Genomic DNA, 57,671 nt, shown 5'->3' with positions numbered 1-57,671 from the left:
AGGACCGGCTGTACCGGATGGTCAGGGACTACGGCCTGCCCGACCCGGTGTGGAACGTGGACCTGCGGCTGCCGGGCGGCCCGCACCTGGGCGGCCTGGACGCCTACTGGCCGGACCAGGCGGTCGCCCTGGAGCTGGACACCCGCGCGCCCCGGGCGAACGACGACGCCGAGTGGTCGGAGTACGCCCGCAAGCGCGAGCACCTGGAACGCCTGGGCATCACGGTCGTCCACATCACCCCCAGGAAGCTGCGGGACACACCGGACCAGCAGGCCACGGTGGTCCGCACCGCCCTGATGGCGGCGGCCGACCGCGACCCGGCGGCGTATGTCGTGGTGCTGCCGCGCTAGTGCGGCTGCCGTGGTGCCGCCGCCACCCGGCCCGCGGCGGGTCGCTCGCGCCACAGGCGCAGTCCGACGTCGACCAGCCCGACCCGCTCGAGGCCGGGCACCGCCTCCAGCGGGTGCCAGGCCGCCATGTCGGTCGAGCCGCCCGTCTCGTGGCGCAGCTCGCCGCCGGTGACCCGGCCCTCGTAGACGATGCGCAGGCCGTGGAAGTCGGCCTGGGCGCCGAGGGGGCGCGGGTAGGTGCGGCGGATGGAGTCGAGGCCGAGGAGGAAGACCGGTTCGACGGTGTAGCCGGTCTCCTCCTCGGCCTCGCGCACCACGGTGTCGTAGGGGTCCTCGCCGTGCTCCATGCCGCCGCCCGGCAGGGTCCACCGGCGGGCGCCGTCGCGCGCGACCCAGCGGGCCAGCAGCATCCGTCCGTCCCGTACACACACGGCGTAGGCCGCCACCCGCAACTCCTCACGCATGTGGAGACGTTACGGCACCCTCGGGTTGGCCGGTGAGTATTCCGGCGGAGCCCAGCGCAGCGGCACCGCCCCGTCGGTCGCCGCCACCCGGGTCACGGTGAAGCGGACCCGGCGTTCCCCGTCCGCCCCGAACTCCGTGCGCGCGTCGCCCGTCAGCTGCAGCGCCGCCCCGCTCGTCCAGTCCAGGAACAGCAGGCCCGCCCGGGGGTCGGCGGCGAGGTTGCCCAGAGTGAGGAACATGGAGTTGCCCGGGTAGTCGCGCCAGAGCAGTTCGCGCGGCGAGAGCACCCGGACGAAGCCGGGGTTGCCGCCGCGGTGACTGGCGTCGGCGCCGTGCGCGTGCACGGTGGCCAGGAAGAAGGTGTCGGCGGCGGCCACGAAGTCCTGCTGCCGTGCCGTCAGTTCGGTACCTCGGAGCACCTCTCCCGGGGTGCGGTCGACCGTCTCGTAGGACTCCCTGCGCTGCAGGTACTTCGGGCAGTTGGAGAAGACCTGGTCCGCCTCGACCACGAAGCCTCGCGGGGTGGGGTGCAGGCGGCCGTTCACGCGCATGCGGCGGCGGGTGCGCGGGTCGAGGGCGATGGTGCCGACGTGGGTGCCGTCCGTCGCGAGTGCCCCCGCCAGCGGGTCGCCGGGGCGCACCCCGCCGACGACCGACATCCGGTGCGGGCCCGTGGCCCGGACGAAGCCGGGGGCGCCGGTGAGCGGCGAGGCCCACACCCTGCCGGTCTCGGGGTCGGCCGCGCCGAGGACGAGCAGCGGCTGGAGTTCGAGGAAGGCGGCGGCGACCGGTTTGATGCCCCGGCCGACGGACCGGCCCACATGGTCGGCCGCCTCGCGCGCCCCGACCCGGTCCTGAACGGTGCGCGAACCGGCGTGATAGATCCCCATGGCGACCGCCATGTCTAGAAGAACCCGCAGGTCGGGGCCGACTCGTGCGGGGCCGGCGCGCCCTCGGCGCCCTCCGCCACGGAGATCTCCAGGCGGGTGCCGTCGGGGTCGTGGAAGAAGATCCCTCCCGAGGCCGCGCCCTCCCGGTGGGCCACCACTCCCTCGTGCTGGAAGTCCACGCCGTAGGCGCGCAGGGCCGCCTCGTACTCCCCGACCCGCTCGATCGACTCGGCCGCGAAGGCGAGGTGGTGCAGTCCGGGGCGGCCGCCGTCGTAGCCCCCCTCCGCCTGCTGCCAGAGGGTGAGCACCGGCTGGTCGCCGCCGTCGCCGAGGAACGCGAACCGCCTGCCCTCCTCCTTGCCCTCCGCGAGCAGTGCGAAGCCGAGCACGTCCCGGTAGAAGGCGAGCGAGCGGTCGAGGTCGGTGACGTTCAGGCCGATGTGGCCGGTGCGCAGGGACATGGGGTGCCTCCTTCGGGCAGCGGCTGCGGCGGTCGGCCGACAGCCACACGGCTAACCTTTCATGAGCTATTTAAGGGTTAGTATCGGAGCGTGTCAACCGGTCACATACACTTGAGCGGTTAGCACGGAAGGAGCCCCGGATGCCCACCGCCCCCGACCCCCGACCGCTCACCGGCGAGCCGCTCGCGCTCGACCTGCTCAACACGCGCTGGAACCGGGAAGGGGCCACCCAGGATCTGCTCGCCGACACCGACGGGCTGGCGGTGTGGCTGGCCGCCAACGGGCTGGACGACCGGTACGCGCCCGAGGAGGCCGTGCTGCGGCATCTGCTCCAGGCCCGGGACGCCCTCAAGGCGGTCGTGGACGGGCCGGCCGAGGAGGGCGCGCCGCTCGTGGACGCCGTGCTCGCGCACGGGCGGATCCGGGCCGGGCTCACCGCCCAGGGCCCTGTCGAGCGGCCGGAGTTCGGCGATCCGTCGTGGGGGCCGGCCTGGCTCGCCGCCCGGAACTACCTCGAACTGCTCGCCACCGCGCCGGACCGGATCCGGATGTGCGCCCACGAGGCGTGCGTCCTGCACTTCTTCGACACGTCAAGAAACGGAACGCGCCGCTGGTGCTCCATGGCCGCCTGCGGCAACCGTGCGAAGGCGTCCCGCCACTATGCGCGGTCGCGCTCCTGAAACACCGCACGGTATAGGGGAGTTCGCACAGGTGTGTCCCTGCTGACGCATGGCGGAAGTACGCCATGCGTCCATCCCGCCACGGTCAACTCTCCCCAAACATCTTTCCCTTGGGTAAAGCTGAGCGATCGTCCGGCTCCGAAATCCGGACGACCGCGATCGAACCCGATCGCATCTCGCTAATTCCTTTACCAACAAGGGATGCCGATGACCTCCGATCCCCAGCGCGCCCCGCTCCCGGGCACGAGACGCCTTGCCCGCACGGCCGTGGCCGCCGGCGTGGTGGCCGCGCTCTGCGCGGCCGGGCCGATACCCCTGGCCGCCGCCGCCCAGGGCGGTCCCGCCCCGTCCGACCCGGCCGTCAAGTCGGCGAGCGCCAAGCTCGGTTCGGACGACGCCGACCTGCTCGCCGCCGCCAAGGCCGACGGCACCAAGAACGTCACAATGATGATCGCGACCGCGCCGGGACAGACCGAGCAGGTCGCCGAGCAGCTCGACGCGGTCAAGGGCGGCTCCGTGGGCCGCACCTACGACAAGCTCGGCTACGTCCGCGCCACCGTGCCCACCGGACAGGCGGACGCGGCGATCACCGCCGCCGAGAAGCTGTCCTCGGTGCACGCCATCGACCTGCGCCAGGAGATCCCGCTCGACGACCCGACACCGGCCGCGGACACCGCGAAGGGCGCCACGACCGCCCGCGGCACGAGCGGGACCACCTACTCCGGGCCCGACCGGAACACCCCCGCCGAGAACCCGTACAACCCGTCCTTCGAGACGGGCGCCGTCGACTTCGTGAAGCAGAACCCGAAGGCGGACGGCCGCGGCGTCACCATCGGCATCCTCGACTCGGGTGTGGACCTCGGCCACCCGGCGCTGCAGAAGACCACCACCGGCGAGCGCAAGATCGTCGACTGGGTGACCGCGACCGACCCGATCATCGACGGCGACGCCACCTGGCGTCCGATGGTCAGCGCGGTCTCCGGCCCCGAGTTCACCTACGGCGGCCAGTCCTGGAAGGCCCCGGCGGGCTCGTACCAGATCAGCACCTTCAAGGAGTCCTCGACCGCGGGCGGCGACGCGAAGGGCGACGCCAACCGCGACGGCGACACCACCGACTCCTGGGGCATCCTCTACGACGCGGCGGCCGGCACGGTCCGCGTCGACCTGGACAACGACAACGACTTCACCGACGACGAGCCGATGAAGCCGTACAAGGACGGCTTCCAGATCGGGTGGTTCGGCACCGACGACCCGAAGACCGACGTGGCCGAGCGGCAGCCGTTCGTCGTGCAGATCCGCAAGGACGTGCCGATGGACCCCTACGGCGGGTCCTGGGTCGGCAAGAAGGCCGACTTCGTCAACATCGGCGTGATCGAGTCCGAGCACGGCACCCACGTCGCCGGCATCACCGCCGCCAACGGCCTGTTCGGCGGGAAGATGAGCGGCGCGGCCCCCGGCGCGAAGATCGTCTCCTCCCGTGCCTGCACCTGGACCGGCGGCTGCACCAACGTCGCCCTCACCGAGGGCATGATCGACCTGGTCGCCAACCGCGGGGTCGACATCGTCAACATGTCCATCGGCGGCCTGCCCGCGCTCAACGACGGCAACAACGCGCGCGCCGAGCTCTACACGCGTCTCATCGACACCTACGGCGTCCAGCTGGTGATCTCCGCGGGCAACTCCGGCCCCGGCGCCAACACCATCGGCGACCCGGGCCTGGCCGACAAGGTGATCTCCGTCGGCGCGTCGGTCTCCAAGGAGACCTGGGCGGCCAACTACGGCTCGGTCGTGAAGACGCCCTACGCGATGATGCCGTTCTCCTCGCGCGGCCCGCGCGAGGACGGCGGCTTCACGCCGACGCTGACCGCGCCGGGCGCCGCGATCAACAGCACCCAGACCTGGCTGCCCGGCTCCCCGGTCGCCGAGGCGGGCTACTCGCTGCCGGCCGGCTACTCCATGCTCCAGGGCACCTCGATGGCCTCCCCGCAGGCCACGGGCGCCTCGGCGCTGCTGCTGAGCGCCGCGAAGCAGCGGCATCTGGACCTCACCCCGGCGGACCTGCGCACCGCGCTGACCTCGACCGCCCACCACATTCCGGGTGTCCAGGCCTACGAGGAGGGCGCCGGCCTCATCGACGTCGTGGACGCCTGGACGGCGATCCGCCTCGGCGCCACCGCCCACGACTACACGGTCAAGGCCCCCGTCGACACCGCGATCGACTACGCGCTCAAGACCCCCGGCTTCGGCACCGGCCTGTACGACCGCGAGGGCGGCCTGAAGGCGGGCCAGAAGAAGACCTACGACGTCACGGTCACCCGCACCTCGGGTCCGGACAGCCCGGTCTGGCACACGCTGCGCCTGGTGAACAACGCGGGCGACACCTTCCGCGTCGTCGGCTCGCCGCTGGTGCGGCTCCCGCTGAACCAGCCGGTCACCGTCAAGGTGCAGGCCGCGCCGCGCTCCGCCGGTCTCAAGAGCGCGATCCTCCAGGTCGACGACCCGTTCACGGCCGGGATCGACAAGCAGATCCTCGCCACGGTCGTGGTGGCCGACCCGGTCGCCTACGCCTACTCGGACTCCGGTTCGGTGCAGCGCAACAGCACCCGCTCCTACTTCCTGACCGTGCCCGAGGGCGCGAAGTCGCTGGAGGTGGCGATCGGCGGGCTGAAGGACAAGAGCCAGACGCGGTTCATCGCCGTCCACCCCTACGGCGTCCCGGTCGACAACACCTCGACCCCGTACTGCTACAACAACTACCTCGACGGCAACGGCTGCAAGCCCGACGTGCGGTCCTACGCCGACCCGCAGCCGGGTGTGTGGGAGGTCGAGGTCGAGGCGCGCCGCACCTCGCCGCTGCTCGACAACCCCTACACGCTGGACGTCACCGTCCTCGGCGCCTCCTTCGACCCCGAGACGGTGACCGTCCCCGAGGCGAAGGCCGGCACGCCGGCCACCGCCTCCTGGAAGGTGACGAACAACTACGCGGCCCTGGACGGCAAGCTGGTCGGCGGCCCGCTCGGCTCCGCCGAGTCCGCCCGGCCCACCATCGCCGGCGGTGAGAAGCGGACCACGACGGTGACCGTCCCCGAGGGCGCCAAGTCCCTCGACGTGGCCATCGGCAACGTCTCCGACAAGTCGGCCGACCTGGACCTGACGGTGTACGACGCGAGCGGCAAGCAGGTCGCCCAGTCCGCGGACGGCGACTCCGAGGAAGCGGTCTCCCTCGCCCGGCCCGCCGCCGGGACGTACACGATCGAGGTGGCCGGTTACTCGGTGCCGTCCGGTTCCACCGCGTACGACTACCGGGACGTGTTCTTCTCCGCCGCGCTCGGCACCGTGACGGTCGACGACTCGGCCGCGGTGAAGCTGGGCACCGGCGACTCCGCGACGGTCACCGGGAAGGTCACGGCCGCCGCCGAGGCGCCCGAGGGCCGTGAGTTCTTCGGCCAGGTGCAGCTGGTGAACGCGCGCGGCACGGTCGCGGGTCTCGGCAGCGTGCAGATCGAGAAGGTCGTGCCGTAGGCGGCGGCGCACACGGCCCGGGCGGGCGCTCGCCGATGCCGGCGGGCGCCCGCCCTTCGTCAGTCGGACGACCCGTCACCCTGGTCGCACGTGAGCGTGCGGGACTCCTTGAGCCCTTCCAGGATCCAGGCGCGGTCCCGGGCGATCCCCTGCTCGCCCGTGCTCCAGATGTCCGGGCTGCTCGCATGCCGCGGGATGGCCACGAGGACCCGGTCACCGGTCCGCAGGCGCGGCGAGACGTCGCGGTCCATCAGAAAGGTGACCTGGTCGGGTCCCGTCCGCGGCTTGTAGCGGCGCTCCACGGCGAGCCCGATCCGATCCTGCCCGGTGCCGGGCTCGGGGTCGACCCGGGTGACCGTGCCCTCGACGATCAACCGCGCGCACGCCACGTATCCCCCGGCGGTGACCTTCGCGTCACCGCTCGCGGAATCGGCGGCCCCGCCGGCCGACTCGGCCCCGGTCCCGCTCACGGCCAGAAGCCGCCCCAGCCCGAACACCCCGCAGACGACGAGGGCCGCCAGCAGGGAGCCCACCACGGCCCTCCGCCCCCGCCGCGCCCGAAGGGGCGCCCCCGGCCGACCCGGAGGGCCGCCCGCCGGGCGGCGGCCGGCGGGCGCGCCGCTGCCGGGACGCGGCACCGGTTCCGCACCGATGTCCTCACCGATGTCCTCACTGATGTCCGCGCCGACGAGCGTGTCCGCGATGGACGCGAGCCGGCGGCGGAGTTCGGTGAGGTCGGTGCGGGCCGCGTGGTAGTCGGTCAGGTAGTCGGCGTCCGAGGAGGCCGGTGGTTCGTCCAGGATCGCGGCCAGCAGGGGGTCCGGCTCGCACGGGTCGTCGGCCCGCGTGCGTTCGGCGGTCATGTCACACCACCTCGTCCTCGTGCAGCCGTTCGCGCAGGGCGCGGACGGCGGTGTGCAGCCGGCTCTTGACCGTGCCCTCGGGGACGCCCAGCTGTTCGGCGATCATCCGTACGGGCAGGTCGGCGTAGAAGCGCAGGACCAGCACCTGGCGCTGGGCCTCGGGCAGCTCGTCCAGGCCCCGGGCGACGGCGAGGGACAGCAGCCTGGTGTCCTCGCCCGAGGGGTGTTCCCCCTGCCGCAGCGAGGCCAGCCGCTCGCCCAGGCGCTCCTGGCGGCGCTTGGCGCGGTGCCAGTCCATGGCGAGGTTGGAGGCGACGACCGCCGCCCACGCCGACACGTCCCGCGGCGGCTCCTGGCCGCTCGCGGTGCGCTCCAGCAGCCGCAGGCGGACCTGCTGCACCCCGTCCGGCAGGTCCGCCTGCGGCACCCCGCCGAGCGCGAGCACCGCCCGCACCCGGCGTTCCTGGGCCGCGTCCAACGGATCGTCGGCGCCGTGGCCCGTCTCCCGGCCGCGGCGCGCCCTTCTGCGCAGCACACGCCCCTCCCCTCCCGCCCTTGCGTCCATGCGTCTCCCCTACGACGCCGCAGCCGCCCGGAACGTTCGGCGCCGGCGCCACGAGGCGTACATCACATCGCCGTATGCGCCAGGGACGGCCGGGCAGACACGGGGCAGCACAGCTTGCGGCGCGGGGGCCTCGCCGGGTGAATTTCTGCAGTTCGGACGGGGTGGACGCCGCAGGACCGCGACCGAGGGACGGACGGGCTCGTCCCATTCCTCGGGCGCGGCACGCAAAGAATTGGACACGTGGACCGGGGTCGGCCGCATCATGGAAAGGCCTCGGCCGAGCGCATACGCACGCACAGCACACCAGAGGGAGTCACCGTGAGGGTCGGAATCGTCGGAGCCACCGGTCAGGTCGGCACGGTCATGCGCAGGATCCTCACGGAACGCGACTTCCCGGTCACCGAGCTGCGCCTGTTCGCCTCGGCCCGCTCGGCGGGGACGATCCTCGACGGCGTGACCGTGGAGGACGCCTCGCAGGCCGACTACACCGGCCTGGACATCGTGCTGTTCTCGGCGGGCGGCGCGACCTCGAAGGCGCTGGCCGAGAAGGTCGCCTCCCAGGGCGCCGTGGTGATCGACAACTCCTCGGCCTGGCGCCGGGACCCGGACGTGCCGCTGGTGGTGGCCGAGGTCAACCCGCACGCGATCGCGAACCGCCCCAAGGGCATCATCGCCAACCCGAACTGCACCACGATGGCCGCGATGCCCGTGCTGAAGCCGCTGCACGAGGAGGCGGGGCTCCAGGCGCTGGTCGTCGCCACCTACCAGGCGGTGTCCGGCTCGGGTCTGGCGGGCGTGGCCGAGCTGCACGGGCAGACGCAGAAGGTCGTCGCGGACGCCGACAAGCTGACCCACGACGGCGCGGCGGTGGACTTCCCCGAGCCGTCCGTCTACAAGCGCCCGATCGCCTTCAACGTGCTGCCCTACGCGGGCAACCTCGTCGACGACGGTCTGAACGAGACCGACGAGGAGCAGAAGCTCCGCAACGAGTCCCGCAAGATCCTGGAGATCCCGGAGCTGAAGGTCTCCGGCACCTGCGTGCGCGTGCCGGTCTTCTCGGGTCACTCCCTCCAGGTCAACGCCCGCTTCGCCCGCCCGATCAGCCCGGAGCGCGCGACCGAGCTGCTGGGCGGCGCCCCGGGTGTCGCCCTCTCCGACATCCCGACCCCGCTCCAGGCGGCCGGCCAGGACCCGTCCTACGTCGGCCGTGTCCGCCGCGACGAGACGGTGGACAACGGCCTGGCCCTGTTCATCTCCAACGACAACCTCCGCAAGGGCGCGGCCCTGAACGCGGTACAGCTCGCGGAGCTGGTGGCGGCGGAACTCAAGGGCTAGTCCCTGCCTCAGGGGGTAGTCCCTGCCCTCAGGGCTGGTCCCTGCGCACCTCGTAGAGGAAGCAGCCGTACTCGACGGCCCGGACGTGGACCAGTGCCACGGCCGGGTCGTCGAACGCTTCCGTGATGGCCGCCTCGAACGCGGCGGGGTCCCCCTCGTCCCCCGCGCCCCCTTCGTTCCCCTCGACCAGCCGTCCGCCGAGGATGCGGCCGTCGGCCGAGTAGCGGCGGACGGTGCGGTGGGCGTTGGTGAAGGGGAGTCCGCCGCCGTCCGGCCCCGGGCAGTCCTCCGCGTGGATGAACACCGGGCCCTGTTCGTCGTACGCCCCCGGCGTGGCCCCGGTCCGGCTCGCCCAGCGGCGCAGGGGCGCGTACGAGACGAGCGCGATCCGCTCCCCCGGCTCGCTCCTGCGCAGGCAGCAGCGCAGGGGCGCGCCGCCCTCGGTGTCGGTGAACGGGGCCGCCGGACGCCCGGCGTCGTCGCGTTCCCGCAGCTCCTTCAGCGCGGCGGGGGTGATGGGCCGCGCCGGGTACGCGGTCGTGGCGGTCTGCACTGTCTTCGCTGTCTTCGCTGTCGTCGTGGTCGTCATGCCTCCAGGCTCACGCCCGAACGGCGTTTTCACCGGCGGTATCCGGACATCGCCTTCCGCGCGACTCCCGTGGAAGGATGACCGCACCCACACACCACGAGGGAGATGACCGCGTGCCTGGCACAAACCTGACTCGCGAAGAGGCGCAGCAGCGGGCGAAGCTGCTCACCGTTGACTCGTACGAGGTCGATCTCGACCTCTCCGGCGCGCAGGAGGGCGGCACCTACCGGTCCGTGACCACGGTGCGCTTCGACGTCGCCGAGAACGGCGGCGCCTCCTTCATCGACCTGGTCGCGCCGACCGTCCACGAGGTGACCCTCAACGGCGACACGCTCGACCCGGACGAGGTCTTCAAGGACTCCCGGATCGCGCTGCCGGGTCTGCTCCAGGGCCGCAACATCCTGCGGGTCGTCGCCGACTGCGCGTACACCAACACCGGTGAGGGCCTGCACCGCTTCGTCGACCCCGTGGACGACCAGGCGTACCTGTACACGCAGTTCGAGGTGCCCGACGCCCGCCGCGTCTTCGCCTCCTTCGAGCAGCCGGACCTGAAGGCCACCTTCCAGTTCACCGTGCGGGCCCCCGAGGGCTGGACGGTCGTGTCGAACTCGCCGACCCCCGAGCCCCGGGACAACGTCTGGGTGTTCGAGCCGACGCCGCGCATCTCGACGTACATCACGGCGCTGATCGTCGGCCCGTACCACTCGGTGCACAGCGTGTACGAGAAGGACGGGCAGTCGGTGCGGCTCGGTATCTACTGCCGGCCCTCGCTCGCCGAGTTCCTCGACGCGGACGCGATCTTCGAGGTCACCCGGCAGGGCTTCGACTGGTTCCAGGAGAAGTTCGACTTCGCCTACCCGTTCGAGAAGTACGACCAGCTGTTCGTGCCGGAGTTCAACGCGGGCGCGATGGAGAACGCGGGCGCGGTCACCATCCGCGACCAGTACGTCTTCCGGTCCAAGGTGACCGACGCGGCGTACGAGATGCGCGCGGAGACGATCCTGCACGAGCTGGCCCACATGTGGTTCGGCGACCTGGTCACCATGGAGTGGTGGAACGACCTGTGGCTGAACGAGTCGTTCGCCACCTACACCTCCATCGCCTGCCAGGCGCATGCGCCGGGCTCGCGCTGGCCGCACTCGTGGACGACGTTCGCCAACTCCATGAAGACCTGGGCGTACCGGCAGGACCAACTGCCGTCCACGCACCCGATCATGGCGGAGATCCGCGACCTGGACGACGTCCTCGTCAACTTCGACGGCATCACCTACGCCAAGGGCGCCAGCGTGCTCAAGCAGCTGGTGGCGTATGTCGGGATGGACGAGTTCTTCCGGGGCGTGCAGGCGTACTTCAAGCGGCACGCCTACGGCAACACGCGCCTGAGCGACCTGCTGGGCGCCCTGGAGGAGACCTCCGGCCGCGACCTGAAGACCTGGTCGAAGAAGTGGCTGGAGACGGCCGGGATCAATGTGCTGCGGCCGGAGATCGAGACCGACGCCGACGGCGTCATCACCTCCTTCGCCATCCGCCAGGAGGCCCCCGCCCTGCCCGCCGGCGCCAAGGGCGAGCCCGTGCTGCGTCCGCACCGCATCGCGGTCGGCCTGTACGACCTCGACGAGGCGAGCGGCAAGCTGGTGCGCGCCGCCGACGGCCGGATCGAGCTGGACGTGGACGGCGAGCTCACCGCCGTGCCGCAGCTGGCCGGCCGGCGCCGCCCGGCGGTGGTCCTGCTCAACGACGACGACCTGTCGTACGCCAAGGTCCGCCTGGACGAGCAGTCGCTGGCCTTCGTCACCGAGCACCTGGGCGACTTCGCGTCGTCGTTGCCGCGCGCGCTGTGCTGGGCGTCGGCCTGGGACATGACCCGGGACGCGGAGCTGGCCACCCGCGACTACCTGTCGCTGGTGCTGTCCGGGATCGGCAAGGAGTCGGACATCGGCGTGGTGCAGTCGCTGCACCGCCAGGTGAAGCTGGCGATCGAGCTGTACGCCGACCCGGCCGCCCGCGACGCCCTGCTCGCCCGCTGGACGGAGGCCACGCTGGCCCATCTGCGTGCGGCCGAGGGCGGCGGCGACCACCAGCTGGCGTGGGCGCGCGCCTTCGCGGCGACGGCCCGCACGCCGGAGCAGCTGGACCTGCTGGAGGGCCTGCTGGACGGCTCGCAGTCGATCGAGGGCCTGGCGGTGGACACCGAGCTGCGCTGGGCGTTCGTGGAGCGGCTGGCGGCGGTCGGCCGGTTCGACGAGCCGGAGATCGCGGGCGAGTACGCCCGGGACAAGACCGCGGCCGGCGAGCGGCACGCGGCCACCGCGCGGGCGGCCCGCCCGACGCCGGAGGCCAAGGCGGACGCCTGGGCGTCGGTCATCGACTCCGACAAGCTGCCGAACGCCGTCCAGGAAGCGGTCATCGCGGGCTTCGTCCAGACCGACCAGCGCGAGCTGCTGGCGTCGTACACCGAGCGGTACTTCGAGGTGGTCAAGGACATCTGGGACGCCCGCTCGCACGAGATCGCCCAGCAGATCGCGGTCGGCTTCTACCCGGCGATCCAGGTGTCCGAGGACACTCTGCGCAGGACCGACGAGTGGCTGGCCTCCGCCGAGCCGAACGCGGCCCTGCGCCGGCTGGTGTCGGAGTCGCGGGCGGGCGTCGAGCGGGCGCTGAAGGCCCAGGCGGCGGACGCCGCGGCCGGCTGACGCCCGGCGCTGCGGGTATCTGTACGTACGGCGCCGAGGGGCGCCCGGTCGAGCACCGGGCGCCCCTCGGCGTACCGCCCCTCGCCGTACGGCACTTCAGCCCACGTGGGTGGCGAGCGCGGCCTCGATCGCGTCGTCGTCGGCCGAGTCCGCGGCCCAGGCCACGTAGCCGTCGGGGCGGACCAGCAGGGTGGTGCGGCGGTCGCTCGCCCAGCGCGCCGCGGTCAGCCGGGCGGCGCGCTCCGGCCCGACCTCGTGGGCCCGCGGCCCCACCAGCACGAACCGGCCGCCGCGCAGGGCCTCGTAGAGCCGGCCGCCGTCGGCGAGGGCGAGGTCCGGGACGCGGGCGCCGACGAGGCGGTGGGAGCCGCGCGGGGCCGCGTAGTGGAACCCGACGCCGGTGATCTGGCCGGCCGCCTTGCGACGAGCCGGGCCGCAGATGCCGAGGAAGGTGACCAGGGCGGCCCGCAGGGCCAGGGTCCAGGGGCGCTTGGCCATGGCGAGGCGGACGATGCCGCCGCTGCTGCGCAGGACGGCCCTGCCGACCGGGTGGCGTTCGGCCTGGTAGGTGTCGAGGAGCGCCTCGGAGGCGTGGCCGGTGACGACCTGGACCAGCTTCCAGCCGAGGTTGGCCGCGTCCTGGAGGCCGGTGTTCATGCCCTGGCCGCCGGCCGGGCTGTGGACGTGGGCGGCGTCGCCGGCGAGGAAGACCCGGCCGACCCGGTAGGCGGGGGCCTGGCGCTCGTCGCTGTGGAAGCGGGAGATCCAGCGGGCGTCGTGCATGCCGAAGTCGCGGCCGAGGGCGAGCCGGGTGATCTCCCTGACCTCGTCGAGGTCGACGGGCGCGTGGTCGGGGACGTTCCGGCCGCGGTGCCAGCAGATCACGCGGTGGTAGCCGTCGCCGAAGGGCGCGAGGAACGCGAAGGCGTCCCCGGCGGCGTTCACGGTCAGCAGGGTCTCGGGCGGCTCGGCGAGCCGCACGTCCGCGAGCACCACGGAACGGATCACCGAGTGCCCCGGGAACGGCAGTCCGATCGCCTCGCGCACCCGGCTGCGCATCCCGTCCGCGCCGACGACGTACGCCGCCCGCAGCGGCTCGGTGCGTCCGTCGGGCCCCTGGACCTCGACCGTGACGCCGTCCGCGTCCTGGGTCAGCCCGGTCACCTCGGTCTCGTGGCGGAAGTCCACGCCGGCCTTGACCGCGCGCCGCTCCAGGACCTCCTCCACCTCGTACTGCGGGAGGACGAGCACATGGTTGAACCGGGAGGGCAGGGCGGTGAGGTCGATGGAGAGCCGGCCGAAGAGCCGCAGCCGGCCGAGGGGACGGCCGACGGCCTCCAGGTCGTCGGCCAGGCTCCGCGAAAGAGGTGCGCGCGAAGCGCGTCCGTTGAGGGTGGTGGTGGGCGACGGGCGGGCGTCCAGTTGCTCGAGGCTGCGGGCGTGCAGGACGAAGGCGCGGGAGAGGTTGCTGATCCGGTGCGGGCGCTTCTCGACGAGGGTGACGCGGACACCGGCGGTGGCGAGGTCGCCCGCCAGGAGGAGCCCGGTGGGGCCGGCGCCGACGACGATGACGGTGGGGGCGGTGTTTCCCTTGGTGCCGGTCATGGTGGCCTCCTGCATGTCAACGCTCGTTGGCCAACGCTTGTAGGTCAACGCTTGTAGGCAACAGTAGGCCCGGCACCCCGCGACGGTCAACACTTGTTGGCCCACGAATGTTGGCCTACGCTCGTTGGCATGCCTGTGAACCCGTCGCGCCGCTCCGACGCCACCCGTACCGCCATCCTCGAAGCCGCCCGCGCACGGTTCGCCGCCGACGGGTACGAACGGGCCACCATCCGGGCGATCGCCAGGGACGCGAAGATCGACCCGTCGATGGTCATGCGGTACTACGGCAACAAGGAGGGCCTGTTCGCGGCGGTCGTCTCCCCCGACCTGCGCCTGCCGGACGTCGCCTCGCTGCCCCGCGAGGAGGTCGGCCGGGCGCTGGTCTCGCACTTCCTGCGGATGTGGGAGGAGAACGGGGAACTCACGGCGATCCTGCGCGTCGGCGTCACCAATCCGGCCGGCGCCGAGCGGTTGCAGAAGGTGTTCAAGGACCAGCTGCTGCCGGTCGCGGAAGCGGTGTGCCCGGATCCCGGGCAGGTGCCCGAGCGGGCCGCGCTGGTCGTCTCGCAACTGCTGGGGCTCGCCCTCACCCGCTACGTGCTGCGGCTTCCGGCCGTCACCGCCCTGGCACGCGAGGACATCGTCGCCTGGCTGGCGCCCACGGTGCAGCGGTACCTGACCGCGGCGCGCCCCTGAGGGGCGCACGCTCCCGGAAACGCGCCGAGGGCGCCCTCCTCGCCGACGTACGGCGATGCGTACGTACGGCGGGGCGGGCGCCCTCGGCGAAGAAGCGGAGAAGCGTAAGAGGCGCGGAACCCGGTGGGTCCTCGGTCAGGCCTTGGCCCGGACGTTCACGTCGTGGCCGGTCTCCGGCTTGCGGGACTTGTCCAGGGCCATGACCAGGCCGGCGATGACCAGGAACAGCACGAGCGGGATACCGACGAAGATGCCCAGCGTCTCGGCGACGCTCAGCCCCGGGCCGGGGTCGTCACCGTCGTCGCGGGCCACCGCGAGCGCGGGGGACGACATGAGCAGCATCATCAGCGTCGTACCGGCCGCCAGGGTGCCGGCGCGCAGGGCGTTCTTCTTGTCCACGGTGCCAACGTAGCGAACGCCGGAACGCGGCGCGCGTCCGGGGTGCCCTATGCGCCGCTCCGTGAGTCCCCGCCGCCCGCCCGCGCACGGTCTTCTTCCCCTGCTCCTCCCGCTCCTCCCGTCTCCTCTCCCCGCACCCCCGCGCGCAGCACGTCCGTCAGCGCGTGCAGGCGGGGGGAGGCGGCCAGGTCCTCCAGGGTCAGCGGGCGGCCCTCGGCGTCGGCGACGGGCAGACGCCAGTTCGGGTACTGGTCCCAGGTGCCGGGGAGGTTCTGCGGGCGGCGGTCGCCGACGGTGTCCGGCAGCCAGAGGCCGATCATGCGCGCGGGGGTGCGCAGCAGGAACCGGTGGACGGCCTGGATCTCCGCCTCCTCGTCGGCCGCGCAGTGGCCGCCGCCCGTGCCCCGCAGCAGCCCCAGTGCGGCCAGCAGCGCCAGCCACTCGCCGGTGTCCGCGGCGGCCTCCGCGCGCTCCTGCTCCAGCGGGCGGGTGAGCAGGCCGAGGCGGTGGCGCAGCTCGACGTGCTCGCCGGTGAGGCGGGCGGCGGTGGACGGCAGGTCGTGGGTGGTGGCGGTGGCCAGGCAGTCGGCCCGCCAGCGTTCGGGCGGCAGCGGGCGGCCGTCGCCCTCCCAGTCCCGTTCGAACCACAGCACGGACGTGCCGAGCACTCCGCGCCGGTCCAGGGCTTCGCGCACGCCGGGCTCGACGGTGCCCAGGTCCTCGCCGATCACCACGGAGCCCGCCCGCGCGGCCTCCAGCACCAGGATCGCGAGCATGGCCTCGGCGTCGTAGCGGACGTACGTGCCCTCCGTGGGCGGGCGGCCCTGCGGCACCCACCACAGCCGGAACAGGCCCATCACATGGTCGATGCGCAGGGCGCCCGCGTAGTGGAAGAGGGCGCGCAGCAGACGGCGGAAGGGCGCGTAGCCGGATCCGGCGAGGCGGTCGGGGCGCCAGGGGGGCAGGCCCCAGTCCTGGCCGCGCGCGTTGAAGGCGTCCGGTGGGGCGCCGACCGACATGCCGGCCGCGAAGTGGTCCTGCTGCGCCCAGGCGTCGGCGCCGCCGGGGTGCACGCCGACGGCGAGGTCGTGCACGATCCCGATCGGCATGCCGGACTCGCGGGCGGTGCGCTGGGCGGCGGCGAGCTGTGCGTCGGTGAGCCAGGCGAGGCGCGAATGGAAGTCGACGCGGTCCATGAGTGCGGCGCGGGCGCGCGCGGTCTCGGCGGAGCGCGGATCCCTCAGGCCCTCGGGCCACCGGCTCCAGTCCGAGCCGTGCACCTCCGCCAGGGCGCACCAGGTGGCGTGGTCCTCCAGGGCCTGGCCCTCCCGGGCGAGGAAGTCGGCGTAGGCGGCACGGCGGCCGGGGCCGAGCGGCACCCGGAGCACCGGTTCCAGTGCCTCGCGCTTCAGTTCCCACACCGCGTCCCGGTCGATCAGGGCTCCCTTGCCGAGGACGGCGGCGCGCAGCCGCTCGGCCCGCTCCAGCAGGGCGCGCAGGCGCTCGCGGTCGGCGTCGTCCGTGACGTAGGCGAACTCGGGGACGTCCTCGACGCGCAGGTGCACGGGGTCCGGGAAGCGGCGCGAGGAGGGCCGGTAGGGGGAGGGGTCGGTGGGCGCGCCGGGCACGCCCGCGTGCAGCGGGTTGACCTGGACGAACCCGGCGCCCAGCGAACGTCCCGCCCAGGCGCTCAGCTCGGCCAGGTCGCCGAGGTCGCCCATGCCCCAGGAGCGGTGGGAGAGGAGGGAGTACAGCTGGACGAGCAGCCCGTAGGTGCGTCCGGAGGGGGTGGGCAGCCGGGGCGGGGCGACGATCAGATGGGCCTCGCCGGTACGGCCGTCGGGGGCGGTGGCGGTCAGCCGGTGGACGCCCGGTGGCAGGTCGCGGTCCACCGTGGAGCGGGTCTCGCCCTGCTCGGTCTCGACGCGCAACCGGGTCCCGGGCGGCAGCCCGGAGAGAACGGCGGCAAGGCTCGTCTCCCGGCCGGGCGAGCCCTTGTCCGGGCGCCTGGCTGTCGAACTTACGTCCGCTTCTTGTACGCCCGTCCCGCGATCCGACGCGCCCGTGTCACGGCCCTGGGTGCCCCGGTACCGTGCGCCGGCCTCACGGTCCAGGTCGCCGGTGTCGCCGATGTCGCCCGTGTCGTGGCCGCCGGGGACGTCCGTGTCCCGGCTCCCGGGCCCGTCGTCGTTCCAGCAGACCACCGTGGGCGGGAGCAGTCGCTGCGCCAGGTGCCCCTCGCGGGCGGTGAGTGCGGCGCGGGTGGCCTCGGGCGTGCTCGCGTCGACGTCCAGGGCGGCCAGGGCCGCGACGACCGCGGCGGCGGAGGCGGCCACCGTACGGCCCGGCGAGGGGCTGTAGGAGGTGGCGACGCCGTGCAGCACGGCGAGCCGGGTCAGCTCATCGTCCGGAGGTTCGGCCGACCGTGGCGCAGTCATCCATAACTCCCGCAACTCCTAGTACTCCGCGCCGCTGGGGTCCGGGTCGGCGGCGGACTCGCTGGTCAGAGGAGCGGCCTCGGCGAGCGGCGGTTCGCTGGTCAGCGGCTCGGCGTCGGGCAGCGGCGGCTCGCTGGTCAGCGGCGGCTCGGCGCGGGCGCCCTCCGCGCTGAACACGTCCAGGTGGGCGTCGTCGGCGGCCGGCACCGGGTACGGGACCGGTTCCGCCGAGGGTTTGGACAGGGCCGTGTCGGACAGGGCCGGGAGCAGAAGGTGAGCGGGTGCGGACACGGTGGTCTCCTCGTCGAGTGCGGCACAGTGCGGATTACCGCAGCCCTACCCAGTGCACGCGACGGCAGACGTACAACGCCGGACGACATGCCGTGGGTCACATTCCGCTTTCTCCAGGGTGGGGCAAACTCGGCACAGCGGCCACTCTCATTGACACCCGTCCCCGCCGAGTGGTGGGCTCGGTGCTCCTCGACACCGCCGTGGGAATCCGAGCGACGAAGGAGGGGCCGTGCAGGTTCGGCGCGGAAAGGGGGCGGTCGCACTCGCGTTCGCCGTCGTCGCCGGGACCCTCACGGCCGCGCCGGCGGCCGTCGCGGCGCCACCGGCCCCGGGCACCAGCCCCGACACCGGCACCACCCCGGACACCGGCACCAGCGTGGGAACCGGCACCGGCCCGAGCGCCTCCCCCGTCTCCGCCTCCCAGGGCGTCGCCGTCTGGCCCCGCCCCCAGTCCCTGCGCTCCACCGGCGGGGCGGTCACGGTCACCGACCGGGTCGCCCTGGTCGCCGATCCGACGGCGGACCCGTACGCCCTCGACGCGCTGCGCGCGCTGCTGCGCGGGGCCGGGGCCCGGACGGTCACGGACCTCGGCGCGGCGGACCCGGTCCCGGCGGGGGCCCTGGTGGTCCGGGCCGGCACCGAGCGGCCGCACGGCGATCCGCACCGTGCACTGCCCGCCGGCGGCTACCTCCTCACCGTCGGCCACGACCGCGCTCACGCGTCCACCGGGAGCGGCGCCGCCGCCGTGACCCTCACCGGCGCCGGCGAGGACGGCCTGTTCCACGCCGTGCAGACGCTGCGGCAGCTGGTCCGCGCCGACGGCACGATCCCCGGCGTCTCGGTCCGGGACTGGCCCGGCACCGCCGTGCGCGGCACCACCGAGGGCTTCTACGGCACCCCGTGGACGCACGAACAGCGGCTCGCGCAGCTGGACTTCATGGGACGCACCAAGCAGAACCGCTACCTGTACGCCCCCGGCGACGACCCCTACCGCCAGGACCGCTGGCGTGAGCCGTACCCGGCGGCGCAGCGGGCGGCCTTCCGCGAGCTGGCCGAGCGGGCGCGCCGCAACCACGTCACGCTCGCCTGGGCGGTGGCGCCCGGCCAGTCCCTGTGCTTCGCCTCCGACGCCGACGTGCAGGCGCTCACGCGCAAGCTGGACGCGATGTGGGCGCTGGGGTTCCGGGCCTTCCAGCTGCAGTTCCAGGACGTCAGCTACAGCGAGTGGCACTGCGGCGCGGACCCGGACCGGTTCGGGTCCGGCCCCGAGGCGGCGGCGCGGGCCCAGGCGCGCGTCGCGAACGCGGTGGCCCGGCACCTGACGGAGCGCCATCCGGGCGCCGTACCGCTGTCGTTGATGCCGACGGAGTTCTACGAGGACGGCACCACCCCCTACCGGCAGGCGCTGGCGGGCGAGCTGGACGAGTCGGTGCAGGTGGCCTGGACGGGGGTGGGCGTGGTGCCCCGGACCATCACGGGCGGCGAACTCGCCGAGGCCCGCGAGGCGTTCGGGCATCCGCTGGTGACCATGGACAACTACCCGGTGAACGACTACGCCGAGGACCGGATCTTCCTCGGCCCCTACACCGGCCGGGAACCGGCGGTCGCGAACGGCTCGGCCGCCCTGCTCGCCAACGCCATGCAGCAGGCCGAGGCCTCCCGCATCCCGCTGTTCACCGCGGCCGACTATGCCTGGAACCCGCGCGACTACCGCCCGGAGGAGTCCTGGCGGGCGGCGATCACCGACCTCGCGGCGGGCGACGCACGGCGGGAGCGGGCCCTGTCGGCGCTGGCCGGGAACGACGCCTCCTCCGTCCTCGGCGGCACCGAGTCGGCGTATCTGCGCCCGCTGATCGCGGCCCTGTGGCGGGCGCGCACGACGACGGACCGCGCGGCGAACGAGGCCGCCGAGGAGCGGCTGCGCACCGCCTTCACCGAGATGGGCCGGACACCCGGCGCGCTCGCCGCCGACCACGGCCTCGCCACGGAAGTCGCCCCGTGGTCGGAGCAGTTGGCCCGCTACGGCGCGGCGGGCACGGCCGCGCTCGACATGCTGCGCGCCCAGCGCACGGGCGACGCGGCCGGCGCCTGGGCGGCGTACCGCACGCTCGGCCGGCTGCGGGACGAGGCCGGGCGCGCCGGGGTGACCGTCGGCAAGGGCGTGCTGGATCCCTTCCTCGACCGGGCGCGGCAGGCGTACGAGGCCTGGGCGGGCCTGACCGGGCAGACGGCCGCCGGCGACCGGGCCCGGAGCGAGGACGGCTCCGCGGTGGTGCGGCTGCCGCGCCCCCATCCCCTCAGCGCCGTGACCGTGCTGACGGACCCCGGGACCGGCGGGACCGTCGAGGCGCACGTCCCCGGAAGGGGCTGGCAGCGCGTCGGGGCGCTGGCGGACCAGGGCGCCACGGAACTGACGGTCGGACAGCTCCCGGCCACCGGCGGCAGCGCACCCACCGGCACGACGACGCGACCGCCGGCCCTCTGGCCGCCCCGGCCGCCGTCCTCGGGCCCGGTCTCGGGCGCGTGGACGCGTCCGCCGGCCGTCGCCGGCCCGGCCGCGGGCACGCCCGTCGACGCCGTCCGCGTCACCGGCCCCGCGCCCTCCCGGGTCCGTCATGTGGTCCCGTGGTTCGCCGACACGCCCGCCGCCGGTCTGGAGCTGCCGCGCCCGCGGACGGACGCGGAGATCGGCGGCACCGAGCGGCTGACCGCCCGGCTGGCCGCGCACGGACCCGCGGACGTGCACGGCAAGGTCACCGTGGAGGCTCCCGGCGGCATCGAGGTCCACGTCCCGGCCGCCGCGCTGACGGTGCCGCGCGGCACCGAGGTCGACGTACCCGTCGAGGTGACCGTGCCACCCACCGCGCCCACCCGGTCCTACGACGTCCGCGTCACCTTCGCCGGAGTCACCCGCACGCTCACCGTCCGCGCCTTCCCGCGCACCGCCGGGGCCGACGTGGCCCGTACCGGAACCGCGCGTTCGTCCGGTGACGAGACGCCCGACTTCCCGGCGTCCGCCGCCAACGACGGCGACCCGGGGACCCGTTGGTCGTCCCCCGTCGACGACGGCGCCTGGTGGCAGGTGGAGCTGGCCCGTCCGGTACGGCTGGGCCAGGTGGTCCTGCACTGGCAGGACGCGTACGCGTCGGCCTACCGGATCCAGGTCTCCGCGGACGGCCGCCGCTGGCGCACCGCCGCCTCGGTGACGGACGGCCGGGGCGGCCGGGAGACGGTGCGGATGGACGAGCGGGACGTGCGCTTCGTCCGCGTCCAGGGCCAGAAGCGGGCCACCGCGTACGGCTATTCCCTGTGGTCGGTGGAGGCGTACGCGGTGGCGGACTGAGGCGTACGCGGCACGCGGCACGGGAGTTCCCTCAGTACCTTCCGGGTTTTCGGCTGGTTTTCCGTCCGCCACTATTCACTCAGTACATGTATGCAGTACATACTGATCTCCATGAGCACCCGACACATCCTGCTGGGCCTGCTCGCCAAAGGTCCGAGCCATGGCTACGACCTCAAGCGACGCCACGACGAGCACTTCCCGCAGGCCCGTCCGCTGGCCTACGGGCAGGTGTACACGACCTTGCAACGGCTGGTCCGCGACGGTCTCGCGGAGGTGGCCGGCACGGACGCCGACGGCGGACCGGAGCGGACGCTGTACCGCCTCACAGAGGACGGCGCCCGGGAGGCGACCGACTGGGCCGGACAGGTCACCCCGCCCGCGCCGTACGTGACGAACGAGATCTTCGCCAAGGTCGTCGTCGCGATCCTCACCGACGGCGACCCGGCCTCCCATCTGCTCGCGCAGCGCGCCGCCCACATGGAACGGATGCGCGAACTGACCACGCTCAAGACCGCTCCGGGCACCGAACTGGCGACCGTGCTGGCCGCGGACTACGCCCTCAACCACCTCGACGCCGACCTGCGCTGGATGACCACCACCCAGGCCCGGCTCACCACTCTGACCGCTGTGACCGTGGAGGCCGACCGAGCATGAGCAATCGACCGGAACCCCTTGTGGTGGCCCGTGACCTCGTCAAGGCGCACGGCAGGACCCCGGCGCTGCGCGGGGCCGGCCTGGACCTCGGCGCGGGCGAGATCGTCGCCGTGACCGGCCCGAGCGGCAGCGGGAAGTCCACGCTGCTGCACTGCCTGGCGGGCATCGCCTCCCCCGACGAGGGCTCGGTGACGTACGCCGGGGAGCGCGTCGACACCCTGCCCGAGCGGCGGCTGAGCGAGCTGCGCCGCACCGAGTTCGGTGTGGTGTTCCAGTTCGGCCAGCTGATCCCGGAGCTGACGGCCCTGGACAACGTGGCACTGCCACTGATGCTGGCCGGGACCGCGCGGGGGGCGGCCCAGGAACGGGCGGCCGACTGGCTGGAACGGTTCGGCGCGGGGGAACAGCGGGGACTGCGGCCCGGGGAGCTGAGCGGCGGCCAGGCGCAGCGGGTGGCGCTGGCGCGGGCGCTGGTGACCGGCCCGAGGGTCGTCCTCGCGGACGAGCCGACGGGGGCGCTGGACTCGCTGGCGAGCGAGCAGGTGATGGCGGCGCTGGTGCGCACGGCCCGGGAGACGGGCGCCGCGGTGCTGGTGGTCACGCACGACGCCCAGGTGGCGGCGTACGCGGACCGTGAGGTGCGGCTCCAGGACGGCGTGACGCAGGACGGCGTGACGGCGGGGCTGGAGGTGCACGCGTGAGGACCGATCTGCGGCTGGCCTGGCTGCTCGTACGGGGATCCGACCGGCAGGAGTGGTGGCGGATCGCTCTCACGGCGGTGGGGGCGATGTGCGCGACGGGGCTGGGACTGGCGGCGGCCGCGCTCGCCTCGGTGCGCGGGCACTACTCCTTCTCCTTCGGCCACGGCCTGCTGGACGACCCCGGCGAGCGCTCCGGGGTGATCGTCGCGCTGTCGCTCCTGCTGGTTCCGGTGCTCGGCTTCCTCGGCCAGTGCACCCGGATCGGCGCGGTGCACCGGGACCGGCGCGCGGCCGCACTGCGGCTGGCGGGCACGGAGCCGGGCCGGGTCCGGCGGATCGTCGCACTGGAGACGGGCCTGGCCTGTCTGCTGGGCTCGGTGCTCGCCACCTCGGTCGCGGTGCCGGTACTGCTGGGTGTGTGGCAGCGGCCGCCGGCCCTGGCCTGGGCCGGGACCGCGCTGGTCGCGGTGGGCGTGCCGGTGCTGGGCACGGCGGCCGGAGTGCTGGCGCTGCGCCGGGTGATGACCTCGCCGCTCGGATGGGTGCGGCGCAGCCGGCCCCGGACCGGGCGGGGGCCGGGGCTGACGTTCCTCGGCGCGCTGCTGGTCGTGGTCGTGGCGGCGCCGCTCGCCGTGGCCAGTACGTCCGCCGGTACCACCGGATCGCGCCATGACCTCGGGCCGCTCGTGGTGTTCGCGGCGCTGCTGGCGGTCGGTGTGGGCACGGTGTGGCTCATGGGCACCCTGTCCGGGCTGACCGGGCGGCTGCTCGCGGCCCGGACCGGCTCTCCCGCGGTGCTGATCGCGGCCGAGCGGCTGCGGGACGACCCGTGGGCGGCGGCCCGCGCGCATGCGGCGGTGCTGCTGGTGACGGTCGTCGGAACCGGGTTCGTGGGGGTACGGCAGGTGCTGCTGGCCGACCTGGAGGACAGGCGCCGCCAGGGCTCGCTCGCTGCGGACACGGCCTTCTACACCACCGGCGTGAACCTGACGGCCGCGGCGATCGGGCTCGCCCTGGTGTTCGTCCTCGTCGCGCTCGCCGTCGGCACCGCCGAGTCCCTCGCCACCCGGCGCCGGGGCCTGGCCGCCCAGGTCGCCGCCGGGGTGCCGCGGGCGGTGCTCGCCCGCGCACTGCTGCTGGAGACCGCGCTGCCGCTGGCCCCGGCCACCCTGGTGGCGGGCGCGGGAGGGTCGGCGATCGGCATCGCCTACGCCCGGGTGGCGTCCGACGGCTCCACCGGCTGGTCGGTGCCGTACACGGCCCTGCTGGTCCCGGCCGGTGTGTACGCCGCCTGTCTGCTGGCCGCCACGGCCTCCCTGCCGCTGCTGCGGCGCTCGGTACGGCCGGGGGAGCTGCGGTACGCCTAGGGCGTGTCTCGTCGATCCGGCCTGATCGACGAGACGCCCCCCAGGGGTGTCTGCCGGACAGGACCTGGGCCTGTCCGGCAGGTCCCCGGCGCGACGAAGGCCCGGATCGTCAGGCGGAGATGCCGTCGATCCGGGCCAGGGCGTCGTCCGCGCCGTACGGCTGCAGGTAGGGCAGCCAGCGCGGGTCCCTATGACCGGTGCCGATGATGCGCCAGGCCAGACCGGTGGGCGGAGCGGGTGCGTGGCGCAGGCGCCAGCCCAGCTCGACGAGGTGGCGGTCGGCCTTGACGTGATTGCAGCGGCGGCATGAGGCCACCACGTTGTCCCAGGCGTGCCGGCCACCGCGCGAGCGCGGGATGACGTGGTCGACGCTGGTGGCCACGCCGCCGCAGTACATGCAGCGGCCGCCGTCGCGGGCGAAGAGCGCTCGCCTCGTCAGCGGAACGGGTCCCCGATAGGGAACCCGGACGAAGCGCTTGAGCCGGACCACGCTGGGTGCGGGGACGGTGAGGGACGCGCTGTGCATATGGGCGCCGGACTCCTCGAGGCAGACTGCCTTGTTCTCGAGCACGAGGACGAGCGCGCGGCGGAGCGGTACGACGCCGAGGGGCTCGTACGACGCGTTGAGGACCAGGACATGCGGCACGGGGGCCTCCTTGTACGCCGGCGGCGCGTGGCTCGCGCCGGGACGATCTGCAGTCAGTCTCCCCTCATGCCTGGTGAACGCGCCACCATGTCCCGGTAACGGGCTGGGAGTGTTTTCGACCACACCTGATTCATCCCCCGGATCACGGGCCGTTCACACGGCCTGGTGAGGCGGGTGGTCACCGTTCCGCAGCCGTATCTCCTTCGTCCATCGCGGCAATCCACACACCGTGCCCCGTTAGTGTGGTGGCTCTGCCCGTCCGGTGACCTCTTCGTGATCGTGACGATATTGACCGCCACGCCGGAGGGTGGACGCACCTGGAGGTACCTGCCGTGTCCTTGCCCGCCGTCCTACTGGCCGCCGGTCCGTCGCCGTCGCCGTCTCCCTCGGAGTCGCCGAACGTGACGGTCCCCACGCTCCAGGACGCCCAGCAGAGCGCGAACCAGGCCGCGAGCTGGGTCGAGCAGAACTGGTCCACCTGGCTGGCGATCGGCCTCCGGGTCGTGCTGATCCTGGTGATAGCCGGCGTGCTGAGGGTGGTGGTCCGGCGGGCGATCACCAAGCTCATCGACCGCATGACCCGCACGGCCCAGCAGACGGGCGGCACCGCGCTGGGCGGCACCTCGCTGGGCGGCCTGCTGGTCAACGCCGAGCGGCGGCGGCAGCGCTCCGCGGCGATCGGCTCGGTGCTGCGCTCGGTGGCGAGCTTTCTGATCCTGGGCACGGCCGCGCTGATGGTCCTGGCCACGTTCCAGATCAACCTGGCCCCGCTGCTGGCGTCCGCCGGTGTGGCGGGCGTGGCGGTCGGTTTCGGCGCCCGCAACCTGGTCACGGACTTCCTCTCCGGAGTCTTCATGATCCTGGAGGACCAGTACGGCGTCGGCGACACGATCGACGCGGGCGTCGCCTCCGGCGAGGTGATCGAGGTCGGCCTGCGCGTGACCAAGCTGCGCGGCGACAACGGTGAGATCTGGTACGTCCGCAACGGCGAGGTCAAGCGGATCGGCAACCTCTCCCAGGGCTGGGCGACGGCCGGCGTCGACGTGACCGTCCGGGCGAGCGAGGACCTGGACAAACTCAAGGCCACCCTGACCGAGGTCGCCGAGAAGATGAGCAAGGAGGAGCCCTGGAACGAGCTCCTGTGGAGCCCGATCGAGGTGCTGGGCCTGGACAGCGTGCTGATCGACTCGATGGTGGTCCGGGTCTCGGCCAAGACCATGCCGGGCAAGTCGGTGACCGTCGAGCGTGAGCTGCGCTGGCGCATCAAGCGCGCCTTCGACGAGGCCGACATCCGTATCGTGGGCGGCGCCACGGCCCCGGCGGAGGAGGAGACGGCGCCCGACCCGATGGCCTCGGTCGCGGCCCCGTCGGTGTACTCCAACGCCGCCTCCCCGCAGGTGCAGGCGGCGACGCCGGTCACTCCCTCGCAGCGCCCGACCGGCAAGTAGCCCCACCGGCCCCGGGCCACCCGGCCCGGCGGCCGGCCCGCACTCGCCTCCGGGCGCACACCCCCGCGCCGCGCACCCCGCCGCGCACGTCCCGCCCCGCACGCCCCCGCAGGTAACGACTCCGTTGCCTCGGGGGCGTGCTCTCTTGACGCCCCCTTCACGTCGGCCCTAGTTTCCTTCCATCGCGAACAGGAAACTTTCCTAACAGTGATCTTCCGCGGCGATCTCGCACCCCCTGCGGATTGTGGGCGATCATGTGGGAAGGCCAGGAAGCCGAGCAGTCCGAGGGCAGGAGGCGAGACGCATGGCAGGAACCGCCGGTACGCCGGGCACCCCGCGCGTCCTGCGCGCCATGAACGACCGGGCCGCCCTCGACCTGCTGCTGGAGCACGGGCCGCTGTCGCGCACCCGGATCGGCAAGCTCACCGGCCTGTCCAAGCCGACCGCCTCGCAGCTCCTGGCCAGGCTGGAGGCCGCCGGACTGGTCCTCGCCACGGGGACGAGCGAGGGGCGTCCGGGCCCCAACGCCCAGCTCTACGCGGTCAACCCGGCCGCCGCGTACGCCGCGGGCCTCGACGTCACCCCGCAGCGCATCCGCGCCGCCGTCGCCGACATCACCGGCCGTACGGTCGGCGAGTACGAGCTGCCGACCCCGGGCCGCCATCGGTCCCAGCCCGTCGTACGGCAGGTCACCGACGCCCTCGACGGCGCGGTGAAGGCGGCCGGGCTGGCCCGCGACGACGTCCACCGGCTGGTCATCGGCACCCCGGGCGCCTTCGACCCCAACACCGGCCGTCTGCGCTACGCCTCCCATCTGCCCGGCTGGCACTCCCCGACGATCCTCGGCGAACTCGCCGCCGCCCTGCCGATGCCGGTGGAGTACGAGAACGACGTCAACCTCGTCGCCGTCGCCGAGCAGCGCCTCGGCGCCGCCCGCGGCCACCGGGACTTCGTACTGCTGTGGAACGAGGGGGGCCTCGGCGCCGCCCTGGTCCTCGGCGGCCGGCTGCACCGCGGCTGGACCGGCGGTGCCGGCGAGGTCGGCTTCCTGCCGGTGCCCGGCACCCCGCTGGTCCGCCAGGTCACCCGGGCCAACAGCGGCGGCTACCAGGAGCTGGCCGGCTCCCAGGCCCTGCCGAGGCTGGCCCGGGAGCTCGGCATCGAGGACGTGCCCGGCGGGCCGTACGCCGAGGCAGCCGCCGCGCTCGTCGCCCGCGCCGCCGACCACGCCACCGGCCCCCACCGCACGCTCCTGACGACGTACGCGACCCGGCTCGCCACCGGTCTGGCCTCCCTCGTCTCCGTCCTCGACCCCGAACTCGTCGTGCTCAGCGGCGCCTCGCTGACCGCCGGCGGCGAGGTGCTGCGCGCCCTCGTCCAGGCCGAGCTGGAGGAGCTGGCCGCCTCCCGGCCGCACCTGGTGGTCGGCGACGTCCGCGAGCACCCCGTGCTGCGTGGCGCGCTGGAGAGCGCGCTCGCCGTCACCCGCGACGAGGTCTTCGACACCTCCCGCTGAGCCCGCCCCCTCTCCTCTCTCCACCTCTCTCACCCATCCCCGTCCCTGGGAGACCCCGCCATGCCCGCATCCGCACCATCGGCTGCCCGAAAAGCGGCTTTCGTCCTCACTGCCTCCCTCACCGCCTCCCTCGCCCTCCTCGCCACCGCCTGCACCGGCCAGTCGAACAGCGGCGCGGACGACGACGCCTCGAAGGACACCACGATCAACTTCTGGCACGCCTGGAGCGCGCCGAACGAGGTGGAGGCCGTCAAGTCCCTGATCGCCGGCTTCGAGAAGGCGCACCCCAACATCCACGTCAACGTCGTCGGCAACATGACCGACGACAAGATCAACCAGGCCCTGCGCACCGGCGGCGACAAGGCGCCGGACGTGATCTCCTCCTTCACCACCAACAACGTGGGCAAGTTCTGCTCCTCGGGCGCGCTGGTGGACCTCAACCCCTTCTTCAGGAAGTCGGACATCGACCCGGAGACGACGTTCCCGAAGGCGATGAACGAGTACACGCAGTTCGACGGCAACCGCTGCACGGTGCCGCTGCTGGGAGACGCGTACGGCCTCTACTACAACAAGACCGCGTTCGCGAAGGCCGGTATCAAGGCCCCGCCGAAGACCTGGTCGGAATTCGAGGCGGACGCCAAGAAGCTCACGGTCCCCGACGGGGACGGCTACCGGCAGCTCGGGTTCATGCCGGACTACCACGGCTGGGAGTCGACGACCGAGCACTACTTCGCGCAGTTCTCCCCGACGTACTTCGACGCGAGCGGGAAGTCGAACCTGGCCAAGGACCCCGCTTTCGAAAAGGGCTTCACCCTCCAGAAGAAGCTGGTCGACGAACTGGGCGGATTCCAGAGGCTGGAGAAGTTCCGGGCCACCCTCGGTGACGAGTGGGGCCCCAAGCACCCCTTCCACACCGGTCAGGTCGCCATGCAGCTCGACGGCGAATGGCGGCTGGGCATGGCGGTGGACGCCAAGCCGAAGTTCGAGATCGGCGTGGCCCCGCTGCCCGTCCCCGACGACCAGGTGAGCCAGTACGGCAAGGGCTACATCACCGGCACCATCGCGGGCATCGCCGCCACCAGCCACAAGCAGAACGCGGCCTGGGAGTTCGTCAAGTACATCACCACGAACACCGACGCGGTCGTCGGCTTCGCCAACGACATCCACAACGTGCCGTCGACGCTGGCCGCCCTGAAGTCCCCGAAGCTGAAGTACGACCCGCGCTTCAAGACCTTCCTGGACATCGCGGCCGACCCGAACTCCACCACCACGCCCGCCTCCATCAACGGCGGCCAGTACCTGGTGACGATCCAGCAGTTCGGCTACGACTACGAGAGCGGCAAGGCCACCGATCTGAAGGCCGGTCTGAAGAAGACGGCCGCGCAGATCGACACCGACATCGCGCAGGCGAAGTAGCCCATGAGTACGGTCACCCTGGCGTCGAAGCGCCGCCGGTCGGCGCTTCGTACCGTCGCCTTCATGTCGCCGTGGCTGATCGGGTTCGCCGTCTTCTTCGCGTACCCGCTGATCTCGACGGTCTACTTCTCGTTCATGCACTACGACGGCTTCAGGCCGCCGACGTGGAGCGGCACGAAGAACTGGACGTACGTCTTCCAGAACTACCCTCTGTTCTGGCCGGCCCTGCGCAACACCCTCTGGCTGGTCCTGGTCATGGTCACCCTGCGGGTCGTCTTCGGGCTCGGCGTCGGCCTGCTCATCACGAAGATCAAGACGGGTACGGGCGTCTTCCGCACCCTCTTCTACCTGCCCTACCTCGCCCCGCCGGTCGCGGCGACCATGGCGTTCGCCTTCCTCCTCAACCCGGGCACGGGGCCGGTCAACTCCCTGCTGCAGAAGACCGGCATCCCGGCTCCCGGCTGGTTCAACGACCCCACCTGGTCCAAGCCGGCCCTGACCCTGCTCGCCCTGTGGGGCGTCGGCGACCTGATGGTCATCTTCATGGCCGCGCTGCTCGACGTGCCCACCGAGCAGTACGAGGCCGCCGAACTCGACGGCGCCTCGCCCTGGCAGCGCTTCCGCTACGTGACCCTGCCCAACATCTCTCCGATCGTGATGTTCGCGGTGGTCACCGGGGTGATCCAGACGATGCAGTACTACACGCAGCCACTGATCGCCGGAAAGGTCGCCTCGGGCGTGATCCAGGGCGCGGGCACCCAGTTCGAGCCGGGCTACCCGGACAAGTCCACGCTCACCCTCCCCCAGCTCGTGTACAACCTCGGCTTCCAGCGCTTCGACTACGGCTCGGCCTGCGTGGTGGCCCTCGTTCTCTTCGCCCTGTCGATGGCGTTCACCGCGTTCCTGATGCGGCGCCGGGGCGGTCTGATCCAGGCAGGTGACTGACGATGACCCAGGTACTGGACAAGCCGGTCGAACTGAAGTCGCCCGTCTCCCCGGCCGAACGCACGGCCCGCCGCAGAGCGGCCCTGGAATGGGTCGCCGTCCACGCCCTCGGCGTGGCGGCCGCGCTCTTCTTCATCCTCCCCTTCGTCTTCGTCCTGCTCACCTCGCTGATGAGCGACAGCCAGGCGCTCAGCCGCGACCTGATCCCGCACACCTGGGAGTGGGGCAACTACAGCAAGGTCTTCCACACTCCGGGCTTCCTCACCTGGTGGCGGAACACCCTCCTCTACGCCGGAGCCGGCACGGTCCTGACGGTCGCGTCCTCGATCCCCGTGGCGTACGCCCTCGCCAAGTTCCGCTTCCGGGGCCGCAACCTGTCACTCATGCTGGTGATCTCGATGATGATGCTGCCCCCGCAGGTGATCATCATCCCCATGTACCTGTTCTGGGCCAAGCAGCTGGACCTGTCCGGCACGCTGTGGCCGCTGATCATCCCGATGGCGTTCGGCGACGCGTTCTCCATCTTCCTGCTCCGGCAGTTCCTGACGACGATCCCGAACGAGTACCTGGACGCGGCGAAGGTCGACGGCTGCGGCGAGCTGCGCACCCTCATCAGGGTCGTGCTGCCCATGGCGAAACCGGGCCTCGCGGCCGTAGCCCTCTTCCAGTTCTTCTACGCCTGGAACGACTACTTCGGCCCGCAGATCTACGCCTCGGAGAACCCGGGCGCCTGGACCCTCTCCTACGGACTGGAGTCGTTCAAGGGCGCCCACCACACCGACTGGAACCTCACCATGGCCGCCACTGTGCTGGTCATGGCCCCCGTGATCCTCGTGTTCTTCTTCGCCCAGAAGGCGTTCGTCGAGGGTGTCACGCTCACCGGAGTCAAGGGATAGAAAGCCGAGGGACTCAGATGAAACTCACCGTGGTCGGCGGCGGTTCGACCTACACCCCCGAACTCATCGACGGATTCGCGCGGCTCAGGGACACCCTCCCCGTCGAGGAACTGGTCCTCGTCGACCCGGCGACGGACCGCCTGGAGCTGGTCGGCGGCCTGGCCCGGCGCATCTTCGCCCACCAGGGCCACCCCGGCCGTATCGTCACCACCTCCGACCTGGAGGCGGCCGTCGACGGCGCCGACGCCGTCCTGCTCCAGCTCCGCGTCGGCGGCCAGGCGGCCCGACTGCAGGACGAGACCTGGCCCCTGGAGTGCGGCTGCGTCGGCCAGGAGACGACCGGCGCCGGCGGCCTGGCCAAGGCCCTGCGCACGGTCCCGGTCGTCCTGGACATCGCCGACCGAGTCCGCCGCGCCAACCCGAACGCCTGGATCATCGACTTCACCAACCCGGTCGGCATCGTCACCCGCGCCCTGCTCCAGGCCGGCCACCGCGCGGTCGGCCTGTGCAACGTGGCGATCGGCTTCCAGCGGAAGTTCGCGGCGATGCTCGACGTCGCGCCCGCCGACATCCACCTCGACCACGTCGGCCTGAACCACCTGACCTGGGAGACGGGCGTACGCCTGGACGGCCCCGAGGGCAGGAACGTCCTGCCCGACCTCCTGGCCGCACACGGCGACACCATCGCCGGCGACCTCCACCTGCCCCGCCCGCTCCTGGACCGCCTCGGCGTCGTCCCCTCCTACTACCTGCGCTACTACTACGCCCACGACCAGGTCGTGGACGAACTGCGCACCAAGCCCTCCCGGGCCGCCGAAGTGTCCGCCATGGAGAAGCAACTGCTCGAGATGTACGGCGACCCGTCCCTCCACGAGAAGCCGGCGCTGCTCGCCAAGCGCGGCGGCGCCTACTACTCGGAGGCCGCCGTCGACCTGGCCGCGGCCCTGCTCGGCGGAGGAGGCAGCCCGTACCAGGTGGTCAACACCCACAACAAGGGCACCCTGCCCTTCCTCCCGGACGACGCGGTGATCGAGGTCCAGGCGGCGGTGGGCCCCAAGGGCGCGAGCCCGCTGCCCGTCGCCCCGCTCGACCCCCTCTACGCGGGCCTGGTGGCGGCCGTCACCACCTACGAGGACCTGGCCCTGGAGGCGGCCCTGCGCGGCGGCCGCGAGCGCGTCTTCCGCGCCCTGCTCTCGCATCCCCTCGTCGGCCAGTACGCGTACGCCGAGACCCTCACCGACCAGCTGATCGCACACAACCGGGAGCACCTCGCGTGGGCCTGACCGCAAGCGTCCTCGCCATCGACGCGGGCAACAGCAAGACCGACGTCGCGGTCGTGGCGGCCGACGGAACCGTCCTCGCCACGGCCCGTGGCGGCGGCTTCAGACCTCCGGCCGTGGGCGTCGAGGCGGCCGTGGCCGGCCTCGCACAGGCGGTGGAAGAGGCCTGCGCGACAGCGGGGGTCACCTCCGCCTCCCATGTCTCGGCCTGCCTGGCCAACGCGGACCTGCCGGTCGAGGAGGAACAGCTGGCGGCGGCCCTGCACGCGCGTGCGTGGGGCGTGACGGTCGAGGTCCGCAACGACACGTTCGCAATCCTGCGGGCCGGCGTCGCCGAACCCCGCGGCGTCGCCGTGGTGTGCGGCGCCGGCATCAACTGCGTCGGCATGCGCCCGGACGGCGGCACCGCCCGCTTCCCGGCGGTCGGCCGCATCTCCGGCGACTGGGGCGGCGGCTGGGGCCTGGCGGAGGAGGCCCTGTGGTACGCCGCCCGCGCCGAGGACGGCCGCGGCGAGCCCACGGCCCTGGCCCGCACCCTGCCCGCCCACTTCGGCCTCGACTCCATGTACGCCCTCATCGAGGCCCTCCACCTGAAGACCGTCGACGAGCACCGACGTCACGAGCTGACTCCCGTCCTGTTCACCACGGCGGCGCAGGGCGACCCGATCGCCCACGCGATCGTCGAGCGCCTGGCCGAGGAGGTCGTCACCATGGCGACGGTCGCCCTGGCCCGTCTGGACCTCCTCACCGAGGAGACCCCGGTCCTCCTGGGCGGCAGCGTCCTGGCCGCCCGCCACCCCCAGTTGGAGGACGGCATCCGCGCGCGCCTCACCGCCCGCGCCCCGAAGGCCACCCCCCAAGTGGTCACCGCCCGCCCGGTCCTGGGCGCGGCCCTCCTGGGCCTGGACCACGTCGGAGCACCACCGGAGGTGCAGGAAAGGGTGCGAACGCACTTCATTCCCTGACGGGGGCCGTGAGGGTGGGTCAGCTCGCCGCGCCTGGCGGGGTGCCTCCCCCACGCTCGAATGCGCTCGCGCGGGGGCACCCCCACCGCCCACCCGCGCCGCCCGGGGGTACCTCCCGGGCGTTGAGCACTGGAGGAGGCACGCATGCCCGCAGCCGCGAGGGAACCGAACCGGCTCGCCCGGCGTATTCATGGGCAGGGACACTGCGATCCGATCAAGATCCAGTGAAGGCCGGTGCGGATGTCCGTGCCGACAGGGATACTTGAGGCGACGGATGACCACGGGGGAGGTCAGCAGTGACACACTCGCCGGCGAGCAGTTCGGCACCACCACCGGGCCCCGCCCTGCCCACGTTGCCGTCCACACCGCCCCCACCGGCGGCATCCCCTGCCCCACCAGCACCCGCACCCACCGCTCCCCCACGCCGCACCGCGTTCGCCGAGGCCGTGGACCGCCTGCGCGCCGCCGCCACCACCGAACCCGGCCGCCTCCGCGCCATGGGCGCCGTCCTCGCGCTGCTCCTCGTCGCCTTCGGCGCCATCACCGCCTGGCAGACCACCGACAGGGCCACGGCCGCCGACGACGTGCTGCACAGCAGCCAGCCGCTCAGCTCCGACGCCGCCGACATCTACCGCTCCCTCGCCGACGCCAACACCATGGCGACCAGTGGCTATCTGGCGGGCATCCAGGAGACGCGAGCCACCCGCGAGCGCTACGAGTCCGACGTCCGCACCGCCGCCGCCAAGCTCGTCACCGCCGCCGCCAACTCCGACCCCGGCTCCCCCTCCGCGGCTACCATCACCAAGCTCAACGAACTCCTGCCGCGCTACAAGGGCCTGGTGGAGTCGGCCCGCGCCAACAACCGCCAGGGCTTCCCGGTCGGCGGCGCCTATCTCCGCGCCGCCAACGACACCATGCAGAACCAGATGCTCCCGGCGGCCGAGGACCTGTACCAGAAGGAGAACCAGCGCCTGAGCGCGGACTACGGCGACGCGACGCCCTACCCGTGGGCGGCGATCGCCCTCGGCGTCCTCGCCCTGGCCGCCCTAGCCTGGGCCCAGCACCGCACCTACCGCCGCACCAACCGGGTCCTCAACCGCGGCCTGGTCGCCGCCACCGCCGCCACCACGCTCGTCCTGCTGTGGCTGGTCGTCGGCCACAGCGTCGCCCGCGCCGGCCTCGACGGCTCCTACGCCCACGGCGTCCGCTCGCTGAACGTGCTGCACGACGCCCGGATCGCCTCCCTCAAGGCACGCAGCGACGAGAACCTGACCCTGGTCAGCCGTGGCGCCGAGACCAAGACCCTGAAGGACGGCACGGTCATGGACGCCTACGACTGGGCGTACGACCAGGAGATCGGCTCGCTCGGCGAGACCCTCGCCCGCGCCGCCTCCCTCGCCGACGACCCGGCCGGCCGGGGCCCCGTACAGACCGCGAACCAGTCGATGAAGGTCTGGAAGTCCCGGCACGTACAGGCCCGCGAGGCCAACGACTCCGGCGACTACCAGAAGGCGCGCGACAAGGTGATCGGCGCCGCCGGCACCCGGAGCCAGTCGACGGGCGCGTGCTTCGACAACGTCGACGCTTCCCTCGCGTCGGCGCTCACCCACGAGACGAACGAGTTCAAGGACGCCGCGCAGGGCGGGCGGAACGCGATGACCGGCCTGCCGGTCGGTTCCGCGGTGCTCATGGTGCTCGGCGCGGCCGGCGCGCTGCTGGGCATCGGACGCAGGCTCTCGGAGTACCGGTGACAGGGAGCGTGACAGGGGTGAAAGGAGGCGCGAGGATGCGAGTGCGACGGCTGCGGGCCGGCCTGAGGGGCTGGGGCGGCGTGGGAGCGATGGCGGTCGTCTGCGCCCTGGCGCTGGCGTTCGTCCTGCTGCTGCCGCACACCCAGTCGCACGACAGCGCGGCCCCGGACCCGGGCGGCCAAAGCTCCCAGGGCACGGCACAGGGCCTCCAGGCCAGGGCCGGCACCTGCACGGACGCCAACGCCCAGGACCAGAGCCTGTCCCCGTCGGGCGCCGACGGCCCCACCGTGGACGCCATCAGGGCGCGCGGCTATCTGTCGGTCGGCGTCGACCAGAACAGCTACGGCTGGGGCTATCGCAACCCGAACAACGCCTCCGGCGCGCTGGTGGGCTTCGACATCGACCTGGCCCACCGCATCGCCAAGGACATCCTCGGCGACGCCGACAAGGTCCAGTTCCGGGCCATCCCCACCAACGAGCGCATCCCCGCGATCCGCAGCGGCCGGGTCGACATGGTGGTGCGCACGATGACCATCACCTGCGACCGGCTGAAGCAGGTGGCGTTCTCCGCCCCGTACTTCCTGACCGGCCAGCAGGTCCTCGCCCCGAGGACGTCGCCGATCAAGGGCTACGACAAGACGCTCGCCGGCAAGAAGGTCTGCTCGGCGACCGGTTCCACGGCCTACGACCACCTGTCCGCCGACAAGAAGGACGGCACGCTGCCCGTCTCCACCGACATCTCCACCACCGTCCCCAACCAGCTGGACTGCCTGGTGCGGCTGCAACTGGGCGAGGTGGACGCGGTGGTGACCGACGGCGCCCTCGCCGCCAGCCAGGCCGCGCAGGACCCGGCGGTGGAGCTGAAGGGCGGCACGTTCACCAAGGAGTACTACGGCGTGGCGATGAAGCTGGGTGCCGACGATCTGGTACGTCAGGTCAACCGAATACTGGAGAACTACCGCAAGGACGGGGGCTGGAAGGCGTCGTACGACAGGTGGTTGTCCGCCACGCCGGGTATGGATTCGGAGTCGGCCACTCCGCCGACACCGAACTACCGGTGAACCGGACGCCCCGCACGGGGCGGCGAGGGCACCACCGACCGATGTACGACCGACGGACACGACACACAGAACGCAGCGAGAGGTGATCGATGGGCGGCACGGACCCCGCCGGGCCGGTACTGGACCGGGACGAGGTGGACCGTGCGCTGGCGCGGCTCGGCGCGGAGCACGAGGCGATCGAGACCTCGCTCCTCGCCCTGCAGGACCACGCGGGCCGCAGACTCCTGGAGGGCGCCGAGCTGACCGGTGTCACCCGGGAGCGCTGGGCGACGACGGAAGCCTCGATCACGCTGCTGTGGACGTACTTCGACGCCTACGCGGGCGCGCTGCGCACCGCCCGTGAGATCCGCGCCCGCCGCCGCTGGTCCAGCCGCGAGGACCTGGTGGAGCTGACCGAGCTGCTGCGCGGCGAGTCGGTCACGGTCGCCGGCGCGGCGACGGCCACGGCGAACGTGCCGGGGGCGCAGGGCGGCGCGGGCCGGCTCAGCGAGAGCTTCTCGCTGGCCGCTCTCGTGGACCGGATGAACGACCTGTACGCGACCAGCCTGGACATGGTGGTCGCGGCCGACGCGGTCTGGTCGGCCCTGCCCGCCCGCATAGATCTGCTGGCCGCGGAGCTCCAGCGCACCCGCCGGCTCGCGCACTCGGTCGGTGTCCGTCCCGGTGAGCATCCGGCGGGCGACGACCTGGAGCGCATCACACACACGCTGGCGAGGCTGCGCGAGGAGGTGGTCTCCGACCCGCTCGCCTTCTGGGTGCCCACGCAGGGCAGTTCGGCCCCGGGCGGCGGCCGGCCGGACACCACCGTGTACGACCGTGAGGCGCGGGCCCTGGAGGAGGTGCGCCGGGAGATCGACGCGGTGCTCGGGGTGCGCCAGGACGCCGAGCAGCGGCTGATCAAGCTGCGGGACCTGCTCTCGCGCGCGGACCGCACGCTCGCCGAGGCGCGCACCGCGCGCGGCGAGGTGCTGGCGAAGATCGCCGCCACGGAGGTGCCGGTGGTCAGCGGACCGCCGACCGTGTTGCAGGAGCAGCTGGCGACGGCCGCCGAGTACCGCCGGCAGGCGCAGTGGCACCGGCTGTCGCCGCTGCTGGACTCGCTGGAGCAGAAGGCGGAGGACGAACTGCTGCGGGCCCGTGAGTCGTTGACGGCCGTCACGGCGCCGCTGGCGGTCCGCGCCGAGCTGCGGGGCCGCCTGGACGCGTACAAGGCGAAGGTGGCCCGGCACGGCCTGGCGGAGGACCCGCTGCTGGTCGAGCGGTACGACGCGGCGCGCCGCATGCTGTGGAGCGCGCCGTGCGACCTGCGGGTGGCCGAGCAGGCCGTGCTGCGCTACCAGCGGGCGGCGGCCGAGCTGCTCGGCTCCGCACGGGTGCCGCCGCAGGGCGGTCCTCAGGACGGTGACGGTAGGGGGGAGTCATGAGTCAGGCGGGGCAGGCCTGTCAGCGGCCCGACTGCGACGGCCGTTACGAGGACGTCGGCGGCGGCGAGCTGTACTGCGACACCTGCGGTCTGGCGCCGGTGGTGTCGGCGACCGGCATGGTGGGCTCGCCGCCCACCGGGGTGACCGGCGGCGGCAGGGGCTCCCGCGGCTCTGCGGGCAGCGGCGGTTCCGGCACCAGCGGGCGCAGCGGCCGCAGTGCGCGTACGTCGTCGCAGTCGTCGAAGTCGCGCCGCTCGGTGTCCGGGCGGCTGTCGCGTTCGCTGTCGGGCGGGTCGTCCAGCCGTTCGGTGTCGGTGCGCAGCTCCGGCTCGGCGGCGGGCTCCTCGGGCCGCGGCCGACTCGGGGCGGGGCTGGTGCAGGTGCCGCAGGTGCCGCGCCCGGACCCGCGTTCGATGGTGCTGGAGAACCCGGAGGTGCCGGAGCGCAAGCGGTTCTGCTCGCGCTCGGACTGCGGGGCGCCGGTCGGCCGGGCCCGTGGTGACCGGCCGGGGCGTACGGAGGGTTTCTGCACCAAGTGCGGCCATCCGTACTCGTTCGTGCCCAAGCTGCGGGCCGGGGACATCGTGCACGGCCAGTACGAGGTCGTGGGCTGTCTGGCGCACGGCGGTCTGGGCTGGATCTACCTCGCCGTGGACCGGGCCGTCTCGGACCGCTGGGTGGTGCTCAAGGGCCTGCTGGACACCGGTGACCAGGACGCGATGGCGGCGGCCATCTCCGAGCGGCGCTTCCTCGCGGAGATCGAGCACGCCAACATCGTGCGGATCTACAACTTCGTGGAGCACCTCGACCAGCGCACCGGCTCCCTCGACGGCTACATCGTGATGGAGTACGTCGGCGGCAAGTCGCTCAAGGAGATCGCCAACTCCCGCCGCTCGCCGGACGGCAGACGGGACCCGCTGCCGGTGGAACAGGCCTGCGCGTACGGCATCGAGGCGCTGGAGGCGCTCGGCCATCTGCACAGCCGCAACCTGCTGTACTGCGACTTCAAGGTCGACAACGCGATCCAGACCGAGGACCAGCTCAAGCTGATCGACATGGGCGCGGTGCGCCGCATGGACGACGACGAGTCGGCGATCTACGGCACGGTCGGCTACCAGGCGCCGGAGGTGGCGGAGGTCGGCCCGTCGGTGGCGAGCGACCTGTACACGGTGGGCCGTACGCTCGCCGTGCTCACCTTCGACTTCCAGGGCTACACGAACGTCTTCGCGGATTCCCTGCCCGACCCCGACAGCATCGAGGTCTTCCGGCAGTACGAGTCCTTCTACCGTCTGCTGGTGCGCGCCACCGACCCCGATCCGGCCCGCCGGTTCGCCTCCGCGCAGGAGATGGCCGAGCAGCTGACGGGCGTGCTGCGGGAGGTCGTGTCGGTGCAGACGGGCCGCGCCCGGCCCGCCCTGTCGACCCTGTTCGGTCCGGAACCGAAGGTCACGGACACGGAGTTGTTCCCGGCCCTGGACGGTGACGTGTCCCGGCTGGGGGCGCGACCGGCACGGACCCGAAGGTCCACCGCCCCGGCGCTCACGCCCGGCACGGCGCCCGCCGCCGCAACCGCGAACACCGCAGGCACCGGGCACGCCGTAGGCACCGCGAGCCCTGCCGGTGGCACGGCGCCCGGTGCGCCGGCCGCTCCCGCCCTGGTCAAGCCGGTCGACGCCCCGGCCGCGGCGCTCGCCCTGCCCGTGCCGCACGTGGACCCCACCGACCCCAACGCGGGCTTCCTCGCGGGCCTGCTGACGTCGGCGCCCGGCGAGCTGGTCAACGCCCTCGCGGCCGCGCCCACCCAGTCGACCGAGACCCGGCTGCGCCAGGTCCGCGCGTGGCTCCAGACCGGTGATCCGGGCCCGGCGCTGGAAGTGCTGCGCCAGTTGGAGGAGCAGCAGCCCGACGACTGGCGTGTCGTCTGGTACCGGGGCGTGGCCTGTCTGGTCACCGCCGACCACGAGGGCGCGGCCCTCGCCTTCGACGCGGTCTACGACGCCTTTCCCGGCGAGGTCGCGCCGAAGCTGGCGCTCGGCCTGTGCGCGGAGGTCCTCGGCCAGCTCGACAACGCCGCCGAGTACTACCGCCTGGTGTGGTCGACCGACCCGAGCCATGTGGGCGCGGCGTTCGCCCTGGCCAGGGTGCAGCTCGCGGCCGGCGACCGGCGAGGGGCCGTACGGACCCTGGAGTCGGTTCCGGAGTCCTCCATCCACTACACGGCGGCCCGCGTGGCGGCCGTACGGGCGCGGCTGCGGCACCGTACGGCGGTCGCGTCCGACACGCCGTTCCTGGAGGATCTGACGGCGGCCGCCGGGCAGGTGGAGGCCCTGCGGGCGTACGGTCTGGACCCGGCGCGACGCGAGAGGTTGTCGGCGGAGGTCCTCGGCTGCGCGCTGGACTGGATACTCTCCGGGGGCAGGGCCGCCGACCCGGCCTCCCGGCGGGTGCTGCTCGGCAGCGATCTGGACGAGCGGGGACTCCGCTTCGGCCTGGAGCGTTCGTACCGCACGCTGGCCCGGCTGGCGCCCGGCGGCGAGGAGAGGATCGACCTGGTGGAACGTGCCAACCGTTACCGCCCCCGGACGTGGGTGTAGTTGATGTCGCAGATGCACCAGCAGGCCGCCCTGTCGAACTGCCCGAGCTGCGCGGAGCCGCTCGAGTCGGGTGACCGTTTCTGCGGCGCCTGCGGATACGACCTGTCCGCCTCCGCCGCCCCGTCGAGCGACACGCCGACGCTCACGATGAACAACGGCTCGGTGCCGCGCCCCTCCGCGCCCGCCGAGGACGAGGACGCGCAGGGCGCCGTATGGCCTCGCGCGCAGCAGCAGGACGCCACCGCGCACCCGTCGGGGACACACCTGCCCACGGACCTCCCGGGCATGGACTCGGACGGCTCCCCGCTGCCCTCGGCGACGGCTCCCGGCGCGCCGGGGCCGGGGGTGCGGTTCGACCGGCCGGACGAGCCCGACGAGTACCCGCTGCAGGCGCCCGATCCCCGGGTGGCCGCGGAGAGCGGCGCCCCGGGCGAGCCCGCCGCGGTGTGCGTGGCCTGCCGTGCGGGCCGCGTCGACAGCGACGGCTACTGCGAGAACTGCGGACACGCCCAGCCGCGTGAACGCGACCACATGGAGCAGGAGTCGGGTCCGGTCGCCGCGGTCAGCGACCGGGGCCTGCGTCACCACCGCAACGAGGACGCGTTCGCCGTCGGCACCACGGCCCTGCCCGACGGCTCGGCCGTGGCCGTGGCGATCGTCTGCGACGGCGTGTCCTCCGCCACCCGCCCCGACGACGCCTCCCTCGCGGCCTCGCGGGCGGCGAGCGAGTGCCTGCTGGCCGCGCTGCCCCGGGGCACGCACCCGCAGCAGGCGATGCACGAGGCGATCGTGGCCGCCTCGCACGCGGTCAACTCACTGGCCGAGGAACCCGCCTCGGCCCGCGAGCACTCCCCCCATCAGAACGCTCCGGCCTGCACCCTCGTCGGCGCGGTGGTCACCGCCGGGCTGCTGGTCGTCGGCTGGGTCGGCGACAGCCGCGTCTACTGGGTGCCGCTGGACCGCACCGCGCCGCCGGCCCGGCTCACCGAGGACGACTCCTGGGCCGCGCAGATGGTGGCCGCCGGCCTGATGAGCGAGGCGGAGGCGTACGCCGACGAGCGCGCGCACGCGATCACCGGCTGGCTGGGCGCGGACGCCTACGAACTGGAGCCGCACACGGCCTCCTTCAAACCGGACCGGCCCGGTGTGGTCGTGGTGTGCACGGACGGCCTGTGGAACTACGCCGAGAGCGCCGAGGAGATGGCCGGTCTCCTGCCGCCGGACGCGGCCGCGCGCCCGCTGCACAGTGCCCAGGTGCTGGTCGGTCACGCGCTCGACGGCGGGGGCCACGACAACGTAACAGTGGCCGTCGTGCCGTTCCCGGCCCCGCCGCAGGGGGCAGGATCGGCGTGAGGGACGTACGCCGGGGCGCGTGACGGGAGCCCCGGCGAGTCCCACGGGTCTCCCCGTGGTGCACGGGAATGCCGGCACAGGGAAGTTCGCACGGGGAAGCCCGCAACGGGGAAGTTCCAGAGGACCGGAGGGGACCGGTCGTACACAGCCGCACAGTCGTCAGCCCCGCTCGCGGGGGCCCGGAGGGGGATCTGGGAAGGCATGGCCAATTTCTCGAAGTCCAGTGTGCCGCGATTCTCGGTGGACGTGTACCAGAACGAGTACCTGCCGGAGGGCGGCCGCGAGGTCAACGCCATCGTCACGGTGACGGCGACCGGCGGTGGCACCATCGGCAGCGCGGTCGCGGCTCCGCACCTGTACGCACCCGGCCAGGGGCCGTCGGCGGCGGTGGCGATCATGGTCGACTGCTCGGGTTCGATGGACTACCCGCCGACCAAGATGCGCAACGCCCGCGAGGCCACGGCCGCCGCGATCGACACCCTGCGCGACGGTGTGCACTTCGCGGTGATCGGCGGCACGCACGTGGCCACGGAGGTCTATCCGGGCGGCGGGCGGCTCGCCGTCGCCGACGCGAGCACGCGCGAGCAGGCCAAGACGGCGCTGCGCAGGCTCAGCGCGGGCGGCGGCACCGCCATCGGCACCTGGCTGCGGCTCGCCGACCGGCTGCTGTCGTCGGCGGACGTCGCCATCCGGCACGGCATCCTGCTCACCGACGGCCGCAACGAGCACGAGGCGCCGGAGGACCTCCGGCGGACGCTCGAGGAGTGCGCCGGCCGGTTCACCTGTGACGCGCGTGGCGTGGGCACCGACTGGGAAGTGAAAGAAGTCACATCGATCGCCTCGGCGCTGCTCGGCACCGCCGACATCGTCGCCGATCCGGGGGCCCTGGCCGCCGACTTCACGCAGATGATGGAGACGGCGATGGGCAAGGAGGTCGCCGACGTCGCGCTGCGGGTGTGGACCCCGGTCGGTACGGCGATCAAGTTCGTCAAGCAAGTGGCGCCGACCGTCGAGGAGTTGACGGACCGCCGCGCCGAGGCGGGCCCGCGGGCCGGGGACTACCCGACCGGTTCCTGGGGCGACGAGTCCCGCGACTACCACCTCTGTGTGGAGGTGCCAGCGGCGGCCGTCGGGCAGGAGATGCTCGCCGCCCGAGTCTCGCTGGTGGTTCCACAATCTGGGGGCACCTCCCGCTCGAGCGCAGCGGAGGGTGGGGGAGGATCGGTACAGAACCTCGGAGCCCAGGGTCTCGTACGGGCCGTGTGGACCGACGACATGGCGGCCTCGACCTCCATCAACCCGCAGGTCGCCCACTACACCGGGCAGGCCGAACTGGCACAGGCCATCCAACAGGGGCTCGACCTGCGCAAAGCGGGTGATATCGATGGAGCAACGGCCAAACTGGGCCGGGCGGTTCAGCTCGCCAGCGCCTCGGGGAACGCGGATACTGCGAAACTGCTTGCGAAGGTGGTGGACGTGGTCGACGCGGCGACAGGTACTGTGCGACTGAAGGCGAAGGTCGAGGAGGCCGACGAGATGACTCTCGAGACCCGGTCTACAAAGACTGTTCGTGTAAAGAAGTAACGAACAAGACAGCACAAGACAGCGACAGACAGCGAGCCTGGCCCCTCGGGGTTGGAGAAATCCGGTCGAACCGGCCGGAAAGGAGAGGGGGAAGCGCCGACATGCCGACCTGCCCGAACGGACACCAGTCGGGTTCCGACGACTGGTGCGAGGTCTGCGGTCACCGCATGGCCGGTGCCGTACCACCACCTCCCCCGCCGCCCCCGGTCGGCGGCTACGGCTTCCCGCCCGCACCGGGACCGGGCGGTCCCGGTGCGCCCGGCGGGCCCGGTGCCCCCGGCATGCGCCCGCATCCGGCCGGTGGGCCGGGCGCCGAGCCGGAGCTGTGCCCGCAGTGCCGCACGCCCCGCGAGGGAGGTGCGCCGTTCTGCGAGGAGTGCCGCTGGAACTTCCTGACGAACACGGCCACCTCCTACACCCCGGCCGCGCCGCGCCCGCCGGCGCCCGGTCCTGGTGGCCCCGGCGGCCCCGGCGGTCCGGTCCCGGGCGCCCGCTTCCCGCAGCCGCCCGGCCCGTCCTTCGGCGGCGGCGACTCCTTCGACTACCAGGGCTCCCGGCCCTCCCAGATGAACCGGCCGGCCGAGCCGATCCCGCCGGGCCCGCCGTTCGGCACCGAGCCCCCGGGCCGCCCCGGCGGTCCCGGCGGCCCCGGCCCCTCCGGCTTCGGCGGTGACCCGGGCCCCTCGGGCTTCGGCGGCGACCCGGGCCGCTCCGGTTTCGGCCCCGACCCCTCGCGGCCGGTCCCGCCGCCGCCCGGTCCGACGCCGCACGCGGGCCCCGGTGGCCCCGGTGGCCCCGGCGCGCCCGGCGGCGCCCCGCAGGCCTTCCACCGGCCCGGTCCGCCGGCCCCGCCCCCGTTCCCGCAGGAGACGAACCACCCGCAGAGCGGCGGTCCGTCCTTCGGCGGTGACGACGACTGGGTGCTCTCCCCGCCGTCGTCCACGGGCCCGGCCACGTCGGGCGGCCCGGGTGCCCCCGGCGGCCCCGGTGCCGGCCGGGGCGGTGGTTACGGCTACCCGCAGCCCGGCGCCACGCAGGCCCCGCCCGGACCCCAGTTCCCGCAGGCCCCGCAGCAGCCGGCGACCTGGACGGCGACGATCGGTCCGGACCGCGAGTACTTCATGTCGATGATGCAGCGCTCCGGCCCCGAGGCCGCGGGCCTGAATCTGCCCGCGTACTCGCCCGAGCAGCAGCGCACCCTCACCGGCAACCAGATCACCATCGGCCGCCGCCGGCACTCCACCGGCGACACCCCCGACATCGACCTGTCGGTGCCGCCGGAGGACCCGGGCGTCTCGCACCAGCACGCGGTGCTGGTCCAGCAGCCCGACGGCACCTGGGCGGTCGTCGACCAGAACTCGACGAACGGCACCACGGTCAACGGCTCCGAGGAGCCGATCCAGCCCTTCGTGCCGGTGCCGCTCCAGGACGGCGACCGGGTGCACGTGGGCGCGTGGACGACGATCACGATCCGGCGCGGCTGATCCCTCGGGCACCGGGCCGACCGGCAGGCACGCCGGCCGGCCCGGAAGGAGCCACATCGGCCCGGCGTGCGGGCCCCACGGTCAGCCCGGAAGCGGCCAGGTGTACGGCCCTTCCGGGTCGTCCAGCCACGCCCACACCTGCTCGCCGTTCACCGTGATCCCGTAGCGTTCGCGACCCGGACGTCCCTCGTGCTCCCACAGGGCGTACGCGTCGCCGGGGTCGAGGCCGCCGCGGGTCAGGGCAAGCAGGAAGCGGAACAGCTCGTCCTCGCGGGCCCGGGCCGGCAGCCCGTCCAGCCGCGGGGGCCGCGGTTCGGGCCTGCCCTCGCCGCGCAGCGGCACGAAGAAGGCGGGCGTGGCCAGGAAGGCGCCCTCGGCGTGCGCGGCGTCCCGCACGGTCAGGGCGACCAGGCCGGTGGCGATCGGCGTCAGGATCCGGGCGCCCGGGTGGCACTGGGCGAGCCAGGCGCGCGGGATGGACGGCAGCGCGCAGGTGGCGATGATCCGGTCGAAGGGGGCGCGTTCGGGTACCCCGCGGGCGCCGTCGCCGGTGACGACGGCCGGGTGGTGACCCGCGGCGGCCAGGTGCCGGCGTGCCGACTCGGTGATCTCCGGGTCGAGGTCGATGGTGGTGACCAGGTCGTCGTCGCCGAGCCGGTGGGCGAGCAGCGCCGCGTTGTAGCCCGTGCCGGCGCCGATCTCCAGGACCCGGTCGCCGTCCGCCACCCGCAGCTCCGCCAGCATCTGCGCCATGAGCGAGGGCTGGCTGCTGGAGGAGACCAGCTCCCCGTCGCGCAGCCGGGTGGCCAGCGGGGCGTCCTCGTAGGCACCCCACAGCCAGCGCTCGCGCGCCTTCGCCTCCGGGCTCTCGCCCCAGCGCCGTTCGTACCCGCCCATGACGCCCACGTAGTAGTACGGCACGAACAGGTGCCGCGGCACGGCGGCGAACGCCTCGCGCCAGACCGGATCGGACGCCCAGGCACCGCTCGCGTCGATCTCCCGCACCAGTGCCTCCCGCGCCTCGGCGGCGAGCGCTTCCAGGCCCCCGCCGCCCCCGCCCTCGTCACCTTCGCGGCTTTCACGGCCTTCGCGGCCTTCGCGGTCTTCACGGCCTTCACGGATCCTGCGGCTCTCGTGTTCCTTTTCACCTGTGTGCGCGCCCATGCCTCCACTGTCCTGCCCGAGAGGGCGCGAGGCGAGCACCGGCAGTGGTCCTAGGTCCCGCGTCCTCGGTCCTGCCGTCTGAGACGATGGAACGGTGAATGAGATTCGGCGCGGCACGCTTCAGGAGCAGACGTTCTACGAGCAGGTCGGCGGGGAGGAGACCTTCCGCCGGCTGGTCCACCGTTTCTACGAGGGGGTCGCCGACGATCCCGAGCTGCGGGCCATGTACCCCGAGGAGGACCTGGGTCCGGCCGAGGAGCGGCTCCGGCTGTTCCTGATCCAGTACTGGGGCGGTCCGACGACGTACAGCGAGCGGCGCGGCCACCCGAGGCTGCGCATGCGGCACGCGCCCTTCACGGTGGACCGGGCGGCGCACGACGCCTGGCTGCGGCACATGCGGGCCGCCGTCGACGAGCTGGGCCTGTCCGAGGAGCACGAGCGGACGCTGTGGAACTACCTGACGTACGCGGCCGCGTCCATGGTCAACACCCCCGACTGACCCGTCGGCCGCACGTCGGCCGAGCCGCCCGGCCCCGTCCCCGGCCGCACACGGAGGCCCGAATTCCGGTCACCCGGCGCCGTATTCCGGTCACGATCCGATCAAACTGGGGCTACAAGCGCTTACCCGGGACCCCGCACCTCTGACAGCATCACCCGGAGGTGGTCTGGACAACCGCGGGGGGAGCCGGGTGGCGGGGTTCACGGGATTCGTCCTGCTGCGGGCGCGCGCGCACCGGCTGCTGCTGGCCGCCGCGCTGCTCACGGTCCTGCTCACCACGGCCGTGCTGGCGACGCTCACCGCCTACTCCGGCGCCATCGGCGACGCCGCGCTGCGCCACTCGCTGCGCGGCCCGCGGGACGCGGCCGGCACCACCCTGGTCGTCAAGGCCGACGTCCCGCCCGCCGGACGCCCGGCCGCCGACGCCGCCGTACGCGAACGGGCCCGTACGGCGTTCGACGGGCTGCCGGTGACCGTGCGCACCCTGACACGGTCCGGCCCGTACGCCCTCCCCCGCTCGCTGCAACCCGCGGCGGACCGCTCCGGCGACCCGGACCTGACGTACTTCGCGGCCCTCGACCCCACCGAGGTGCGGCTCGTCTCCGGGCGCCTCCCGCACGGCACGGGCCAGGGCGCGGCGGCGACCGACCTGGAGGCCGCGCTGCCCGAGACCGCCGCACGGCGACTGGGTCTGCGGCCGGGCGCCCGGCTCACCCTCACCGACCGGCTCGGCGGTGCGAAGGCCCATGTGACGATCACCGGCCTGTACCGGCCCGCCCGCGCCGACGCGCCGTACTGGCAGCTGGACGACCTCGGCGGGCGCGGTGTCCGCAAGGTCGACTTCACCACGTACGGTCCGCTGCTGGCCGACCCCGGCGTCCTCGCCGGCGGGAAAGTGAGCGCGGGGCAGTCCGCCTGGCTGGCGTCGGCGGACTTCTCGACGCTGACCACCGGACGGATCGGCGCCCTGCGCGGCGCGGTCCGCGAGGGCGCCGCGAGCCTGCGCAAGACCCCCGGACTGGGCACCACCCCGAACGTGACCGCCGGGCTGCCCGACGTCCTGGACCGGATCGACCGCTCACTGCTCGTCGCCCGCTCGACCCTGCTGATCGCCGCGCTGCAACTGGCGCTGCTGGCGGGTTACGCGCTGCTGCTGGTGGCGCGGCTGCTGAGCAGCGAACGCGCCGGTGAGACCCGCCTGTTGCGGGCGCGCGGCGGCTCCCGGGCGCGGCTCGCGGGCCTCGCGGCGACGGAGGCGCTGCTGCTGGCCGTGCCCGCCGTGGTGTGCGCGCCACTGCTGGCCGGACCGTTGACCGGGCTGCTGGCGGGGCAGGGCCCACTGGCCCGGATCGGACTGCACCCGGACGTCTCGGCGACCGGGCGGCCCGGGGTGTGGCTGGTGGCGGCGGGGGTGGCGCTGGGCTGCGCGCTGGCGGTGACGCTGCCCGCGCTGACGTCGTCGTTCGCGGTGCTCCGCCGGGCCCGGTCGCTGCCCGCGCCGCTGCGGGCCGGAGCGGACGTCGGGCTGCTGGCGATCGCCGCCGTCGCCTACTGGCAGCTGAACCAGCAGTCCTCCGGCGCGGTCGGCGGCGACCGCACCGGAGCCCTCGGCATCGACCCGCTGCTCGTCACCGCGCCCGCGCTCGCCCTGCTGGCCGGCACGGTGCTGACGCTGCGCCTGCTGCCGCCGGTGGCCAGGCTCGCCGAGCGGCGGGCGGCCGGCGGGCGCGGACTGCCGACCGCACTGGCGGGCTGGCAGTTCAGCCGTCGCCCGATGCGCGGCGCGGGCCCGGTGCTGCTGCTCGTCCTGGCCATCGCGCTGGGCATGCTGGCGATCGGTCAGGGCGCCTCCTGGGACCGTTCGCAGGACGACCAGGCCGACTTCCTGGCCGGAGCGCCGGTGCGGGTGCTGGCCGCCGGGGAGGGCGGGCTGGGCCGCACCGAGAGCTACGCGGCCGTCCCGCACGTCCGGGCCGTCGCGCCCGCCGTGCGCACCACGCTGCCGCTGTCCGGCGACCGCACCGCGACCGTGCTCGCGCTGGACACCACGGGCGCCGCCGGCTCGGTGCTGATGCGCCGCGACCTGGCGTCCGAGCCGGTGCGGCCGCTGCTGGCACAGCTCACGCCCAGGACCGCGACGGCCGGACTGAAGCTGCCCGCGGGCACCGGCCGGCTGCGGCTGACGGCCGCCCTCCACAGCTCGGCGAGCTCCGCGCCGGGGCGCACCGGAAGCCCGAGGGGCGCGCGCGCCGGGACTGACTCGGTGGACCTGGCGGTCACCTTGGAGGACCGCTACGGCGTCCCGTACCGGATGCCGCTGAAGGCGCTGCCGACCGACGGCCGCGCCCACCGGCTGGACCTGGCCCTGCCCGCCGTCGCGGGCCCCCTGACACTGACCGGAATCGACCTGGGGCTCGTCCAGCCCATCGACAAGGCCGATCAGCACCGCCTCACCGTCTCGAAGGTGGAGGTCACCGGCGGCGACGGCAAGGCCACGCCGCTGCGGCTGCCGACCGCCTGGACCGCGGCCCTGGACGGCGCCGACGACCTGAGTGCCTCCCCCGACGGCAGCACCGCCCCGACCACGCCGCAGGTGACGTCGTCCGGGCCGCTGAACGTCAGCTACGGCACCGGTTACGTACCGCACGACGAGCCCTGGGTGCTGGGCTCGGTATCCGTGCGGCTCCAGGTCGCACAGCCCTCGCAGCCGGAGATCACGGCCCTGGCGACCGACCGCTTCCTCACCGCCGCGGGCGCGCACCCGGGCCAGCGCGTGGACGTGACCTTCGACGGCCGGAACGTCCCGGTCCGGATCACCGGTTCGGTACGGGCGCTGCCGACCACGTCCGGCGGTCCCAGCCAGGGCGACGCCCCGGACGCGGCCCACGACGGCGGAGGCCTGCTGATGGACCTGCGGTCGGTGAACCGGCTGCTCCAGTCCCGCTACGGCGACAGCGCCGCGCCCACCGAGTGGTGGCTGCGCACCGACCCGCACCACGCGGCGAACGTCGCCGCCGACCTGCGGGCCCTGCCCGACGTCGAACCGGAGCAGGTCGTCGTGCGCGACGAGATCGCCGACCAGCTGCGCGACGACCCGTTCGGCGCCGGGCCCGCGGCGGCGTTCACCGCGGCGGCCGTGATCGCGGCGGCGCTGGCCGCGGTCGGCTTCGCGGTGAGCGCGGCCGGGGCGCTGCGAGAACGGGACGCCGAGTTCGCCGTGCTGCGGGCCCTGGGCGCCCCGCGTCGCCAGCTGGCCCGCATGCTCGCCGCCGAACAGGGTGTGCTGGTGGCCCTGGCACTGCTGGTCGGCGTGGCCCTGGGCGGCCTACTGACCCGGGCCGTGATCCCGTTGATCGTGCTGACCGGGCAGGCCGCGAAACCGGTGCCGGCCGTGCTGGTCGAACTGCCGGTCGCCCAGGTGGCCTTGCTGCTGGCGGCCGTCGCCGCCGCACCGCTGGTCGTCACGGCGGTGCTGACCCTGCGCCGGGCCGACCCGGCGGTGTCCCTTCGAGACCGCGGAGGTGAGTGAGCTGAACACGATCGCTCCCGCCTGGGTCCGCGTGCGGCTGCGCACCGCGCCGGGTACCGCCGCCGCCCTCGCCCTGCTGGTCGCGCTCACCGCGTGCCTGGCCGCCGCGTTCCCGCGCGCGCTCGACCGGTACGAGGACGCCGGACTGGTCCGGGCCGCCGAGCAGGCCGCCCCGCCACGCACCAACCTGACCGTGGTCGCGCCTCCGCCCGGCCTTCAGTGGCCGTCCCGGCAGCGGGAACAGGCCGTGCTCCCGCCGGCCCTTCAGCACCAGTACGCCGACCTCCTCCGCGCCGTCGGGCGGCCGCTCGTCGCCGACACCGACCAGTCGTCGTACGGGGTGCAGACCAGCGAGGCCCTCCCCGTCCCCGACCGGTGGATACCCCGGCCCAACGGCATCCCCGCCAAGGTGCGCCTGATGGCGCAGAACGGACTCGCCGCACATTCCTCGCTGCGCACCGGCCGGATGCCGCGCACGAGCGGCCACGTGACGGCCGACACGGCCGAGGTGGAGGCCGCTGTGACCGTGGAGACGGCCAGGAGCCTGCACGTCAAGGTCGGTTCGGTCGTCCACGTGCCCGCCGTGTCCCGGCCCCCGCTCGCCGTCCGCGTCACCGGCATCGTCGAGCCGCGCGAGCCCTCCGGTGCCTACTGGTCCGCCCAGCCCCTGCTGCGCACCCCCACCCTGGCGCGCGTTCCCGGCGCGGGCGACCCCATGTACTACTGGCTCGGCGCCCTGCTCCTGCCGCCCGAGGCGGCGCCCGCCCTGCTGGCCACCGAAGGGAAACCGGTCCGCTACTGGCAGATGGCCCCCGACACCGGCGCCCTGCACGCCCGCGACCTCGACGGGCTGAAGTCGGCGGTAGCCGCCCTGGAGTCCGGCCCGGGTCTCGGACAGGTGCGCGAGGCCACCGATCCGGACGCGCAGGTGAGCACCGAACTCGACGACGTGCTCGACGGCTACGACCGGCTCAGCTCGGGCATCGGCCCGCTGGTGGCGGTGGCCGCGTTCGGCAGCGCGGCGGTCGCCGGCGTCGTCCTGCTGATGGCCGGCGGTCTCGCCGCCGACCGCCGCCGCGCCGAACTCGCCCTGCTGCGCGCCCGCGGAGCCTCCCTGCGCGGCCTGTCCGGGCGGCTGCTGGCGGAGACGGCCGTGGTCGTCGTGCCCGCCGGGGCGGCCGGACTCGCCGCGGCCCTGTTCGCCTTCCCCGGGGCCCGCCGCCTGCCCGCCCTCCTCGCGGCCGCCGCGGTCACCGCCGTGGCCTGCGCGGCACTGCCCCTGCGGGCGGCGGTCGCGCACCGCGCGGTCCGCGTCCACGGCCCGCGCGAGGACACGGTGTCGGTACGCCCCTCCCGGCGCCGTACGGTCGCCGAGCTCACGCTGCTGGTGATCGCGGCCGGTGCCGTGGAGGCGCTGCGCCGCAGGGGCCTGACCGGCGGAGCGGGTGCGTCGGCGGCGTCCGGCGGTGCGGGGGATGCCGGGAGCCCGGGCGCGTCCGGGGACCAACTGGTGTCGCTGGCCCCGGTGCTGGTGGGCGTGATCGCGGCCCTGGTCCTGGTCCGCCTGTATCCGTTGCCGCTGCGCTGGCTGACCCGCCCGGCGGGCCGGCTGCGCGGGGCGGTGGGCCATCTGTCGCTGGCCCGCGCGGGCCGCACCTCCGTCTCCGCGGTGCTGCCCCTGCTGGCGCTGCTGACCGCCCTCACCACGGCCGCCTTCGGCGGCTCGGTGCTGGCGGGGGTGGCCGACGCCCGCGACCACGCGGCCCTGCTCACCGTGGGCGCGGACGCCCGCATCGAGTCGATCGGCACCTTGCCGGACGGGCTGGCCGACACCGTCCGCCACGCACCGGGGGTCAGCGGCCTGGCCGAAGTGAGCGCCAACTACCACGCCAGGGCGGGCGCCAACCTGACCTCGGTGACCGTCGCGGGCGTCGTCCCCGCCGACTACGCGGCCCTGTCCCGCCGTACCGGGCTCGGCGCGTTCCCGCAGGAGCGGCTGAGGCGGCCGGCCGACGGCGGCCGGACCCCGCTGCCGGCGCTGGCCTCCCCGTCGGTCGCCAGGACCTACGGCACGCAGCCCTTCCCGCTCCGGCTGGACGACGGCACCACCGTCACCGTCCGGATCGCCCTGGTCCGGGACCGGACCCCGGCCTTGATCGGCACCGACTTCCTGATCGTGGACCGGGCCGGGATGAGCCGCGAGGCGGCCGGCACCAGTGCGCTGCTGGTGACCGGCGGCCATCTGGACGCGGGCGCCCTGCGCCGGGCGGCCGGCAAGGACGCGACCGTGCAGCTGCGGTCCGCGGAGCGGGCCCAATACGTCGACTCGCCCCTGCAGTCCGGCGCCGAGCGCATCTATACGGCGGCGGTGGCGGCCGGTGCCGGCTACGCCGTGCTGGCGCTGCTCCTCGCGCTGCTGCGCGCCGCCCCCGAGCGCGCCGCCCTCCTCGCCCGCCTGCGCACCATGGGCCTCACCCGCGCCCAGGGCCGGCGGCTGCTCGTGCTGGAGTCCCTTCCGCAGGCGCTGCTCGCCGCGGCGGGCGGCGCGCTGACGGGCTGGGCCACCATCCGGCTGCTCTCCCCCGGCATCGACCTGACCGGCATCGCCCTGCCGTCGAGCGCGGCCTCCGTCGGCCGGAACGCGCTGCGGACGGATCCGCTGTCGCTGGTCCTCCCGGCGGTGGCGGTGCTGCTGCTGGCGGTCGCGGTCGCCGTCGTGCAGGCATGGTGGACGTCCCGCCGGGGCTCGGTACGGGAGTTGCGGGCGGGTGACGCGAGATGAGCCCGCTGGAACAGCACGGCCGCCGCGACCGCTGCCTCACCCGCCTGGTCCGCTGTGGCCACCGTGGCTGCCCGGCCCTCCGTAGCCACCGTAGCCGCCTTGACCGCCGCAGCCGTTCCGGCCTCCGGGGCCGACGTAGCCGCCCTGATCTCCGGGACCGCCGTAGCCGCCCCGACCGCCGTAGCCGTAGCCCTCGTGCAGGAGCTTCCCGATGACGACGCAACCCACCCTCGCCGATCTGGCCCGGCGCGCCACCGCGGACCGCACCCGGCCCGTCTACGGCCACGACGCCCTGATCAGCTGCGACCGGCTGGTCCGGATCTTCTCAGCGGACGGAGTGGAGGTGCAGGCGCTCCAGGGGCTGGACCTCCTGGTCCGCGAGGGTGAGCTCATGGCCCTCGTCGGCGCCTCCGGCAGCGGCAAGTCCACCCTCATGAACATCCTCGCCGGCCTGGACACCCCCACCGCCGGGGCGGCCCGGGTCGCGGACCACGACCTGCTCGCCATGACCGCGAAGGACCGCCTGCGCTACCGCCGCGAGGTCGTCGGTTTCGTCTGGCAGCAGACCTCCCGCAACCTGCTGCCCTATCTGACCGCCGCGCAGAATGTCGCTCTCCCCATGCAGTTGTCCGGAGCCCGGGGGCGCGGCCGCCGCGCCAAGGCCGAACGCGCGCTGGAACTGCTGGAGATGCTGGACGTCGGCGACTGCCGTGACCGGCGCCCCCACCAGATGTCCGGCGGTCAGCAGCAGCGCGTGGCGATCGCGGTGGCCCTGGCCAACGACCCGGCGGTGCTGCTCGCCGACGAGCCCACCGGCGAACTGGACTCCCACACCGGCGAGCAGATCTTCGCCGCCTTCCGCACGGCCAACGAGCAGCTGGGCACCACCATCGTGATCGTCACCCACGACCAGGCGGTGGCCGGCGAGGTCCGCCGCACCGTCGCCATCCGTGACGGACGCACGTCCACGGAGGTGCTGCGCCGCAGCGAGGTGGACGCGGCGACCGGTGACGAACGGCTGGTGAGCCGCGAGTACGCCATGCTGGACCGCGCCGGCCGCCTCCAGCTGCCCGCCGAGTACACCCAGGCCCTCGGCATGCGCGACCGGGTGGCGCTGGAACTGGAGCAGGACCACATCGCGGTGTGGCCGGACGACAGCGCCGACGGCTGACCCGGAGGCTTCACCACCTGTGGGGCAGAGCCGACCGGGAGGGTTCAGCGGACGCTGCCACCTGTGGGGCGGAGCCGACCGGGAGGGTTCAGCGGACGCTGCCACCTGTGGGGCGGAGCCGACCGGGAGGGTTCAGCGGACGCTGACGCCCAGGGTGCCGAGTCCCGCCTGCCGTACGGCGATCGACCCGTACGGAGTCCGCAGACGGAGCCAGGCACCCGAGGAGAACAGCGCGAGCCCGCCCTCGGTTCCGGCACCGCCCTCCGCCTCGGCCTCGGCTTCGACCGACGCCTGACGCAGGAAGCCCAGTGACTGCGCCGCGTGCACGGCCCGCACCGGCAGCCGGGTCCGGCCGACCGTCCGGGACCAGATCTCCCGCCCGATCCGGTCGAGTTCGCCGCGCGTGCGCAGCTCGGGCGCCAACTCCTGCGTACGGGAGCGGAACTCGGCGACGGCGGCGGTCACCAGGGAACGCAGGGAGCCCGCCGGGGGCAGCCCCGGCTCCGGTCGCCAGCCGCCGCGCGGCGGCAGCACGCCCGCCCACGGCGGTCCGGTCACCGCGGCGGGCACGGCGGCCGTGGCCGCCGACTCGTCGACCGACTCCAGGAGCTCACCCGCGGAGACGGTCACGTCGAGGGTGACGTCCAGCCCCTTCTCGTAGGGCTTGGCCAGACGCACCGCGCGCACCGCCAGCACCTCGAAGGACGCCGGCCGTCCGAACACCGCCAGTGCCGTGCCGGCCGCCTGCAGACGCACGGCCGCGGCGCGGTCGTAGTGGAGCAGCCGGGAGAGGAAGGCGGCGAGGTCCGCCGCCTCCGTCTCGTCGGCGAGGTGAAGCACCGTCATGCGGCGACGGCCTCCTCCTCGGACTCGTCCTCGGTCTCCTCGGACTCGTCCATGTACTCCTGCAGGAACGCCCGCTCCTCCGCGGTGATCCGGCGCGGACGCTGGGCCTCGAAGTCGAACGGCACGATCACCGTCGAGGCCCGGACGTAGATCTGGTCGCCGTCCTTGACCTCGTAGCCGAGGGTGAAGGAGGCCGCCCTGACCTCCGTCACCCACAGCTCGATGTCCACCGGCGCGTGCCGGTGGACGAGCTGCCGCTTGTAGTCGATCTCGTGGCGCGCCACCACCGACCCCTGCTGGAAATCCTTGTCCGGGCGGAACAGGAAGTCGATACGGGCCTCCTCCAGATAGCGGAGGAACACCACGTTGTTGACGTGGCCGTACGCGTCCATGTCCGCCCAGCGCAGCGGGCAGCGGTATGTGTGGCGCATCTGCTGGATCAGCCCCGGGTCAGCTTCTTGTAGGTGGCCCGGTGCGGACGCGCGGCGTCCGGCCCCAGCCGCTCGATCTTGTTCTTCTCGTACGACTCGAAGTTGCCCTCGAACCAGAACCACCTGGAGTCACCCTCGTAGGCGAGGATGTGGGTGGCCACGCGGTCGAGGAACCAGCGGTCGTGGGAGACGACCACGGCGCAGCCCGGGAAGTCCAGCAGCGCGTTCTCCAGGCTGGAGAGGGTCTCGACGTCGAGGTCGTTGGTGGGCTCGTCGAGGAGCAGCAGGTTGCCGCCCTGCTTCAGGGTGAGGGCGAGGTTCAGCCGGTTGCGCTCACCACCGGAGAGGATTCCCGCCGGCTTCTGCTGGTCCGGGCCCTTGAACCCGAAGGCGGAGACGTACGCCCGGGACGGCATCTCGACCTGGCCGACGTTGATGTAGTCGAGCCCGTCGGACACGACCTCCCACAGCGTCTTCTTGGGGTCGATGTTGGCGCGCCCCTGGTCGACGTAGGAGATCTTGACGGTCTCGCCGACCTTGATGTCGCCGGTGTCCGCCGACTCCAGGCCCTGGATCATCTTGAACAGGGTGGTCTTGCCGGCGCCGTTCGGGCCGATGACGCCCACGATGCCGTTGCGCGGCAGCGTGAAGGACAGGCCGTCCACCAGGATCTTCTCGCCGAAGGCCTTGTGCAGGTCGTTGACCTCGACGACGACGCTGCCCAGGCGCGGCCCCGGCGGGATCTGGATCTCCTCGAAGTCCAGCTTCCGCATCTTCTCGGCCTCGGCGGCCATCTCCTCGTACCGCGCGAGACGGGCCTTGGACTTGGCCTGGCGCCCCTTGGCGTTGGAGCGGACCCACTCCAGCTCTTCCTTGAGCCGCTTCTGCCGCTTGGCGTCCTTCTGGCCCTCGACCTTCAGACGGGCCGCCTTGGTCTCCAGGTAGGTGGAGTAGTTGCCCTGGTAGGGGTAGGCGCGACCGCGGTCGAGCTCGAGGATCCACTCGGCGACGTTGTCGAGGAAGTACCGGTCGTGGGTGATGGCCACGACGGTGCCCTCGTACTTGGCCAGGTGCTGTTCCAGCCAGTTCACCGACTCGGCGTCGAGGTGGTTGGTGGGCTCGTCCAGCAGCAGCAGGTCGGGCTGCTCCAGCAGCAGCTTGCACAGCGCGACGCGGCGCTTCTCACCACCGGAGAGGTTGGTGACGGGCCAATCGCCGGGCGGGCACCCGAGGGCGTCCATGGCCTGCTCGAGCTGGGCGTCGAGGTCCCAGGCATTGGCGTGGTCGAGCTCCTCCTGGAGCTTGCCCATCTCGTCGAGCAGCGCGTCGGAGTAGTCGGTCGCCATCAGCTCGGCGATCTCGTTGAACCGGTCGAGCTTGCCCTTGATCTCGGCGACGCCCTCCTGGACGTTCTCCAGGACCGTCTTCTCCTCGTTCAGCGGGGGCTCCTGCAGCAGGATGCCGACGCTGTAACCGGGCGACAGGAACGCGTCACCGTTGGACGGCTGCTCCAGCCCCGCCATGATCTTCAGCACGGTCGACTTACCGGCACCGTTCGGGCCGACGACGCCGATCTTGGCACCCGGAAGGAAGTTCAGGGTGACGTCGTCGAGGATCACCTTGTCGCCGTGCGCCTTGCGCGCCTTGCGCATGGTGTAAATGAACTCAGCCAAGAGAAACCGTCCGGCAGCTTGAATCTGGCAGTGGGCAGATACATCCCATCTTGCCTGACCGCCACCCCGTAGCGGAAACCAGTAAGGCCGGAGGCCCGTGACCTGGGGTTTCGCTGATGGGGGCTGCGGCTCGCCTGTCACTGCCGGTCGCCGTCGGTCGGCCTCGGGCGCCCTCGCACGGCCCAGGGACAGCCCAGGACAGAGAGTGCAGAGAGTGTCACCCTCCCCTGCCACGTCGGGCTATGGTGCGGCCGTGACAAGCGCAGCGGAGCGCCCCGTCCTCTTCCTCGACGTCGACGGACCGCTCATCCCGTTCGGGTCGTCATCCAGCAGTCTGCAAGCCCCCGCTTCGGGCCCCGAGGTGGCCGTCGACCAGGGGAATCCCCTGCTCGGACGGCTCGCCCCTGATCTTGGGCTGCGCCTCACGGCCCTGGGCTGTGATCTCGTGTGGGCCTCGACATGGATGGAGGAGGCAAACGAGGCCGTCGCCCCACGCATCGGACTGCCAAGGCTGCCCGTCGTGGCGTGGCCGGACGCCTGCGCCGACGGCAGTCCGCGGCGCCTGCACTGGAAGACCCGTCATCTCGTCGAATGGGCCAACGGCCGGCCGTTCATCTGGGTCGACGACGAGATCAGCAGCATGGACCGCCTTTGGGTCGCCGCCCAGCATCCCGGGCCGTCCCTTCTTCATCGCGTCGACCCGACGAAGGGCCTGGAAGACGCCGACTTCTCCGTACTCGCCGATTGGCTCAGCGCGATTGGGGGCGACCCCGGTCACAGGGACAGGCGCTGAGAAGATGCGGGCAAGCCTTGGTGTGGGGCCGCCCGATCGGCCTACGCCGGCACCGGGCTGGGCCGTCGAGTGCCGCTGCTGTCCGCCGTCGTTGCCGTCAGCGTGGTCCGTATCTTCTGCCGCCCGCGTAGCCTCATCAGCGTGTATGACGACTGGTTCGAGGACGGCGACTGAACAGCCAACAGCAGGCGTTCGTGGACGCCGTGGCGTGGGGCGGTACGCACCTGGCGACCCCCGATGCCCCGTGAGTCCCCGCCCGTTCTGGCACGGGAGTGGCACGACACCTTGCCGCGTCACCAGGACTCGGCCTGCAGGAACAGCGTGGTGACCTCTGCGAAGAACCAGACGGAGAACACCAGACACGCAAGCCACAGCCCCCGCAAGACCCAGCGAGCCTCTCGTCGTATGCGCATGAGCGGATCATCCCCCGTCGCGTCCTAGTACTGCAACGGTGCTTGCCGTGACTGATGGTCAGGTCGGTCGTTGGTGTGGTTGTGGGTGGGGACGTTGCTG

The 57,671-nt window shown here is 73.3% G+C and carries 44 protein-coding genes (1 of these 44 running past the window's edge); 29 read left to right on the top strand and 15 right to left on the bottom strand.

Annotation, left to right across the window (positions count from 1 at the left end; all coding sequences use genetic code 11):
- A protein-coding gene (locus IE318_RS09980; protein ID WP_030171221.1) for a hypothetical protein crosses the window boundary here: on the top strand, positions 1-350 show its end. The gene continues 700 nt to the left of window position 1, outside the view; only the last 350 of its 1,050 coding nucleotides appear in the window; the start codon falls outside the window, past its left edge; the stop codon is at positions 348-350.
- On the opposite strand, the gene IE318_RS09975 is transcribed toward IE318_RS09980, so the two are convergent.
- From IE318_RS09975 to IE318_RS09965, 3 genes are read right to left on the bottom strand one after another with little or no spacing between them, the layout of a single operon-like run.
- Positions 347-814: an NUDIX hydrolase gene (locus IE318_RS09975; protein WP_030171218.1), complete on the bottom strand. Its 468-nt coding sequence runs from the start codon at positions 812-814 to the stop codon at positions 347-349. The genes IE318_RS09980 and IE318_RS09975 overlap by 4 nt on opposite strands.
- Positions 815-823: 9 nt before the next feature.
- On the bottom strand, positions 824-1,705 hold the full coding sequence (locus tag IE318_RS09970; RefSeq protein WP_189898767.1) for a pyridoxamine 5'-phosphate oxidase family protein: 882 nt from the start codon (positions 1,703-1,705) through the stop codon (positions 824-826).
- Between the two features lie 14 nt (positions 1,706-1,719).
- Positions 1,720-2,166 (bottom strand): VOC family protein, encoded by a 447-nt coding sequence (locus tag IE318_RS09965; protein ID WP_189898765.1) that lies wholly within the window; start codon positions 2,164-2,166, stop codon positions 1,720-1,722.
- Between the two features lie 140 nt (positions 2,167-2,306).
- On the opposite strand from IE318_RS09965, the gene IE318_RS09960 reads away from it, so the two are divergent.
- Both IE318_RS09960 and IE318_RS09955 read left to right on the top strand, forming a co-directional pair.
- Positions 2,307-2,846, top strand: coding sequence for a CGNR zinc finger domain-containing protein (locus IE318_RS09960; protein WP_030171209.1), 540 nt, complete (start codon positions 2,307-2,309; stop codon positions 2,844-2,846).
- 207 nt (positions 2,847-3,053) lie between these two features.
- Complete coding sequence (locus IE318_RS09955; protein ID WP_189898763.1) at positions 3,054-6,368, top strand: S8 family serine peptidase; 3,315 nt, start codon at positions 3,054-3,056, stop codon at positions 6,366-6,368.
- A gap of 59 nt (positions 6,369-6,427) precedes the next feature.
- On the opposite strand, the gene IE318_RS09950 is transcribed toward IE318_RS09955, so the two are convergent.
- Positions 6,428-7,231 carry a hypothetical protein gene (locus tag IE318_RS09950; RefSeq protein ID WP_189898760.1) on the bottom strand — a complete coding sequence of 268 codons (804 nt, stop codon included), beginning with the start codon at positions 7,229-7,231 and terminating at the stop codon, positions 6,428-6,430.
- Between the two features lies 1 nt (position 7,232).
- Entirely contained in the window at positions 7,233-7,766 is a 534-nt protein-coding gene (locus IE318_RS09945; RefSeq protein WP_030171200.1) for an RNA polymerase sigma factor, read from the bottom strand.
- Between the two features lie 348 nt (positions 7,767-8,114).
- Between IE318_RS09945 and IE318_RS09940 the strand changes: the two genes are divergently transcribed.
- Positions 8,115-9,131 carry an aspartate-semialdehyde dehydrogenase gene (locus tag IE318_RS09940; RefSeq protein WP_189898758.1) on the top strand — a complete coding sequence of 339 codons (1,017 nt, stop codon included), beginning with the start codon at positions 8,115-8,117 and terminating at the stop codon, positions 9,129-9,131.
- Positions 9,132-9,159: 28 nt separating this feature from the next.
- On the opposite strand, the gene IE318_RS09935 is transcribed toward IE318_RS09940, so the two are convergent.
- On the bottom strand, positions 9,160-9,720 hold the full coding sequence (locus tag IE318_RS09935; RefSeq protein WP_189898749.1) for a DUF1203 domain-containing protein: 561 nt from the start codon (positions 9,718-9,720) through the stop codon (positions 9,160-9,162).
- A gap of 113 nt (positions 9,721-9,833) precedes the next feature.
- Between IE318_RS09935 and pepN the strand changes: the two genes are divergently transcribed.
- Positions 9,834-12,413 (top strand): aminopeptidase N, encoded by a 2,580-nt coding sequence (pepN, locus tag IE318_RS09930; protein ID WP_189898747.1) that lies wholly within the window; start codon positions 9,834-9,836, stop codon positions 12,411-12,413.
- Between the two features lie 96 nt (positions 12,414-12,509).
- Here pepN and IE318_RS09925 read toward each other — a convergent pair whose 3' ends face one another.
- Positions 12,510-14,018, bottom strand: a complete 1,509-nt coding sequence (locus tag IE318_RS09925; protein WP_189898745.1) for an FAD-dependent monooxygenase — start codon at positions 14,016-14,018, stop codon at positions 12,510-12,512.
- 129 nt (positions 14,019-14,147) lie between these two features.
- On the opposite strand from IE318_RS09925, the gene IE318_RS09920 reads away from it, so the two are divergent.
- Entirely contained in the window at positions 14,148-14,714 is a 567-nt protein-coding gene (locus tag IE318_RS09920) for a TetR/AcrR family transcriptional regulator (RefSeq protein WP_189898743.1), read from the top strand.
- A gap of 135 nt (positions 14,715-14,849) precedes the next feature.
- On the opposite strand, the gene IE318_RS09915 is transcribed toward IE318_RS09920, so the two are convergent.
- Genes IE318_RS09915 through IE318_RS09905 form a run of 3 tightly spaced genes read right to left on the bottom strand, consistent with a single transcriptional unit; the run spans position 14,850 to position 17,842 of the window.
- Complete coding sequence (locus IE318_RS09915) at positions 14,850-15,113, bottom strand: hypothetical protein (protein ID WP_030171179.1); 264 nt, start codon at positions 15,111-15,113, stop codon at positions 14,850-14,852.
- Positions 15,114-15,160: 47 nt separating this feature from the next.
- Positions 15,161-17,551, bottom strand: coding sequence for a 4-alpha-glucanotransferase (gene malQ, locus IE318_RS09910; RefSeq protein ID WP_189898740.1), 2,391 nt, complete (start codon positions 17,549-17,551; stop codon positions 15,161-15,163).
- A gap of 18 nt (positions 17,552-17,569) precedes the next feature.
- Positions 17,570-17,842: a hypothetical protein gene (locus tag IE318_RS09905; protein WP_030171171.1), complete on the bottom strand. Its 273-nt coding sequence runs from the start codon at positions 17,840-17,842 to the stop codon at positions 17,570-17,572.
- 229 nt (positions 17,843-18,071) lie between these two features.
- Here IE318_RS09905 and IE318_RS09900 point away from each other — a divergent pair, with 229 nt between their 5' ends.
- The 4 genes from IE318_RS09900 (at position 18,072) to IE318_RS09885 (ending at position 23,907) form a co-directional block, all read left to right on the top strand.
- Positions 18,072-21,185 (top strand): glycoside hydrolase family 84 protein, encoded by a 3,114-nt coding sequence (locus IE318_RS09900; RefSeq protein WP_189898738.1) that lies wholly within the window; start codon positions 18,072-18,074, stop codon positions 21,183-21,185.
- 111 nt (positions 21,186-21,296) lie between these two features.
- Positions 21,297-21,839, top strand: coding sequence for a PadR family transcriptional regulator (locus IE318_RS09895; protein ID WP_189898736.1), 543 nt, complete (start codon positions 21,297-21,299; stop codon positions 21,837-21,839).
- Positions 21,836-22,540: an ABC transporter ATP-binding protein gene (locus IE318_RS09890; protein ID WP_189898734.1), complete on the top strand. Its 705-nt coding sequence runs from the start codon at positions 21,836-21,838 to the stop codon at positions 22,538-22,540. Before IE318_RS09895 ends, IE318_RS09890 begins: the two co-directional genes overlap by 4 nt.
- Positions 22,537-23,907, top strand: coding sequence for an FtsX-like permease family protein (locus IE318_RS09885; protein WP_189898731.1), 1,371 nt, complete (start codon positions 22,537-22,539; stop codon positions 23,905-23,907). Before IE318_RS09890 ends, IE318_RS09885 begins: the two co-directional genes overlap by 4 nt.
- Before the next feature lie 109 nt (positions 23,908-24,016).
- Here the strand turns inward: IE318_RS09885 and IE318_RS09880 are convergent, their stop codons facing one another.
- Complete coding sequence (locus IE318_RS09880; protein WP_030171153.1) at positions 24,017-24,553, bottom strand: HNH endonuclease; 537 nt, start codon at positions 24,551-24,553, stop codon at positions 24,017-24,019.
- 332 nt (positions 24,554-24,885) lie between these two features.
- Between IE318_RS09880 and IE318_RS09875 the strand changes: the two genes are divergently transcribed.
- The 14 genes from IE318_RS09875 (at position 24,886) to IE318_RS09810 (ending at position 44,270) form a co-directional block, all read left to right on the top strand.
- Complete coding sequence (locus IE318_RS09875; protein ID WP_189898729.1) at positions 24,886-26,001, top strand: mechanosensitive ion channel family protein; 1,116 nt, start codon at positions 24,886-24,888, stop codon at positions 25,999-26,001.
- Between the two features lie 304 nt (positions 26,002-26,305).
- A complete protein-coding gene (locus tag IE318_RS09870; protein WP_189898727.1) occupies positions 26,306-27,517 on the top strand; it encodes an ROK family transcriptional regulator in 1,212 nt (403 codons plus the stop codon).
- Positions 27,518-27,577: 60 nt separating this feature from the next.
- A complete protein-coding gene (locus IE318_RS09865; protein WP_189898725.1) occupies positions 27,578-28,933 on the top strand; it encodes an ABC transporter substrate-binding protein in 1,356 nt (451 codons plus the stop codon).
- Between the two features lie 3 nt (positions 28,934-28,936).
- Complete coding sequence (locus tag IE318_RS09860; RefSeq protein WP_189898723.1) at positions 28,937-29,878, top strand: carbohydrate ABC transporter permease; 942 nt, start codon at positions 28,937-28,939, stop codon at positions 29,876-29,878.
- 2 nt (positions 29,879-29,880) lie between these two features.
- Positions 29,881-30,774 carry a carbohydrate ABC transporter permease gene (locus IE318_RS09855; protein ID WP_030171137.1) on the top strand — a complete coding sequence of 298 codons (894 nt, stop codon included), beginning with the start codon at positions 29,881-29,883 and terminating at the stop codon, positions 30,772-30,774.
- A gap of 17 nt (positions 30,775-30,791) precedes the next feature.
- Entirely contained in the window at positions 30,792-32,057 is a 1,266-nt protein-coding gene (locus tag IE318_RS09850; protein ID WP_189898721.1) for a 6-phospho-beta-glucosidase, read from the top strand.
- Positions 32,048-33,019 carry an N-acetylglucosamine kinase gene (locus IE318_RS09845; RefSeq protein ID WP_189898718.1) on the top strand — a complete coding sequence of 324 codons (972 nt, stop codon included), beginning with the start codon at positions 32,048-32,050 and terminating at the stop codon, positions 33,017-33,019. The genes IE318_RS09850 and IE318_RS09845 overlap by 10 nt, the downstream gene beginning before the upstream one ends.
- Positions 33,020-33,315: 296 nt before the next feature.
- A complete protein-coding gene (locus IE318_RS09840; protein ID WP_189898716.1) occupies positions 33,316-34,770 on the top strand; it encodes a GlnX family signal transduction membrane protein in 1,455 nt (484 codons plus the stop codon).
- A gap of 35 nt (positions 34,771-34,805) precedes the next feature.
- Positions 34,806-35,831, top strand: a complete 1,026-nt coding sequence (locus IE318_RS09835) for a glutamate ABC transporter substrate-binding protein (protein WP_189898714.1) — start codon at positions 34,806-34,808, stop codon at positions 35,829-35,831.
- 89 nt (positions 35,832-35,920) lie between these two features.
- Positions 35,921-37,255 (top strand): coiled-coil domain-containing protein, encoded by a 1,335-nt coding sequence (locus IE318_RS09830; protein ID WP_189898712.1) that lies wholly within the window; start codon positions 35,921-35,923, stop codon positions 37,253-37,255.
- Positions 37,252-39,849, top strand: a complete 2,598-nt coding sequence (locus tag IE318_RS09825; RefSeq protein WP_189898710.1) for a serine/threonine-protein kinase — start codon at positions 37,252-37,254, stop codon at positions 39,847-39,849. Before IE318_RS09830 ends, IE318_RS09825 begins: the two co-directional genes overlap by 4 nt.
- A 3-nt stretch (positions 39,850-39,852) precedes the next feature.
- A complete protein-coding gene (locus IE318_RS09820) occupies positions 39,853-41,202 on the top strand; it encodes a PP2C family protein-serine/threonine phosphatase (RefSeq protein ID WP_189898708.1) in 1,350 nt (449 codons plus the stop codon).
- Between the two features lie 201 nt (positions 41,203-41,403).
- Entirely contained in the window at positions 41,404-42,786 is a 1,383-nt protein-coding gene (locus tag IE318_RS09815) for a vWA domain-containing protein (protein WP_189898705.1), read from the top strand.
- A 101-nt stretch (positions 42,787-42,887) separates the two neighbouring features.
- Positions 42,888-44,270: an FHA domain-containing protein gene (locus IE318_RS09810; RefSeq protein ID WP_189898702.1), complete on the top strand. Its 1,383-nt coding sequence runs from the start codon at positions 42,888-42,890 to the stop codon at positions 44,268-44,270.
- A gap of 81 nt (positions 44,271-44,351) precedes the next feature.
- Here IE318_RS09810 and IE318_RS09805 read toward each other — a convergent pair whose 3' ends face one another.
- Complete coding sequence (locus tag IE318_RS09805) at positions 44,352-45,434, bottom strand: methyltransferase domain-containing protein (protein ID WP_189898700.1); 1,083 nt, start codon at positions 45,432-45,434, stop codon at positions 44,352-44,354.
- A 94-nt stretch (positions 45,435-45,528) separates the two neighbouring features.
- On the opposite strand from IE318_RS09805, the gene IE318_RS09800 reads away from it, so the two are divergent.
- From IE318_RS09800 to IE318_RS09785, 4 genes are all read left to right on the top strand, one after another.
- Positions 45,529-45,933 (top strand): globin, encoded by a 405-nt coding sequence (locus IE318_RS09800; RefSeq protein ID WP_030171100.1) that lies wholly within the window; start codon positions 45,529-45,531, stop codon positions 45,931-45,933.
- Between the two features lie 190 nt (positions 45,934-46,123).
- The gene (locus IE318_RS09795; RefSeq protein WP_189898698.1) at positions 46,124-49,462 is read left to right on the top strand and encodes an FtsX-like permease family protein; all 3,339 of its coding nucleotides are present in this window, start codon (positions 46,124-46,126) and stop codon (positions 49,460-49,462) included.
- 1 nt (position 49,463) lies between these two features.
- Complete coding sequence (locus IE318_RS09790) at positions 49,464-52,244, top strand: FtsX-like permease family protein (protein ID WP_373311129.1); 2,781 nt, start codon at positions 49,464-49,466, stop codon at positions 52,242-52,244.
- Positions 52,245-52,455: 211 nt separating this feature from the next.
- A complete protein-coding gene (locus IE318_RS09785; protein WP_189898696.1) occupies positions 52,456-53,415 on the top strand; it encodes an ABC transporter ATP-binding protein in 960 nt (319 codons plus the stop codon).
- A 132-nt stretch (positions 53,416-53,547) separates the two neighbouring features.
- Here IE318_RS09785 and IE318_RS09780 read toward each other — a convergent pair whose 3' ends face one another.
- Genes IE318_RS09780 through ettA form a run of 3 tightly spaced genes read right to left on the bottom strand, consistent with a single transcriptional unit; the run spans position 53,548 to position 56,365 of the window.
- Positions 53,548-54,261 (bottom strand): DUF8010 domain-containing protein, encoded by a 714-nt coding sequence (locus IE318_RS09780; RefSeq protein WP_189898694.1) that lies wholly within the window; start codon positions 54,259-54,261, stop codon positions 53,548-53,550.
- Positions 54,258-54,692 (bottom strand): acyl-CoA thioesterase, encoded by a 435-nt coding sequence (locus tag IE318_RS09775; RefSeq protein WP_030171084.1) that lies wholly within the window; start codon positions 54,690-54,692, stop codon positions 54,258-54,260. Before IE318_RS09775 ends, IE318_RS09780 begins: the two co-directional genes overlap by 4 nt.
- Positions 54,693-54,700: 8 nt before the next feature.
- Positions 54,701-56,365, bottom strand: a complete 1,665-nt coding sequence (gene ettA, locus IE318_RS09770) for an energy-dependent translational throttle protein EttA (protein ID WP_030171082.1) — start codon at positions 56,363-56,365, stop codon at positions 54,701-54,703.
- A 253-nt stretch (positions 56,366-56,618) separates the two neighbouring features.
- On the opposite strand from ettA, the gene IE318_RS09765 reads away from it, so the two are divergent.
- Positions 56,619-57,158, top strand: coding sequence for an HAD domain-containing protein (locus IE318_RS09765; RefSeq protein ID WP_189898691.1), 540 nt, complete (start codon positions 56,619-56,621; stop codon positions 57,156-57,158).
- Positions 57,159-57,671: the final 513 nt, after the last annotated feature.

It is taken from the genome of Streptomyces spiralis (assembly GCF_014654675.1).
Lineage (GTDB): Bacteria > Actinomycetota > Actinomycetes > Streptomycetales > Streptomycetaceae > Streptomyces > Streptomyces spiralis.
The sequence above is the reverse complement of the archived record's forward strand: the minus strand, read 5'-3'. Positions and strand labels throughout refer to the sequence as shown.

Excerpts from the sequence above, each read along its gene's own strand:
- IE318_RS09970 (WP_189898767.1), bottom strand. The coding sequence starts at position 1,705 with ATGGGGATCTATCACGCCGGTTCGCGCACCGTTCAGGACCGGGTCGGG.
- IE318_RS09860 (WP_189898723.1), top strand. The coding sequence starts at position 28,937 with ATGAGTACGGTCACCCTGGCGTCGAAGCGCCGCCGGTCGGCGCTTCGT.
- IE318_RS09775 (WP_030171084.1), bottom strand. The coding sequence starts at position 54,692 with ATGCGCCACACATACCGCTGCCCGCTGCGCTGGGCGGACATGGACGCG.
- IE318_RS09975 (WP_030171218.1), bottom strand. The coding sequence starts at position 814 with ATGCGTGAGGAGTTGCGGGTGGCGGCCTACGCCGTGTGTGTACGGGAC.
- IE318_RS09855 (WP_030171137.1), top strand. The coding sequence starts at position 29,881 with ATGACCCAGGTACTGGACAAGCCGGTCGAACTGAAGTCGCCCGTCTCC.
- IE318_RS09935 (WP_189898749.1), bottom strand. The coding sequence starts at position 9,720 with ATGACGACCACGACGACAGCGAAGACAGCGAAGACAGTGCAGACCGCC.
- IE318_RS09920 (WP_189898743.1), top strand. The coding sequence starts at position 14,148 with ATGCCTGTGAACCCGTCGCGCCGCTCCGACGCCACCCGTACCGCCATC.
- malQ (WP_189898740.1), bottom strand. The coding sequence starts at position 17,551 with ATGACTGCGCCACGGTCGGCCGAACCTCCGGACGATGAGCTGACCCGG.
- IE318_RS09870 (WP_189898727.1), top strand. The coding sequence starts at position 26,306 with ATGGCAGGAACCGCCGGTACGCCGGGCACCCCGCGCGTCCTGCGCGCC.
- IE318_RS09955 (WP_189898763.1), top strand. The coding sequence starts at position 3,054 with ATGACCTCCGATCCCCAGCGCGCCCCGCTCCCGGGCACGAGACGCCTT.
- IE318_RS09805 (WP_189898700.1), bottom strand. The coding sequence starts at position 45,434 with ATGGGCGCGCACACAGGTGAAAAGGAACACGAGAGCCGCAGGATCCGT.
- IE318_RS09925 (WP_189898745.1), bottom strand. The coding sequence starts at position 14,018 with ATGACCGGCACCAAGGGAAACACCGCCCCCACCGTCATCGTCGTCGGC.
- IE318_RS09835 (WP_189898714.1), top strand. The coding sequence starts at position 34,806 with ATGCGAGTGCGACGGCTGCGGGCCGGCCTGAGGGGCTGGGGCGGCGTG.
- IE318_RS09960 (WP_030171209.1), top strand. The coding sequence starts at position 2,307 with ATGCCCACCGCCCCCGACCCCCGACCGCTCACCGGCGAGCCGCTCGCG.
- IE318_RS09895 (WP_189898736.1), top strand. The coding sequence starts at position 21,297 with ATGAGCACCCGACACATCCTGCTGGGCCTGCTCGCCAAAGGTCCGAGC.
- IE318_RS09825 (WP_189898710.1), top strand. The coding sequence starts at position 37,252 with ATGAGTCAGGCGGGGCAGGCCTGTCAGCGGCCCGACTGCGACGGCCGT.
- IE318_RS09950 (WP_189898760.1), bottom strand. The coding sequence starts at position 7,231 with ATGACCGCCGAACGCACGCGGGCCGACGACCCGTGCGAGCCGGACCCC.
- IE318_RS09890 (WP_189898734.1), top strand. The coding sequence starts at position 21,836 with ATGAGCAATCGACCGGAACCCCTTGTGGTGGCCCGTGACCTCGTCAAG.
- IE318_RS09965 (WP_189898765.1), bottom strand. The coding sequence starts at position 2,166 with ATGTCCCTGCGCACCGGCCACATCGGCCTGAACGTCACCGACCTCGAC.
- IE318_RS09850 (WP_189898721.1), top strand. The coding sequence starts at position 30,792 with ATGAAACTCACCGTGGTCGGCGGCGGTTCGACCTACACCCCCGAACTC.
- IE318_RS09865 (WP_189898725.1), top strand. The coding sequence starts at position 27,578 with ATGCCCGCATCCGCACCATCGGCTGCCCGAAAAGCGGCTTTCGTCCTC.
- IE318_RS09820 (WP_189898708.1), top strand. The coding sequence starts at position 39,853 with ATGTCGCAGATGCACCAGCAGGCCGCCCTGTCGAACTGCCCGAGCTGC.
- IE318_RS09810 (WP_189898702.1), top strand. The coding sequence starts at position 42,888 with ATGCCGACCTGCCCGAACGGACACCAGTCGGGTTCCGACGACTGGTGC.
- IE318_RS09830 (WP_189898712.1), top strand. The coding sequence starts at position 35,921 with ATGGGCGGCACGGACCCCGCCGGGCCGGTACTGGACCGGGACGAGGTG.
- IE318_RS09780 (WP_189898694.1), bottom strand. The coding sequence starts at position 54,261 with ATGACGGTGCTTCACCTCGCCGACGAGACGGAGGCGGCGGACCTCGCC.
- IE318_RS09785 (WP_189898696.1), top strand. The coding sequence starts at position 52,456 with ATGACGACGCAACCCACCCTCGCCGATCTGGCCCGGCGCGCCACCGCG.
- IE318_RS09815 (WP_189898705.1), top strand. The coding sequence starts at position 41,404 with ATGGCCAATTTCTCGAAGTCCAGTGTGCCGCGATTCTCGGTGGACGTG.